This window comes from Conyzicola sp. (assembly GCF_046714715.1).
GTDB lineage: Bacteria > Actinomycetota > Actinomycetes > Actinomycetales > Microbacteriaceae > Conyzicola.
Map to the genome: position 1 here is coordinate 1 of NZ_JBKKAD010000005.1, position 56,310 is coordinate 56,310.

The 56,310-nt window shown below is 68.5% G+C and carries 53 protein-coding genes; 29 read left to right on the plus strand and 24 right to left on the minus strand.

Going from position 1 to position 56,310, the window contains the following annotated elements; genetic code table 11:
* From sdhA to ACLQ6X_RS00365, 4 genes are all read right to left on the minus strand, one after another.
* On the minus strand, positions 1–1,771 hold a 1,771-nt coding region (gene sdhA / locus ACLQ6X_RS00350; protein ID WP_411698173.1), incomplete at its 3' end, for a succinate dehydrogenase flavoprotein subunit.
* Positions 1,772–1,824: 53 nt separating this feature from the next.
* Positions 1,825–2,274 carry a succinate dehydrogenase hydrophobic membrane anchor subunit gene (locus ACLQ6X_RS00355; protein WP_411698174.1) on the minus strand — a complete coding sequence of 150 codons (450 nt, stop codon included), beginning with the start codon at positions 2,272–2,274 and terminating at the stop codon, positions 1,825–1,827.
* 2 nt (positions 2,275–2,276) lie between these two features.
* Positions 2,277–2,711 carry a succinate dehydrogenase, cytochrome b556 subunit gene (sdhC, locus tag ACLQ6X_RS00360; RefSeq protein WP_188510316.1) on the minus strand — a complete coding sequence of 145 codons (435 nt, stop codon included), beginning with the start codon at positions 2,709–2,711 and terminating at the stop codon, positions 2,277–2,279.
* A gap of 124 nt (positions 2,712–2,835) precedes the next feature.
* Positions 2,836–3,972 carry a glycosyltransferase family 4 protein gene (locus ACLQ6X_RS00365; RefSeq protein ID WP_411698175.1) on the minus strand — a complete coding sequence of 379 codons (1,137 nt, stop codon included), beginning with the start codon at positions 3,970–3,972 and terminating at the stop codon, positions 2,836–2,838.
* A gap of 108 nt (positions 3,973–4,080) precedes the next feature.
* Here ACLQ6X_RS00365 and ACLQ6X_RS00370 point away from each other — a divergent pair, with 108 nt between their 5' ends.
* The 8 genes from ACLQ6X_RS00370 to ACLQ6X_RS00405 all read left to right on the plus strand — a co-directional run bounded on the left by ACLQ6X_RS00370 (position 4,081) and on the right by ACLQ6X_RS00405 (position 13,373).
* Entirely contained in the window at positions 4,081–5,202 is a 1,122-nt protein-coding gene (locus tag ACLQ6X_RS00370; protein ID WP_411698176.1) for a mannose-1-phosphate guanylyltransferase, read from the plus strand.
* 5 nt (positions 5,203–5,207) lie between these two features.
* Complete coding sequence (locus ACLQ6X_RS00375) at positions 5,208–6,176, plus strand: nucleoside hydrolase (protein ID WP_411698177.1); 969 nt, start codon at positions 5,208–5,210, stop codon at positions 6,174–6,176.
* Positions 6,177–6,335: 159 nt separating this feature from the next.
* Positions 6,336–7,406: a BMP family lipoprotein gene (locus ACLQ6X_RS00380; RefSeq protein ID WP_411698178.1), complete on the plus strand. Its 1,071-nt coding sequence runs from the start codon at positions 6,336–6,338 to the stop codon at positions 7,404–7,406.
* 118 nt (positions 7,407–7,524) lie between these two features.
* On the plus strand, positions 7,525–9,024 hold the full coding sequence (locus ACLQ6X_RS00385) for an ABC transporter ATP-binding protein (protein WP_411698179.1): 1,500 nt from the start codon (positions 7,525–7,527) through the stop codon (positions 9,022–9,024).
* A complete protein-coding gene (locus ACLQ6X_RS00390; protein ID WP_411698180.1) occupies positions 9,021–10,289 on the plus strand; it encodes an ABC transporter permease in 1,269 nt (422 codons plus the stop codon). Before ACLQ6X_RS00385 ends, ACLQ6X_RS00390 begins: the two co-directional genes overlap by 4 nt.
* Entirely contained in the window at positions 10,286–11,560 is a 1,275-nt protein-coding gene (locus tag ACLQ6X_RS00395) for an ABC transporter permease (RefSeq protein ID WP_411698181.1), read from the plus strand. The genes ACLQ6X_RS00390 and ACLQ6X_RS00395 overlap by 4 nt, the downstream gene beginning before the upstream one ends.
* Before the next feature lie 31 nt (positions 11,561–11,591).
* Complete coding sequence (locus tag ACLQ6X_RS00400; protein WP_411698182.1) at positions 11,592–11,999, plus strand: cytidine deaminase; 408 nt, start codon at positions 11,592–11,594, stop codon at positions 11,997–11,999.
* Positions 12,000–12,077: 78 nt separating this feature from the next.
* Positions 12,078–13,373: a thymidine phosphorylase gene (locus ACLQ6X_RS00405; RefSeq protein ID WP_411698183.1), complete on the plus strand. Its 1,296-nt coding sequence runs from the start codon at positions 12,078–12,080 to the stop codon at positions 13,371–13,373.
* A 199-nt stretch (positions 13,374–13,572) separates the two neighbouring features.
* On the opposite strand, the gene ACLQ6X_RS00410 is transcribed toward ACLQ6X_RS00405, so the two are convergent.
* Complete coding sequence (locus ACLQ6X_RS00410; protein WP_411698184.1) at positions 13,573–14,493, minus strand: hypothetical protein; 921 nt, start codon at positions 14,491–14,493, stop codon at positions 13,573–13,575.
* 276 nt (positions 14,494–14,769) lie between these two features.
* Here ACLQ6X_RS00410 and ACLQ6X_RS00415 point away from each other — a divergent pair, with 276 nt between their 5' ends.
* The 3 genes from ACLQ6X_RS00415 to ACLQ6X_RS00425 are packed head-to-tail and all read left to right on the plus strand — an operon-like array spanning position 14,770 to position 16,600.
* On the plus strand, positions 14,770–15,882 hold the full coding sequence (locus ACLQ6X_RS00415; RefSeq protein ID WP_411698185.1) for an adenosine deaminase: 1,113 nt from the start codon (positions 14,770–14,772) through the stop codon (positions 15,880–15,882).
* Positions 15,883–15,884: 2 nt separating this feature from the next.
* The gene (locus tag ACLQ6X_RS00420) at positions 15,885–16,334 is read left to right on the plus strand and encodes a PTS sugar transporter subunit IIA (RefSeq protein WP_411698186.1); all 450 of its coding nucleotides are present in this window, start codon (positions 15,885–15,887) and stop codon (positions 16,332–16,334) included.
* The gene (locus ACLQ6X_RS00425; RefSeq protein ID WP_411698187.1) at positions 16,331–16,600 is read left to right on the plus strand and encodes a PTS sugar transporter subunit IIB; all 270 of its coding nucleotides are present in this window, start codon (positions 16,331–16,333) and stop codon (positions 16,598–16,600) included. Before ACLQ6X_RS00420 ends, ACLQ6X_RS00425 begins: the two co-directional genes overlap by 4 nt.
* A gap of 21 nt (positions 16,601–16,621) precedes the next feature.
* Here the strand turns inward: ACLQ6X_RS00425 and ACLQ6X_RS00430 are convergent, their stop codons facing one another.
* The 3 genes from ACLQ6X_RS00430 to ACLQ6X_RS00440 are packed head-to-tail and all read right to left on the minus strand — an operon-like array spanning position 16,622 to position 20,349.
* A complete protein-coding gene (locus ACLQ6X_RS00430) occupies positions 16,622–17,806 on the minus strand; it encodes a hypothetical protein (protein ID WP_411698188.1) in 1,185 nt (394 codons plus the stop codon).
* Between the two features lie 51 nt (positions 17,807–17,857).
* Positions 17,858–19,525, minus strand: coding sequence for a phospho-sugar mutase (locus ACLQ6X_RS00435; RefSeq protein ID WP_411698189.1), 1,668 nt, complete (start codon positions 19,523–19,525; stop codon positions 17,858–17,860).
* Positions 19,525–20,349 carry a purine-nucleoside phosphorylase gene (locus ACLQ6X_RS00440; protein ID WP_411698190.1) on the minus strand — a complete coding sequence of 275 codons (825 nt, stop codon included), beginning with the start codon at positions 20,347–20,349 and terminating at the stop codon, positions 19,525–19,527. The genes ACLQ6X_RS00435 and ACLQ6X_RS00440 overlap by 1 nt, the downstream gene beginning before the upstream one ends.
* Before the next feature lie 94 nt (positions 20,350–20,443).
* On the opposite strand from ACLQ6X_RS00440, the gene ACLQ6X_RS00445 reads away from it, so the two are divergent.
* Entirely contained in the window at positions 20,444–21,880 is a 1,437-nt protein-coding gene (locus ACLQ6X_RS00445; protein ID WP_411698191.1) for an NAD(P)H-quinone dehydrogenase, read from the plus strand.
* A 31-nt stretch (positions 21,881–21,911) separates the two neighbouring features.
* Here the strand turns inward: ACLQ6X_RS00445 and ACLQ6X_RS00450 are convergent, their stop codons facing one another.
* The gene (locus ACLQ6X_RS00450; protein WP_411698192.1) at positions 21,912–22,724 is read right to left on the minus strand and encodes an acyltransferase domain-containing protein; all 813 of its coding nucleotides are present in this window, start codon (positions 22,722–22,724) and stop codon (positions 21,912–21,914) included.
* Between the two features lie 169 nt (positions 22,725–22,893).
* Between ACLQ6X_RS00450 and ACLQ6X_RS00455 the strand changes: the two genes are divergently transcribed.
* The gene (locus ACLQ6X_RS00455; protein WP_411698193.1) at positions 22,894–23,916 is read left to right on the plus strand and encodes a hypothetical protein; all 1,023 of its coding nucleotides are present in this window, start codon (positions 22,894–22,896) and stop codon (positions 23,914–23,916) included.
* Between the two features lie 91 nt (positions 23,917–24,007).
* On the opposite strand, the gene ACLQ6X_RS00460 is transcribed toward ACLQ6X_RS00455, so the two are convergent.
* Together ACLQ6X_RS00460 and ACLQ6X_RS00465 are read right to left on the minus strand one after the other, a co-directional pair.
* Positions 24,008–25,756 carry an acetyl/propionyl/methylcrotonyl-CoA carboxylase subunit alpha gene (locus ACLQ6X_RS00460; RefSeq protein ID WP_411698194.1) on the minus strand — a complete coding sequence of 583 codons (1,749 nt, stop codon included), beginning with the start codon at positions 25,754–25,756 and terminating at the stop codon, positions 24,008–24,010.
* A gap of 80 nt (positions 25,757–25,836) precedes the next feature.
* Complete coding sequence (locus ACLQ6X_RS00465) at positions 25,837–26,469, minus strand: Maf family protein (protein WP_411698195.1); 633 nt, start codon at positions 26,467–26,469, stop codon at positions 25,837–25,839.
* A gap of 21 nt (positions 26,470–26,490) precedes the next feature.
* Between ACLQ6X_RS00465 and ACLQ6X_RS00470 the strand changes: the two genes are divergently transcribed.
* The 5 genes from ACLQ6X_RS00470 to ACLQ6X_RS00490 all read left to right on the plus strand — a co-directional run bounded on the left by ACLQ6X_RS00470 (position 26,491) and on the right by ACLQ6X_RS00490 (position 32,765).
* On the plus strand, positions 26,491–27,723 hold the full coding sequence (locus ACLQ6X_RS00470; RefSeq protein ID WP_411698196.1) for a class I SAM-dependent RNA methyltransferase: 1,233 nt from the start codon (positions 26,491–26,493) through the stop codon (positions 27,721–27,723).
* Positions 27,724–27,837: 114 nt separating this feature from the next.
* Entirely contained in the window at positions 27,838–28,542 is a 705-nt protein-coding gene (locus ACLQ6X_RS00475; RefSeq protein ID WP_411698197.1) for a response regulator, read from the plus strand.
* Positions 28,532–29,809: a sensor histidine kinase gene (locus tag ACLQ6X_RS00480; RefSeq protein ID WP_411698198.1), complete on the plus strand. Its 1,278-nt coding sequence runs from the start codon at positions 28,532–28,534 to the stop codon at positions 29,807–29,809. Before ACLQ6X_RS00475 ends, ACLQ6X_RS00480 begins: the two co-directional genes overlap by 11 nt.
* Positions 29,806–30,840, plus strand: a complete 1,035-nt coding sequence (locus ACLQ6X_RS00485) for a hypothetical protein (RefSeq protein WP_411698199.1) — start codon at positions 29,806–29,808, stop codon at positions 30,838–30,840. The genes ACLQ6X_RS00480 and ACLQ6X_RS00485 overlap by 4 nt, the downstream gene beginning before the upstream one ends.
* Before the next feature lie 518 nt (positions 30,841–31,358).
* Positions 31,359–32,765: a glycosyltransferase gene (locus tag ACLQ6X_RS00490; RefSeq protein WP_411698200.1), complete on the plus strand. Its 1,407-nt coding sequence runs from the start codon at positions 31,359–31,361 to the stop codon at positions 32,763–32,765.
* A gap of 6 nt (positions 32,766–32,771) precedes the next feature.
* Here the strand turns inward: ACLQ6X_RS00490 and ACLQ6X_RS00495 are convergent, their stop codons facing one another.
* Positions 32,772–33,005 (minus strand): acyl-CoA carboxylase subunit epsilon, encoded by a 234-nt coding sequence (locus ACLQ6X_RS00495; protein ID WP_411698201.1) that lies wholly within the window; start codon positions 33,003–33,005, stop codon positions 32,772–32,774.
* The gene (locus ACLQ6X_RS00500; protein WP_411698202.1) at positions 33,002–34,600 is read right to left on the minus strand and encodes an acyl-CoA carboxylase subunit beta; all 1,599 of its coding nucleotides are present in this window, start codon (positions 34,598–34,600) and stop codon (positions 33,002–33,004) included. Before ACLQ6X_RS00500 ends, ACLQ6X_RS00495 begins: the two co-directional genes overlap by 4 nt.
* A 187-nt stretch (positions 34,601–34,787) precedes the next feature.
* On the opposite strand from ACLQ6X_RS00500, the gene ACLQ6X_RS00505 reads away from it, so the two are divergent.
* The 8 genes from ACLQ6X_RS00505 (at position 34,788) to ACLQ6X_RS00540 (ending at position 42,529) form a co-directional block, all read left to right on the plus strand.
* Positions 34,788–35,999 (plus strand): cytidylyltransferase domain-containing protein, encoded by a 1,212-nt coding sequence (locus tag ACLQ6X_RS00505; protein WP_411698203.1) that lies wholly within the window; start codon positions 34,788–34,790, stop codon positions 35,997–35,999.
* Complete coding sequence (locus ACLQ6X_RS00510; protein ID WP_411698204.1) at positions 35,996–36,868, plus strand: N-acetylneuraminate synthase family protein; 873 nt, start codon at positions 35,996–35,998, stop codon at positions 36,866–36,868. Before ACLQ6X_RS00505 ends, ACLQ6X_RS00510 begins: the two co-directional genes overlap by 4 nt.
* A gap of 11 nt (positions 36,869–36,879) precedes the next feature.
* Positions 36,880–38,112 (plus strand): DUF6716 putative glycosyltransferase, encoded by a 1,233-nt coding sequence (locus ACLQ6X_RS00515; RefSeq protein WP_411698205.1) that lies wholly within the window; start codon positions 36,880–36,882, stop codon positions 38,110–38,112.
* A 20-nt stretch (positions 38,113–38,132) separates the two neighbouring features.
* Entirely contained in the window at positions 38,133–38,930 is a 798-nt protein-coding gene (locus ACLQ6X_RS00520) for a biotin--[acetyl-CoA-carboxylase] ligase (RefSeq protein WP_411698206.1), read from the plus strand.
* A gap of 3 nt (positions 38,931–38,933) precedes the next feature.
* Complete coding sequence (locus tag ACLQ6X_RS00525) at positions 38,934–39,470, plus strand: PH domain-containing protein (protein WP_411698207.1); 537 nt, start codon at positions 38,934–38,936, stop codon at positions 39,468–39,470.
* Between the two features lie 80 nt (positions 39,471–39,550).
* The gene (locus ACLQ6X_RS00530) at positions 39,551–40,669 is read left to right on the plus strand and encodes a 5-(carboxyamino)imidazole ribonucleotide synthase (RefSeq protein ID WP_411698208.1); all 1,119 of its coding nucleotides are present in this window, start codon (positions 39,551–39,553) and stop codon (positions 40,667–40,669) included.
* Positions 40,670–40,712: 43 nt separating this feature from the next.
* Positions 40,713–41,180, plus strand: coding sequence for a 5-(carboxyamino)imidazole ribonucleotide mutase (purE, locus tag ACLQ6X_RS00535; RefSeq protein ID WP_411698222.1), 468 nt, complete (start codon positions 40,713–40,715; stop codon positions 41,178–41,180).
* A 47-nt stretch (positions 41,181–41,227) separates the two neighbouring features.
* Positions 41,228–42,529, plus strand: a complete 1,302-nt coding sequence (locus ACLQ6X_RS00540; protein WP_411698209.1) for an LCP family protein — start codon at positions 41,228–41,230, stop codon at positions 42,527–42,529.
* Between the two features lie 40 nt (positions 42,530–42,569).
* On the opposite strand, the gene ACLQ6X_RS00545 is transcribed toward ACLQ6X_RS00540, so the two are convergent.
* From ACLQ6X_RS00545 to rfbB, 4 genes are read right to left on the minus strand one after another with little or no spacing between them, the layout of a single operon-like run.
* Positions 42,570–43,709 carry a glycosyltransferase family 4 protein gene (locus ACLQ6X_RS00545; protein WP_411698210.1) on the minus strand — a complete coding sequence of 380 codons (1,140 nt, stop codon included), beginning with the start codon at positions 43,707–43,709 and terminating at the stop codon, positions 42,570–42,572.
* A gap of 53 nt (positions 43,710–43,762) precedes the next feature.
* Complete coding sequence (locus tag ACLQ6X_RS00550) at positions 43,763–44,554, minus strand: polyprenol monophosphomannose synthase (RefSeq protein ID WP_411698211.1); 792 nt, start codon at positions 44,552–44,554, stop codon at positions 43,763–43,765.
* A 4-nt stretch (positions 44,555–44,558) separates the two neighbouring features.
* Entirely contained in the window at positions 44,559–45,431 is an 873-nt protein-coding gene (gene rfbD / locus ACLQ6X_RS00555; RefSeq protein WP_411698223.1) for a dTDP-4-dehydrorhamnose reductase, read from the minus strand.
* Positions 45,428–46,414: a dTDP-glucose 4,6-dehydratase gene (gene rfbB, locus ACLQ6X_RS00560; protein WP_411698212.1), complete on the minus strand. Its 987-nt coding sequence runs from the start codon at positions 46,412–46,414 to the stop codon at positions 45,428–45,430. Before rfbB ends, rfbD begins: the two co-directional genes overlap by 4 nt.
* Before the next feature lie 80 nt (positions 46,415–46,494).
* Here rfbB and ACLQ6X_RS00565 point away from each other — a divergent pair, with 80 nt between their 5' ends.
* Positions 46,495–47,106 carry a dTDP-4-dehydrorhamnose 3,5-epimerase family protein gene (locus ACLQ6X_RS00565; protein WP_411698213.1) on the plus strand — a complete coding sequence of 204 codons (612 nt, stop codon included), beginning with the start codon at positions 46,495–46,497 and terminating at the stop codon, positions 47,104–47,106.
* Positions 47,107–47,112: 6 nt separating this feature from the next.
* Positions 47,113–47,976 carry a glucose-1-phosphate thymidylyltransferase RfbA gene (gene rfbA / locus ACLQ6X_RS00570; RefSeq protein ID WP_411698214.1) on the plus strand — a complete coding sequence of 288 codons (864 nt, stop codon included), beginning with the start codon at positions 47,113–47,115 and terminating at the stop codon, positions 47,974–47,976.
* A 72-nt stretch (positions 47,977–48,048) separates the two neighbouring features.
* Here the strand turns inward: rfbA and ACLQ6X_RS00575 are convergent, their stop codons facing one another.
* From ACLQ6X_RS00575 to ACLQ6X_RS00605, 7 genes are all read right to left on the minus strand, one after another.
* Positions 48,049–49,506, minus strand: coding sequence for a DUF4214 domain-containing protein (locus ACLQ6X_RS00575; RefSeq protein WP_411698215.1), 1,458 nt, complete (start codon positions 49,504–49,506; stop codon positions 48,049–48,051).
* Between the two features lie 150 nt (positions 49,507–49,656).
* The gene (locus tag ACLQ6X_RS00580) at positions 49,657–50,511 is read right to left on the minus strand and encodes a glycosyltransferase family 2 protein (protein WP_411698216.1); all 855 of its coding nucleotides are present in this window, start codon (positions 50,509–50,511) and stop codon (positions 49,657–49,659) included.
* Complete coding sequence (locus tag ACLQ6X_RS00585) at positions 50,508–52,343, minus strand: hypothetical protein (protein WP_411698217.1); 1,836 nt, start codon at positions 52,341–52,343, stop codon at positions 50,508–50,510. The genes ACLQ6X_RS00580 and ACLQ6X_RS00585 overlap by 4 nt, the downstream gene beginning before the upstream one ends.
* A gap of 7 nt (positions 52,344–52,350) precedes the next feature.
* Complete coding sequence (locus tag ACLQ6X_RS00590) at positions 52,351–53,532, minus strand: glycosyltransferase family 4 protein (RefSeq protein ID WP_411698218.1); 1,182 nt, start codon at positions 53,530–53,532, stop codon at positions 52,351–52,353.
* Between the two features lie 2 nt (positions 53,533–53,534).
* Positions 53,535–54,497 carry a GDP-mannose 4,6-dehydratase gene (locus tag ACLQ6X_RS00595; RefSeq protein WP_411698219.1) on the minus strand — a complete coding sequence of 321 codons (963 nt, stop codon included), beginning with the start codon at positions 54,495–54,497 and terminating at the stop codon, positions 53,535–53,537.
* Between the two features lie 8 nt (positions 54,498–54,505).
* Positions 54,506–55,489 (minus strand): GDP-mannose 4,6-dehydratase, encoded by a 984-nt coding sequence (locus tag ACLQ6X_RS00600; RefSeq protein ID WP_188510272.1) that lies wholly within the window; start codon positions 55,487–55,489, stop codon positions 54,506–54,508.
* 102 nt (positions 55,490–55,591) lie between these two features.
* Positions 55,592–56,071, minus strand: coding sequence for a GtrA family protein (locus ACLQ6X_RS00605; protein ID WP_411698220.1), 480 nt, complete (start codon positions 56,069–56,071; stop codon positions 55,592–55,594).
* A 21-nt stretch (positions 56,072–56,092) separates the two neighbouring features.
* Between ACLQ6X_RS00605 and ACLQ6X_RS00610 the strand changes: the two genes are divergently transcribed.
* Positions 56,093–56,310, plus strand: a 218-nt coding sequence (locus ACLQ6X_RS00610; RefSeq protein WP_411698221.1) for a glycosyltransferase, incomplete at its 3' end; no start/stop codon positions are given.

Below are 56,310 nucleotides of genomic sequence, written 5' to 3' on the forward strand. Positions count from 1 at the left end.
GTTTGGTGTCGAGCTTGATGTGGTCGACGGCGTCGGCGGAGTGCGCGTCGCCCGTCAGGTAGGCCATCGTGTGCACGAGGAAGTTCTCGTCGTCACGAACGGGGTAGTCCTCGCGGAAGTGGCCGCCACGGCTCTCCTTGCGCGACAGCGCCGAGTAGACGACGACCTCGGCCAGGTCGAGCAGGAAGCCGAGCTCGACGGCCTCGAGCAGGTCGGTGTTGAACCGCTTGCCCTTATCCTGCACGGCTATGTTCTTGTAGCGCTCACGCAGACCCTCGATCACCCGGGTGACCTCGATGAGCGTCTCCTCGGTGCGGAACACCTGGGCGTTGCGGTCCATCGAGTCCTGCAGCTCTTTGCGGATAGCGGCGATGCGCTCGGTTCCGTTGGAGTTGCCCAGGGTCTGCAGCATGGTGCGGATGTCGCGTGCCGGATCTTCGGGCAACGGGAGGAACTCGGCGGTCTTCACGTACTCGACGGCGTTCTTTCCCGCGCGCTTACCGAACACGTTGATGTCGAGCAGCGAGTTGGTTCCGAGGCGGTTGGAGCCGTGCACTGAGACGCACGCGCACTCGCCGGCGGCGTAGAGCCCGGGTACGACGGTGGTGTTGTCGCGCAGCACCTCGGCGGCCACGTTGGTGGGGATGCCGCCCATCGCGTAGTGCGCGGTGGGGAGCACGGGAACCGGCTCGGTGTAGGGCTCGACGCCGAGGTAGGTGCGCGCGAACTCGGTGATGTCGGGCAGCTTCGCGTCGATCACCTCTTTCGAGAGGTGGGTGATGTCGAGGTAGACGTAGTCCTTGTTCGGTCCGCCGCCGCGGCCCTCGCGGATCTCGGTCGCCATGCAGCGGGCCACGATGTCACGCGGCGCGAGGTCTTTGATGGTGGGGGCGTAGCGCTCCATAAAGCGCTCACCCTCGCTGTTGCGCAGGATCGCGCCCTCGCCGCGGGCGGCCTCGGAGAGCAGGATGCCGAGACCGGCCAGGCCGGTCGGGTGGAACTGGAAGAACTCCATGTCCTCGAGCGGCAGGCCCTTGCGCCAGATGATGCCGACGCCGTCACCGGTGAGGGTGTGGGCGTTGGAGGTGGTCTTGTAGATCTTGCCGAATCCGCCGGTGGCGAAGATGATCGCCTTGCCCTGGAACACGTGCAGGTCGCCGGTGGCGAGCTCGTAGGCGACGACGCCCGACGGCTGGTCGATGCCGTCGACCGTGGTCATCACGAGGTCGAGCACGTAGAACTCGTTGTAGAAGTTGATGCCGAGCTTGACGCAGTTCTGGTAGAGCGTCTGCAGGATCATGTGGCCGGTGCGGTCGGCGGCGTAGCAGGCGCGGCGCACGGGGGTCTTGCCGTGGTCGGCGGTGTGTCCGCCGAAGCGGCGCTGGTCGATCTTGCCGTCGGGTGTGCGGTTGAACGGAAGTCCCATGTTCTCGAGGTCGAAGACCGCCTCGATGGCTTCCTTCGCGAGGATCTCGGCGGCATCCTGATCGACCAGGTAGTCGCCGCCCTTGACGGTGTCGAAGGTGTGCCACTCCCAGTTGTCTTCCTCGACGTTGGCGAGGGCTGCGGCCATGCCGCCCTGGGCCGCACCGGTGTGCGAGCGCGTCGGGTAGAGCTTGGAGATCACGGCCGTGTTGGCGTGCGGCCCGGCCTCGATGGCCGCGCGCATGCCGGCACCGCCGGCGCCCACGATCACGATGTCGTGCTGGTGGTAGTGGATTCCGTCGACGATTGCTCCGTCGGCGTACTTGTTGAAGGCTGCGTCAGTCATTGATACGGCTACGTCTTTCTACTGCACGGGGCATTTCTAGTGCGCGGGCATTTCTACTGCGCGGGGCAGAAGCTGGGGAGCATGTCGAGCTGGTCGACGGGCACGACCGGGCACGGGTCGAAGGTGTAGATCACCAGGGTTCCCAGGATCAGCAGCACAGCGGTCGAGGCGAAGATCGCGCCGAGCAGGATGCGGCGCACGGTGGGGTTCGTCGCGTAGTCGTTCACGATCGTGCGCATGCCGTTGGCGCCGTGGATGAGCGCCAGCCAGAGCAGCAGCGTGTCCCAGATGACCCAGAACGGGTCGGCGAGCTTGCCCGCCACGAACGCGAAGTCGATGGCCTTCACGCCTTCGCCGGCGACGAGGTTTACGAAGAGGTGGCCGAAGATGAGCACGAGCAGCACGACGCCGCTGGCGCGCATGTAGATCCAGCCCCACTTCTCCCAGTTGATGCCGCGGCGGGGTCGGCTCGATTCGAAACGGGGCGGGTCGATGGTCGTCATCATCAGCCTCCGAAGACGTGCATGAGCTGGCGGGGGATGAAACCGATGAGCAACACTGCCCAGAGCACGATCACGATGTAGAACATGAGCTTCTGGTGCTTGGTTCCCCAGCCCCAGAAGTCGATCAGGATGATGCGCAGGCCGTTGAGGGCGTGCAGGCCGATGGCGGCGACCAAGGCGATCTCGCCCAGCCCCATAATCGGGGTCTTGTAGGTGTTGATCACCGCGTTGTACGCCTCGGGGCTCACCCTCACGAGGCTCGTGTCGAGAATGTGTACGAGGAGAAAGAAGTAGATCGCGACCCCGGTGATGCGGTGCAGAACCCAGGACCACATGCCCTCACGGCCGCGGTACAGAGTGCCCGCCGGTCGTCTCGGAGGCTTGATCGTGGGGACCGCGCGCTTTTCAGCCAGGGTTCCCGCCGATTCCTGTGGCACGTAACCCTCCTTGCGGATGAGCGGCCACGCTGCGCACTTGGTCAGCGGGACCGGTGGATGTTCGGTCGTCGAACGTATTCATCCTATGTCGAGTCGCGCGGAGTCGCTTGTCAGGCAACCCTAATTAGCTCGACTTCAAGACAGTTTTTCCGGCGGAGACGATGGCGGCCTCGTAGTGGCCCACGAGCTCGGCGCAGACGGAGTGCCACGATCGCCCGATGACCGAGCGCCGCCCGGCCTCTCCCATGCGCAGTCTCGCGGCCCGGTCGGTCGACAGCAGCTCGACGAAGGAACGCAGGCCCGTGTCATCCGTCGGCTCGAAAAGGAAACCGTTGACGCCGTGGTCGACGAGGTCGATGGGCCCGCCCGACCGCGGCGCGATCACCGGCACGCCGCTGGCGAAGGCCTCCTGCAGCGTCTGGCCGAAGGTCTCCTCGGTGCCCGTGTGCACGAACAGGTCGAAGCTGGCGTAGGCGGCGGCGAGTTCGGCGCCGCCTAGTCGGCCGAGCCAGGTGACGGGCATTCCGGCGAGGGCGCGCTTGGCCGACGGCACCGACGGGCCGTCGCCGACGATGGCGAGCCGCACGCCCGGGAGGCCGCGCAGGGCCTTGAACCGCTCCACCTGCTTCTCGGGCGCGATGCGGCCGACGTAGCCGACGACGACCTCGCCGTTCGGCGCGAGCTGGTCGCGCAGCGCGATCGTCGCCGGATCGAGGCGGTTCGCGGGGTGGTAGCGCACGAGGTCGACGCCGCGTCCCCAGCGGGCGAGACGCCGGATGCCGGCTGCCGAGAGGTCGGCCATCGAGGCGCTCGACGGCACCAGTGTGACCGCGGCACCCTCGTGGATCCAGCGCACGACCCGCCACGCGAACGAGGTGGCCGCGCCCAGGTGGTTGCGGCGGGCGTAGCCGGCGACATCGGTCTGGAAGATGGCCACCGACGGGACGCCGAGCCGGCCGGCCGCGGCGATCGCCTGCGCGCCGAGCAAAAACGGCGACGCGGCGTGCACGATGTCGGGCGCGAACGCGGCGATCAGGCGCTGCACGTGCGGGCTCGGCAGGCCGACGGGAAACTGGCGGTAGGCGAGGGCGGGAACCTCGTGCACGGGGAATCCGGCGTACTCGCGGGGGCTTCCCGCGGCCGGCACGATGACCATGGCCTCGTGTCCCTCGGCCCTCAGATGGTCGAGCACTTTGCACACGCTGTTGGTGACGCCGTTAACAGTAGGGAGAAAACTTTCGGTGACGATCGCTATGCGCATTCGAGATACCCCGCTTCGTGGCCTTAGCCAAGGCTAGGTCGGCGGTATGTCGCAGGGATGAATGCGGGGTGAAGCTCCCGTGCAGGTGTGAGGTATTAGGTTGGTCGGATGAGCGCCAACACCAAACCCCTCGAGCGTTTTTACAGCGTGATCCCCGCCGGCGGCATCGGATCCCGCCTGTGGCCGCTGTCGCGAGCCGACGCCCCCAAGTTCTTGCACGACCTCACCGGCAGCGGCCAGACACTGCTGCGCGACACCTGGGACCGCCTGGTTCCGCTCTCGGGAGAGCAGCGCGTGATGGTCGTCACCGGCCGTGCACACCGCGCCGCCGTCGAACAGCAGCTTCCCGAGCTCGCCGACAAGAATGTCGTGCTCGAGAGCGAACCGAAGGAGTCGTCGGCCGCGATCGGTCTCGCCGCGGCGATTCTCGTGCGCCGCGAACCCGATGTGATCATCGGCTCGTTCGCCGCCGACAACGTGATCAAAGACCAGCGTGGTTTCCGCCGCTCGGTGATCGAGGCCGTGGCGCTCGCCGACGCAGGCTACATCGCGACGATCGGCATGAACCCCACCGAGCCGGCGATCGGCTTCGGCTACATCCACTGCGGCAAGGCCCTCGAGATCCCCGGTGCCCCCAGCGCGCTCTACGTCGACAAGTTCGTGGAGAAGCCCGACCTCGCGACCGCGAAGGGCTACCTCAAAGACGGCAACTACCTGTGGAACGCCGGAATGTTCATCTCGCGCGCCGACGTGTTGCTCGAGCAGCTCGGCCAGGAACAGCCCGAACTGCTCGCCGGGCTCAACGAGCTCGCCGACGCCTGGGACACCCCGCAGCGCGGTGCCGTCGTCGACAAGGTCTGGCCCGGACTGACCAAGATCGCGATCGACTACACCGTGGCCGAGCCCGCCGCGGCCTCCGGGCGCCTCGCCGTCGTCCCCGGCGACTTCGACTGGGACGACGTGGGAGACTTCGCGGCGATCGGCAAGCTGCACTCGGGCGGACGCAAAAAAGACCTCGCCATCCTGGGCGAGAACGCGCGCGTGTTGGCCGACTCGTCGAGCGGCGTCGTCATCAGCCAGACCGGCCGTCTCATCTCGCTGATCGGGGTGAACGACATCGTGGTCGTCGACACCGCCGACGCACTGTTGGTCACCACCACCGCGAACGCCCAGCGGGTGAAGTCGGTCGTCGACGCGCTCAAGCTGTCCGGCCGCAACGACGTGCTGTAACGCCCGTGGGCGCCGCCATCCCGCTGATCATCGACACCGATACGGCGCAGGACGACTGCGTCGCGCTGCTCGTCGGGCTGCTCGATCCGCTCGCCGACCTGCGGGCGATCACCATGGTGGCGGGCAATGTGGGCTTCGACCGGCAGATCCTCAACGCCCACATGACGCTGAGCGTGGCGGGGCGACTGGGCCGGGTTCCGGTGTACCTCGGCTGCCGGCGGCCGCTCGTGCGCGAGTGGGTGTCGGCCGAGTACGTGCACGGCGACGGCGCGGGCGGGCTCACCATGGACTTCGCCGGGCTCGAGCCCGAGGCGCAGCACGGCGTAGACGCGCTCATCGCCCACACCGCGGCCGCGCCGGGCGAGATCACCGTCGTGTGCATCGGCCCGCTCACCAACATCGCGATGGCGGCCATCAAAGACCCGTCGTTCGTGACGAACGTGAAGGCGCTCGTGATCATGGGCGGTTCGAACAACGCGCGGGGCAACATCACGGCGGCGGCCGAATACAACTTCTATGTCGATCCCGAGGCCGCCAAGACGGTGTTCGAGGCGGGGTTCGCATCGATCACGGTCGTGCCGTGGGCTCCGGTGGCGCTGCGCGACGCCGTCTTCGACCGCGAGCGGCTCGACCGCATCGCGCGGCTCGACACCCCCATCGCCAGGTTCTTCGCGTCGATCACCGCGACGACGCTCGGGTTTAACGAGAGCGTGGGCATCCACGGCTCCACCCACCCCGACTCGCTCACGGCGGCCGTGCTGCTGCACCCCGCGCTCGTCACCGCGAGCGACGAGTACGCGGTCGAGATCGAGACCGGCTCCGCGCTCACCCGCGGGTACGCGGCCATGTCGTGGGGCGTGCACGGCCTGACCCCCAACGCGACGGTCGTGGACGGCGTCGACGCGGCCGGTTTCGCCGACTATCTCACCGATCTGCTCGCCACCGAGACGGCGCCTGACCGGCAGTTACGCTGACCGTTCGGCCCCGCGGATTTCCTAGACATTTCGGGAGCATCCCAGCTTTGTAACGTCTGAGGCATAGTTGGGGAATTTCGTCCACCGCGCTGGTCGCAATCGGTAATCTGGGTGGCATCCGCCCTGGTATCGCCAGGGCATGCATCTGGAGGAAATCTAGTGAACGTAATCACACGCAAGCGTGGTCTCGCTGGCCTGGCGCTCGTCGGCGCAGCGAGTCTCATTTTGGCCGGTTGTGCAGCAGCACCGGAAGAGGGCGACACCGCTGAAAGCGTCGACTACAAGGCCTGCGCCGTCTCCGACGAGGGCAGCTGGAACGACAAGTCGTTCAACGAGGCGGCCTACGCGGGTCTGACCCAGGCCGAAGACGAGCTCGGTGTCGAGATCGCCGACGCAGAGTCCGCGTCCACCGACGACTTCGAGCCGAACCTCAGCAACATGATCGACGCGAACTGCGACATCATCTTCGCGGTGGGCTTCAACCTCATCGACGCGGTCAACTCCGCCGCGGCAGCGAACCCCGAGAACCACTTCGTCACGATCGACGGCTACGTCGCCGAAGAGACGACCACCAACCTCAAGCCCATCGTCTACTCGATGAACGAGTCGAGCTACCTCGCCGGCTACCTCGCCGCCGCATACTCGACCACGAAGGTCGTCGGCACCTACGGCGGACTCCAGATCGACGCCGTCACCGACTTCATGACCGGCTTCTACAACGGTGCCAAAGCCTACGAGACCGAGACGGGCACCCCCGTCAACGTGCTCGGCTGGGACCCGGCGGCAGCGACCGGGCTCTTCACCGACGGCTTCGGCGACTCGGAAGGCGCGAAGAGCATCAGCGCCGGCCAGATCGCCCAGGACGCCGACGTCATCTTCCCCGTCGCGGGTGGACTCTTCAGCGCAACGTCTGAAGCCATCAACGAGTCGGGCAAGGACGTCGTCTTCATCGGTGTCGACAAGGACATCGCCGTGACGAGCCCCGAGTACGAAGACCAGGTTCTCACCTCGGTTCTCAAGAAGATGACCGACGCCGTGTTCGACGTCATCGAGGAGCAGGTCGGCGGCGCCGAGTTCGACGCGACCCCGTACGTGGGAACGCTCGAGAACGAGGGCACCGACCTCGCCGAGTTCGGAGCGTTCGACGACAAGGTCGACGCCGAGATCAAGGACAAGCTCGAAGAGCTCAAGGCCGGCATCATCGACGGAAGCATCGACCCCCTCAAGTAGGCGGTCGCGACAACACACGCACGCAGCAAACGCCGGGGTGGCCGATCGCCACCCCGGCGTTCTGCGTGGGTCGCCCGATGCTCTCACCCGACCGTTTTACTGGCAGAATCTTGACACGATGAAACTCGAACTCCGCGGCATCACCAAGCGCTTTGGTGCACTCGTCGCCAATGACCACATCGACCTCACCGTCGAACCAGGAGAGATCCACTGCCTCCTCGGCGAGAATGGCGCGGGCAAGTCCACCCTGATGAACGTGCTCTACGGCCTGTACAAGGCCGACGAGGGCGAGATCCTGCTCGACGACGAGCCGGTTCGCTTCCTCAGCCCTGGTGACGCTCTCGCCGCCGGAATCGGCATGGTGCACCAGCACTTCATGCTGATCCCGGTCTTCACCGTCGCCGAGAACGTGATGCTCGGCCACGAGCCGGTCAAGGGCGGCGGCGTGCTCGACCTGCCGACGGCGCGCACGCTCGTCACCGACATCTCCAAGCGATTCGGCTTCGACATCGACCCCGACGACGTCGTCGGAGACCTGCCGGTCGGTGCCCAGCAGCGCGTCGAGATCATCAAAGCCCTCGCCCGCGACGCCCAGGTGCTCGTGCTCGACGAACCCACCGCGGTGCTCACCCCGCAGGAGACCGACGAGCTCATGATCATCATGAAGCAGCTCGCCGCCGGTGGTACATCCATCGTCTTCATCACCCACAAGCTGCGCGAGGTGAAAGAGGTCGCCGACCGCATTACCGTCATGCGGCTGGGAAAAATCGTCGCGACCGCCTCGCCATCCGCATCGACCACCGAGCTCGCCTCTCTTATGGTGGGCCGCGCCGTCGACCTCACCGTGGAGAAGAACCCGCCGACGCTCGGGGGCGAGTCGTTCGTCGTCGCGGGACTCACCGTTCTCGACGCCAAGGGACAGCGCCTGCTCGACGACGTGTCGTTCACCATCCGTGAGGGCGAGATCCTCGCCGTGGCGGGTGTGCAGGGCAACGGCCAGACCGAGCTCACCGAGGCCATCCTGGGTCTGCGCTCGGGCGTCAAGGGCTCGATCACGCTCGACGGCAGAGAGATCGTCGGCGCCTCGGTGCGGCAGACTCTCGACGCCGGCATCGGGTTCGTTCCGGAAGACCGCAAGAAAGACGGGCTCGTCGCGGAGTTCTCGGTGGCCGAGAACCTCATGCTCGACCGCAGCGTCGGGGAACCGTTCGCCAAGGGCCTCAACATCAAGTTCGACTACCGCGAAGAATTCGCCGAGAAGTCGATCAAGGAGTTCGACATCCGCACGCAGGGAACCGACACCCTCGCGGGCCGGCTCTCGGGCGGAAACCAGCAGAAGGTCGTGCTCGCGCGCGAACTCTCCCGCGACCTGCGGCTGCTCATCGCGTCGCAGCCCACCCGCGGCCTCGACGTCGGATCGATCGAATTCGTGCACGACCGCATCGTCGCGACGCGCGACTCGGGCATCCCCGTGCTAATCGTGTCGACCGAACTCGACGAGGTGGTCGGGCTCGCCGACCGCATCGCCGTGATGTACCGCGGCAAGATCGTGGGCATCGTCGACGCAGACACCAGCCGGGCGACCCTCGGCGAGATGATGGCAGGAATCGCAGCATGACCGATCACGCCCCGACACCGACGATGGTGACGCCGAACCTCGAACCGGAGACCCCACCGTCGCGCTGGGCGGTCGCCTGGCGCGACATCGTGTCCGGCAGCCCGCTGCGCACACTGCTCGCGATCGTGCTCGCCTTCGCCGTGGGTGCCGTGCTCATCGTGCTCACCAACGAGGAGTTCCTCTCGTCGGTCGGCTACATCTTCTCCCGCCCCAGCGACGCCATCGAGGCGGCGGTCAACGCCGTCGTCGAGGGCTACGGCGCGCTCTTCCGCGGCTCGATCCTCAACCTCCAGGGCGACACGTTCGCCGAGGTCGTGCGTCCACTCACCGAGACCCTGCGCCTCGCGACCCCGCTCATCGCGGCCGGCCTCGGCATCGCGCTGAGCTTCCGCGTCGGCATGTTCAACATCGGCGGCCAGGGCCAACTGCTGTTCGGCGCCGGCTTCGCCGGTTTCGTCAGCTTCCACGTGAGCCTGCCGTTCCCGCTGCACCTGCTGCTCGCCATCGTCGTGGGCATCCTCGGCGCCGCGGCCTACGGCGCCCTCGTGGGCTTCCTGAAGGCACGCACCGGCGCGAACGAGGTGATCGTCACGATCATGCTCAACTACATCGCGTTCTACCTCATCACCTATCTCATGCGCACGCCGGTGCTGCAGGACCCGACCTCCGGCGGCACGCCGAAGACGCCGGCTCCCGACGCCAGCGCGCAACTGCCCCTGCTCTTCGGCGGCAGCTTCGCGCTGCACTGGGGCTTCGTGATCGTGATCGGCGCGACGTTCCTGTTCTGGTGGCTGATGGAACGCTCGACCCTGGGCTACCGCTTCCGCGCGGTCGGCCTCAACCCGAGCGCGGCCCTCACGGCGGGCATCAACGTGAACCGCATCTACGTTCTCGCAATGGCGCTCTCCGCCGGCTTCGTCGGTCTGGCCGGTGTTAGCCAGGCGCTCGGCCGCACGGCCGGCTTCACCCCCACCGTCGACGCCGGCATCGGGTTCGACGCCATCACCGTGGCACTGCTCGGCGGCTCCACCGCGGGCGGGGTGTTCCTCGCCGGACTCCTCTTCGGCGCCATGAAGGCCGGCGGCCCGTCGATGCAGATCGCCGACGTTCCCCCCGAGCTGCTCGGTGTCGTGCAGGGACTCATCGTGCTGCTCATCGCGGCACCCCCGCTCGTCCGTGCCATTTTCCGCCTGCCGTCTCCATCGGCCCAGAACGCCCGAACCCGCGCAGCGCGTCGCTCGGCAAAGAAGGGTGGCGTGAAGTGACGACCGTTGTCTCCACCCCCGTCGTGCACACGATCACCGAGGTTCCCCGCAAGTGGAAGATCGCCGTCGTGCTCAGCGTGCTCGCGTTCGTCGCGTTCGTCGTCTTCGGCCTCTTCGGCGACGACCGCACCGCGCTCATCGTCTTCTCGGAGGCCACCGACGCGATCGTGATCCCGAACGTGCCGGTCACCTCCCAGGTGCTCTGCCTGGTCGTCGGTGTGTTGCTGCTCGTGCTCGCCGCCGTGTCCGTCATGCTCACGGTGCGCCGCCGCGCGGTGCCGCTCTGGCTCATCATCACCTTCACCCTGCTGTTCCTGATCGCGCTCGTCGTGTTCACCGGCGCGGGTTCGAAGGTGCCCGTGGTGTTCCTGATCAGCGGCTCGATCGCCCTCGCCACCCCCGTGATCTTCGGCGCCCTCGCCGGCGTCATCGGCGAACGGGTCGGCATCGTCAACATCGCGATCGAGGGCCAGCTGCTCGCCGGCGCGTTCGTCTCGGCAGTCGTCGCGAGCGTCACCGGCAGCCTCACCCTCGGCCTCGTCGCCGCCCTCATCGGTGGCGCCCTCGTCTCCATGGTGCTCGCGGCGTTCTCGATCAAGTACCTCGTCGACCAGATCATCGTCGGTGTCGTTCTCAACGCCCTCGTCATCGGGCTCACGAACTTCTTCTACGCCGCGGTGCTCAACGACAACTCCCAGGAGACGAACTTCCCCGGAACCCTGCCGTTCCTGCCGATCCCGCTGCTCTCCGACATCCCCGTCATCGGCGCGGTGCTCTTCGACCAGCGCATCACCACGTACCTCATGTTCGTTCTGGTTCCGCTCGTCTGGTTCATCCTGTTCAAGACCAAGATCGGCCTGCGCATCCGCGCGGTGGGCGAGCACCCCCTCGCCGCCGACACGGTCGGCATCAACGTCAATCGCACCCGGTTCTGGACGGTCTCGATCGCCGGCACCATCGCCGGCCTCGGCGGTGCGGCTCTCACACTCGGCTCCGTCGGTGCGTTCGTGCGCGAGATGTCGGCCGGCCAGGGCTTCATCGCGCTCGCCTGCGTGATCCTCGGACGCTGGAACCCGTGGCTCGCGGCCCTCGCCGCCCTGCTCTTCGGTTTCTCGAAGAACTTCCGCATCTTCGCCGGACAGACCGGAGCGGACATCCCGCCCGACCTCATCGCGATGGTGCCGTACCTCGTCACCCTCGTCGCCGTCGCCGGTCTCGTCGGCCGCGTGGTCGGCCCGGCCGCGGCCGGCAAGCCCTACGTCAAGCAGTAAGGCCAAGCTTCTAATCGAAAGGACAGGCTTTATGGTCGAGATCGACTGGGACGCCCTGCGCGTCGCCGCCAATGAAGCGATGCAGAAGTCGTATTCTCCGTATTCGAAGTTCCCGGTGGGAGCCGCGGCGCTGGTCTCCGACGGTCGCATAATTTCCGGATGCAACGTGGAGAACGCCTCCTACGGTGTCGGGCTCTGCGCCGAATGCGCTCTCGTGTCCGCCCTGCACATGTCGGGTGGCGGCGAGCTCGTCGCGTTCACCTGCGTCGACGGACACGGCAACATCCTCATGCCGTGCGGCCGCTGCCGCCAGCTGCTCAACGAGTTCTCGGCCGAGGGCATGCTGCTCGAGACGGTCTCCGGCATCAAGACGATGGACGAGGTGCTGCCCGACGCCTTCGGCCCGCGCCAGCTAGCCGAATACGCCGCCGCCGATTGAGTAGGTCGCGCAGCGACCTCACGCCGATTGAGTAGGTCGCGCAGCGACCGTATCGAAATCCAACGCTAGGAGACCCCCATGTCCGTTGAACCCTTCGACGTCGTCGACCTCATCCGCACAAAGCGCGACAGGGGTTCGCTCTCAACCGCGCAGATCGACTGGCTCGTCGACGCCTACACGCGCGGCTACGTGGCCGACGAGCAGATGGCCGCCATGACCATGGCGATCTTCCTCAACGGCATGCAGCGCGAGGAGATCCGCGACCTCACTCTCGCGATGATCGCGAGCGGCGAGACGCTCTCGTTCGAGGGGCTCGGCAAGGCCACCACCGACAAGCACTCCACCGGAGGGGTGGGCGACAAGATCACGTTGCCGTTGGCTCCGCTCGTGGCATCCTTCGGCGTCGCGGTTCCGCAACTCTCCGGACGCGGACTCGGCCACACCGGCGGAACCCTCGACAAGCTCGAGTCGATCCCCGGCTGGCGTGCCTCGCTCAGCAACGAGGAGTTCCACAGCCAGCTGCGCGAGGTCGGCGCCGTCGTCTGCGCCGCGGGCTCGGGGCTCGCCCCCGCCGACGGCAAGCTCTACGCCCTGCGCGACATCACCGGAACCGTCGAGGCGATCCCGCTCATCGCGTCGTCGATCATGAGCAAGAAGATCGCCGAGGGCACGTCGGCGCTCGTGCTCGACGTGAAGTTCGGCTCGGGTGCCTTCCTGAAAGACATCGAGCAGTCGCGCCTGCTGGCGGAGACCATGGTCGCGCTCGGCAAGGACGCCGGAGTCGCGACGACCGCGCTGCTGACCAACATGAACGTGCCCCTGGGGCTCGCGATCGGCAACGCCAACGAGGTGCGCGAGTCGGTCGAGGTGCTCGCCGGCGGGGGCCCCGCCGATGTCGTCGCGCTCACCGTCGCCCTGGCCCGCGAGATGCTCGCCCTCGCCGGACGGCCCGACGCCGACGTGGAGGCGGCCCTCGCCGACGGCCGCGCGATGGACACCTGGAACGCGATGATCCGCGCGCAGGGCGGCGACCCCACGGCCGAGCTGCCCGTCGCGAAGGAGACCCACGTCGTCACGGCCTCCCGCAGCGGCGTGCTCGTCGAGCAGCAGGCGCTGCCGTTCGGAATCGCCGCCTGGCGTCTCGGCGCAGGCCGTGCGCGCAAGCAGGATCCGGTCCAGCACTCCGCCGGCGTCGACCTGCACGCGAAACCGGGTGACACGGTTACGGCCGGACAGCCGCTCTTCACCCTCAGCGCCGACGAGCCGGAACGCTTCGAGCGCGCGCTCGAGGCGCTCGAGGGCGCGTACCGCATCGGCGATCCGGGCGACACCGTCGAGACAGGCGGCCCGCTCATCGCCGGCCGCATCGACTAGCGCCGCTCGCACCAATCGCTGCCACGAGCCGAGGGGCAATCTTTCGACCCTCAACGCCCGCTAGACATCGCTTGTTTGCCCTTCGATAGCCGCTGACGGCCGACTTAGGCCACAGGGGCAAGAAATCGACCCTGGGCGACGCGCTGAACGTCGATTCCTTGCCCTCAGTGGTCGCCCGCTGAGGTGCCCCGCCAGCGGGTCAGCCCGCCCACCCTTTCGCGCGAAGGTCTGTTCGTAGCTGGTCGAGAATTTCCCGGGAGTCGGCGAGGTCGGCAGCAGCCGCCCTCGTGTGGTGGTAGCCGATTTTCGCTAGACGGCGCACCCGTTGGATGTCGCTCTGCCACGTCCGCGGGTCAGTGCGGTGATGGTCGCCTTCATAATCGAAGGACTCCGTAAACTCTGGGAAGCACAGGTCGGGCATCGCGACTTTGTTTCCTTGTGCGTCGTACAGCTGAAGGTTCACCTCTGGACGAGGCAGACCCGCCAGAGCAAATCTGTGGCGAAACGACGATTCCGGCGATGAATCCGCTCGAGCGCTCAACTCGGAAACCGTGCGATGCAGGGCGGACCGCGCGGCTCCCCGGTGATTCGCCACCGCTCGCGCAATTTCAGCGGGATACGTCAACGGATTTCGCCACCAGAGGAGTGTGTCGCCCGCCGCGAGCAGCTCCTCGTCGTTCAGCAGGCCAGCGATGTCGCACCAGGTGCGGACGGGGGATGTCATTGCCATGCCGTCGCGCACGGTCAGATCGCCGGGCCGCAGCCGCAGTTTGTGGCCGCGGATGCCCCGCGCCTGTTGTGCCCGTTTCGGGGCGGGCACGGCCACGTCGAGTACATCGCTTTCGAGTAATCGAAAGGGCAGCCGAATGCCCAGCAGCCGCGCTGCGGTGACGTGTGAGAAGAATGCGGACGGACGCGCTCGCGTTAGGTACGCGTGGCACAGTTCGGTGAAACCGCCCGCGATGGCCGGCCCGCGAACGCCCCAGAACGGCCGGGCCAGGTCGGTGCCACGCAGTCGACCTTCGCCGATTCCGTTCTGCCGTGCTTCGCCCACGCTGAACGGTTGCCCAGCCAGGGGCGCCGGAAGAGGAATCCGGGGTGACGAGCTGCGCTGTGTCATCGGGCAAGTGTGGCCCGGTACATCCGCGCCTCGACGGCCGTCCACACGCCCGCATCGGCGTGGGGGTCCTGTTGAGGACGGGCCGCGCCCCGAACGGAGGGGCAAACAATCGACTCTCGGCAGGCCCTTCAGGGTCGAAAGCTTGCCCCTCTGGTCTGACGCCCGTACAGAGGGGCAAGCAACCGACCCCAGGCACGCCCTTAACGGTCGAAAGTTTGCCCCTCGGGTCTGGCAGGGCCGGACGGCGAGCAGGCGCGGCAGGGTAGATTTAGTCCCATGAACTCCGCTGCCGAAACGTACATTCTTCCGGGTGGTGGCGCTTCGATCACGGCGCTGCCCAAGATCTCCCTCCACGACCACCTCGACGGCGGACTCCGCCCGCAGACGATCATCGATCTGGCCGAGGAAATCGGGTTGGACCTGCCGACGACGGATGCGACCGAGCTCGCTGCGTGGTTCGAGTCGCAGTCGAGCAGCGGGTCGCTCGTCGAGTACCTCAAGACCTTCGACGTGACCATCGCCGTTATGCAGACCCGCGGTGGCCTGTTCCGCGTCGCCCGCGAGTTCGTGCAGGACCTCGCCGCCGACGGCGTCGTCTACGGCGAGGTGCGCTGGGCGCCCGAACAGCACCTGACCGCCGGACTCAGCCTCGACGAGGTCGTCGAAGCCGTGCAGGAGGGGCTCGAGCAGGGCGTCGCCGACGCCGCCGAGTCGGGACACACCATCCGGGTCGGCCAGCTGGTCAGCGCGATGCGTCACGCCGACCGCGGCCTCGAGATCGCCCAGCTCGCCGTGCGTCAGCGCGACAACGGCGTGGTCGGCTTCGACATCGCCGGCGCGGAGGCCGGCTTCCCGGCCAGCAAGCTCGCCGACGCCTTCGACTACCTCGCCCAGAACTTCCTGCCCGTCACCGTGCACGCCGGCGAGGCCGACAGCCTCGACAGCATCAAGAGCGCGCTGTTCGACGGCCGCGCGCTGCGCATCGGTCACGGCGTGCGCATCGCCGAAGACATCAGCACCACGAGCGAAGACGACGAGGGCGTCTACGTCGAACTCGGCCCGGTCGCCGAGTGGATCAAGGACCGCCAGATCGCCCTCGAGCTGTCGCCGTCGTCGAACCTGCAGACCAACGCCTGGGGCACCGAGCTCGCCGACCACCCGTTCGACGTGCTCTACCAGCTCGGCTTCCGCGTCACCGTGAACGTGGACAACCGGCTGATGAGCAACACGAGCCTCTCGAAGGAACTGTTCCTGCTCGCCGAGGAATTCGGCTACACGCTCGACGACCTCGCGCAGTTCCAGCTCAACGCGGCCGCCGCATCCTTCCTCTCGCTCGACGACCGCGACGACCTCATCGAGCAGATCCTCACCGGTTTCGAGCAGGCCTAGTTATGGCGCTTCCCGCCGTGCCAGACGAGGCCGTCGAGATCCACGCGACGGCGCCCGACTGGCGCTCCGCAGTGAACCTCGCCGGTCTCGTGCTGGTGCGCTCGGGTGCGACGACCCCCGACTATGCGAACGAGATGATCCGCATGATCGAGGAGCACGGCCCCTACGTCGTGATCGCCCCCGGACTCGCCCTCGCGCACGCGCGGCCGGGCCCGGAAGTGCTCGCCGACGGGCTGGCGATCGTGACGCTGGCCGAGCCCGTGAACTTCGGTCACCCGCACAACGACCCCGTGCGGGTGGTGCTCGGCCTCGCCGTCAAGTCGGCCGACGCGCATCTCAAGACCGTCGCGAATCTCGCGAACGTGTTCAACGACTCGAACGCCATCCAGGCGCTCGCGGCGGCGACCACCGTCGCCGAAGTGCAGGCGATCATGGCCGGGGGTTCCGAGTGAAAATCGTGGCGATCTGCGGGGCCGGCATCGGAAGCTCCGGAATCCTGAAAGTGAACGCGGAGCGGGTGCTGAAAAAGCTGGACATCGAAGCGGATGTCACGGCCGTGCATCTCGATTCGCTCGAAATGGCGCGCGACGCGCAGGTGATTCTGACGTCTGCCGAGTTCGTCGATGCGATCGGGAAGACCTTCGCCGATGTGATCGTGATCGAGAACTTCTTCGACACCAACGAGCTCACAACCAAGCTCGAGGCGTCGCTGGGCTAGCTGTACTGCCAGCCGAACCGCTCAGGCAGGCGCGGCTGCCGTGCGGCGTGCCCGGAGCAGCCGCCGAGCGCCGCCGAAGGCGAGGAAGCCGCTCACGAGCGCGAGCACGATGCCGCCGCTCAGGGCGGCGACCATGGCGTAGACCACGGTGGCGCCCATTGCCGTGACGCCACCCATCGCGAGGCGCGCGGGCGGCGGCCAGCTCGCCCACAGCGCCCAGACGATGCACGCCGCCCACACGCCGATTCCGACGCTGAGCACGCCGACGAGCGGCACATAGCCGTCGCCCGCACTCGAATAGGTCGCGATCATCGCGATGACGGCGACGACCACGATCACGCTCGCTACGGCGCATCCGCGCCGAGCCGCCACGGCGACCTGCGGCAGCCAGAACGCCAGCAGCGAGGAGACGGCCCAGAGCAGGGGGACGACGGCGAGCTGTCCGGCGGCCGATGCGACGCCGAGGCCGCTGGTCGCCGCATCCGTGCCGGTGTTGGCGACGCTCACCGCGATGCCGACCGCCCAGACCACCACGGTCACGGCGAGCGATAACGCGGCGAGCAGGATGACGCGATCGCGCACCGGTTCGACCGCGACGGACGCGGGTGCGGTCGTCGGCAACCGGAACGCGCGCCCCAGGCGGGGCAGCAGCGTGTAGACGAAGACGACCAAGGACACCGCGATCACCGCGCCCGGACCGAGCAGCGTCACGGCGACGAACGGAGCCGCGACCGCCCCCAGCGGCACGGCGATGGCAATGCTCGCGCGCACCGGCAGTCGCCGCCGGATCAGCACGAACAGCACGAGCGCGATCGCCGCGGCGAACCCGAGAACGCTCGTGAGGAGGAAGACGGTCGTGAGGCTGGCGAACAGCCCGAGCGTGCGACCCGCCTCGGAATCGTCGCCGCCGACGACGAACGAGTTCGCGGTGAGGGCGAGCGCGACCACGCCGACGATGGCGGTGGCCTGCAGCAGGCGTCGCAGCCGGACGGTCAGCGCGAGCGGCGCCGCGACCAGCCGCACGCCCACGACGATCGCCAGCGTGGGAGCGAGGATCGCGCCGAGCAGCACCTGCGCGACCTGAACCGCCGCGGGGCCCTCCCCCACGAGCGCCAACGACGCCAGCCAGGCGACGCCGAGCACCACCGCGGCACCTGCGAGCTGCGTGTCCGAGAGCGCGCGCAGTCTGGCGAGAGCTGTGGTCATGCGGTCAGTCAACCACGGCCGGGGTCGGTGATACGTCGATCCCGAGGATGACTACGCGAGCAGGTCGCGCATGGCGGCGTCGAGTTCGGCGACGACGGACGCGGCCCGCTCGCGTCGTTCTTCGGCCGTGCCATCCGTCGACGACGCGTCGATGTAGACCTTCAGCTTCGGTTCGGTGCCGCTCGGGCGCACGATGATGCGCGCCCCGCCGTCGAGCACGAACCTCAGGATGTCGCCGGGCGGGAACGAGCCGAAGCCGCCGGTGAAGTCGTCGATGTGGTCGACGCGCAGCGAGCCGACGGTTGCCGGCGGCTCGTCGCGCAGGCGGGACATCAGGCGCTGGATGTCGTCCAGGTCGTCGACGCGCAGCGAGATCTGCGACGACGCGAACGCGCCGAACTTCTCGGCGAACGCGAGTTCGTGATCGGCGAGGCTGACACCGCGTTCGGCGAGCTCGGAGACGAGCGAGAGGAAGTCGACGGCCGCCGAGATGCCGTCTTTGTCGCGCACCTTCTGCGGGTCGACGAGGTAGCCGAGGGCCTCCTCGTAGCCGAAGGCCAGCCCGCCGGCGCGGGAGATCCACTTGAAACCGGTGAGGGTCTCGACATAGTCGCGGCGGTACTCGGTGGCGATCGCCGCGAGAGCGGGGGAGGAGACGAGGGATGACGCGAGGGTGCCCTCCTCGTCGGAAGCCGCGAGCCGCTCGGCCGCGCGCCAGCCCAGCAGCGAACCCACGTCGTTGCCGCTGAGCCGCCGCCAGCCGCCGTCGGCGTCGGGCACGGCGATCGCGAGACGGTCGGCGTCGGGGTCGTTGGCGATGACGAGGTCGGCGCCGACCTCGGTGGCCGTGGCGAAGGCGAGGTCGAGCGCGCCCGGCTCCTCGGGGTTGGGGAAATCGACCGTGGGGAAGGCGGCGTCCGGCTCGATCTGGGCCTCGACGACCGTGGGCTCGGCGAACCCGGCGGCGGTGAACACGCGTCGCGCCACCTCCCAGCCCACGCCGTGCATCGCGGTGTAGACGACCCGCACGGGCGTCTTCGTCGCGCTACCCAGTGCCGCGGTGCGGCGCACATACTCGTCGACGACGTCTTCGCCGGCGAGCTCGAAATCGGCGGAACGCGGCAGCTCGAGCACGTTGCCATCGGCAGCGACACGGGCGATGTGCGCCGCGATCTCGGCATCGGCCGGGGCGACGATCTGCGAGCCGTGGTCCAGGCCGCCGAGGTAGACCTTGTAGCCGTTGTCGCGGGCCGGGTTGTGGCTCGCGGTGACCATCACGCCCGCGCTCACGTCGAGGTGCCGCACCGCGAAGGCCAGCACCGGGGTGGGAAGCATGCGGGGCAGCAGGATCGCGCGCACGCCGGCGCCGGCCATGAGCTCGGCCGTGTCGCGGGCGAAGACGGCGGAGTTGTGCCGTCCGTCGTAGCCAACGACGACGCTCGGGGTGCCGGGGCCTGCGTGCTTCTCGAGCAGGTAGGCGGCGAAACCGGCGGCGGCCTGAGCGACGAGCACCCGGTTCATGCGGTTGGAACCGGCACCGAGCTCGCCGCGCAGGCCGGCGGTGCCGAACTCGAGGCGGGCCCCGAAGCGGCGGCCGAGCTCGGCCACACCCTGCGCGTCGCCGGTCTGGGCGGCGAGAATCAGCGTCGCGAGTTCGGCGCGGGTCGTTTCATCCGGATCCTGGTCGTGCCAGGCCTGGGCGGTGTCGATCAGCGACATCACAGCGCCGCCACGATGCGGGCCAGCAGGGCGCTGATCACCGGTTCGGCCTCGGCGCCGGCCTCGAGCACCTCGGCGTGGCTCAGCGGCGTCGACGAGATCCCGGCCGCGAGGTTGGTGATGAGCGACATGCCCAGGATCTCCATTCCCGACTGGCGGGCGGCGATGGCCTCGAGCGCGGTCGACATGCCCACGATGTGGCCGCCGATCGCCTTCGCCATCTGCACCTCGGCGGGCGTCTCGTAGTGGGGTCCGCGGAACTGCGTGTAGACGCCCTCGTCGAGGCTCGGTTCGATCTGCTTCGCGATCGCCCGGAGGCGCGCGCTGTAGAGGTCGGTGAGGTCGATGAACGTGGCGCCCTCGAGCGGGGAGTCGGCGGTGAGGTTGATGTGGTCGCTGATCAGAACCGGGGTGCCCGGCTTCCACGATTCGCGGATGCCGCCGGCCCCGTTCGTGAGGATCATGGTCGTCGCGCCCGTGGCGGCCGCGGTTCGCACCGAATGCACCACGCGGCGCACGCCGTGGTTCTCGTAGTAGTGGGTGCGTGCACCGATCACGAGGGCGCGCTTGCCGCTCGGCAGCAGCACGGAACGCAGGGTGCCGGAGTGGCCGACGAGCGCCGGCTTCGAGAAGCCGGTGATCTCGTCGGCGGGGATCGTGGCCGTCGTCTCGCCGATCAGGTCGGCGGCGCGGCCCCAGCCGCTGCCGAGGGTGAGCGCGATGTCGTGTTTCTCGACACCGGTCTTCTCGGCGATTTCCGCGGCCGCGGTGGCGGCGACGGCGAACGGATCGGTGGCTGGGTCATCCAAGGGGTGGTTCGACATGAGTCCCACTCTATTGCGGGCGCCGAAGGTGTTCACGAACTGGGGGTGTCCGCGAGTTTGGGCGCGGACACCCGGGCGGGGGAGAATTGCGTACATGGCCTACGAATTCGAAACCAAGCAGCGCATCGCGGTACTCGGCGGAGGGCCTGGCGGTTACGAGGCGGCTCTCGCGGGCGCGCAGCTCGGAGCCGACGTCACGCTGATCGAGCGCACCGGTGTCGGCGGGTCGGCCGTTCTCACCGACGTCGTGCCGTCGAAGACGCTCATCGCGACCGCCGAGGCCACCAACGCGATCGGCGAGGCCGCCGACCTCGGCGTGCAGTTCTTCACCCGCGGCGAGAACGGACGCCCCGTGCGCCCCGAGATCGCCGTGAACCTCGCGGCCGTGAACGCCCGCCTGCTGCGCCTCGCCCGCCAGCAGAGCGAGGACATGAAGAGCCAGCTGATCAAGGCCGGCGTCACCGTGATCCAGGGCGAGGGACGCCTCGACGGCGCGAACCGCGTGGTCGTCTCGAACGGACGCGGCAAGAGCCGCACCGACTTCGACGAGATCGAGGCCGACACGCTCGTCGTCTCGGTGGGTGCGTCGCCCCGCCTGCTCGAGAGCGCGATGCCCGACGGCAAGCGCATCTTCACCTGGACCCAGGTCTACTCGCTCGACGAGATCCCCGAGCACCTCATCGTCGTCGGCTCCGGCGTCACGGGAGCCGAGTTCGCCTCGGCCTACCGGGCACTCGGCTCGAAGGTCACGCTCATCTCGAGCCGCGACCAGGTGCTGCCCGGCGAGGACGCCGACGCCGCCCGGGTGATCGAAGACGTCTTCACCCGCAACGGCATGACGGTGCTGTCGAAGAGCCGCGCCGACTCGGTGGTCGCCACGGCGACGGGCGTCATCGCCACCCTGTCCGACGGCCGTGTGGTCGAGGGCAGTCACTGCCTGATGGCGGTCGGCTCGATCCCGAACACCGCGGGCCTCGGCCTGTCCGAGGCGGGCGTGCAACTCACCGAGAGCGGGCACATCCGCGTGAACCGGGTGGCGCGCACGAGCGTACCGAGCATCTACGCGGCCGGGGACTGCAGCAATTCGCTGCCCCTCGCATCCGTCGCTTCGATGCAGGGCCGCACCGCGGTCTTCCACTCGATGGGCGACGCCGTGAACCCGACCGAGCTGCGCAACGTGGCGTCGAACATCTTCACCCAGCCAGAGATCGCGACGGTCGGCTGGACGCAGAAGCAGATCGAAGACGGCATCGCCCAAGGCGAGATCTACAAGCTGCCGCTCGCCTCCAACCCGCGCGCCAAGATGATGGGCATCAAAGACGGTTTCGTGAAGCTGTTCGCGCGCACCGGCTCGGGCACGGTCATCGGCGGCGTGATCGTCGCGCCGCACGCCTCCGAGCTCATCGCGTCGCTCTCGCTCGCCGTGGAGCACCGCCTCACCGTCGACCAGCTGGCGGCGGCGTTCTCGGTGTACCCCTCGCTCACGGGCAGCATCACGGATGCCGCCCGCGCGATGCACATCGTCAACTAGCTGCGGCGCCCCGCCGTTCGGGCGGGACGGTTCAGGGCAGGCGCAGCACGCCGGCGCGCTCGCGCCAGTGCCGGCCGGCGGCGAGGTGGGCGAGCGCGGCGCGCTCGAGGGTCGAACGCGGCTGCACCGCGAACAGTTCGGCGAGTGGGCGCCGGAAGATGAACTTGGCCACCGCGTGGTCACCGTGGGTCGCGCCGTCGAGAGGCGCATCCGAATCGTCGGAATCGACGAGGGTGAAGCGTCTCTGAAAGCTCAGGATGTTGCTTTCCGCGGGCAAGTACGCGGCGAGCTGGTCGTCGAGCAACCAGGACGAGCATGCGAACGCCCGCGTCGACCTGTCGCCGCGCGCGCCGAAGAAAGCGAGCGCGCGGGCGAACGAGGCGTCGCACTCGGCGGGGTCGAGCGGTCCGGTCTCGGGGATGTGCGTGGTGAAGGCCGGGCCGACCGGCGACGACGCCGCCGGTTCGAACTGCAGGCGGCCGATCGTGAACACGCCGCAGGTCACCACTTTGGCGAGCCAGTCGACGCCGGTCGCCTCGACGCCGTAGTCGCGCAGCTTCGGTTTGAGGTCGGCGAGCGAGTCGCGCGCGATGTCGTCGTCGATGCTCTGCGCGGCGAACCAGGCGCGGGCGGCGGGAACGGCACCGAGCAGGGCGAGCAGCTGGAAGCGCTCGTCGTCGCTCTGCCATGGCACGTCGCGTCCCGTGCCGATCGCGGCCTCGAGCGCCGCGCTCTGGGCGGCCACGCCCGGCTCGGTCTCCGCGGTGAGGTAGCCGAGGGCGTCAGCAACGAGGGCGGAGGGAACGTCGAGCTCGCCGGCGACCCTGAGGATGGTGTCACGCACGGTCCGAGTGTAGTCAGGGCGTGCGCGCGCCCGGCTGCGCGGCCTATTTTCACGATCGCTAGCGAACATACGGCAGCGCAGGCGAAAAAGGGCGGCGCAATCCGAGTCGATTGTCCACAGATTGACCAGTAGACGACAGGGGCGGCGTCAGACCGCGCAGGCTCTCGCCATGAGCAGCATCACATTGCCGGTAGAGCTCGGAGGCCCGATGAGCGTGGCCGACCTCGCCCGTCTGCATCCACGGGCCGCGGAATGGGCGGACGACTTCGTGCTGTCGCGCGAAATGGTGGGAGCCGCGGAGCGGGCTCGGTTGTACAGGCGGGCGCAATCGGGACAGCTCGTGACGGTCCGACCGGGCGTCTTTCTCCCCGCCGGACGGTGGACGGGGCTGACCGCTGACGATCGCTACCTCGTGCGTATCCGTGCGGCGGCGCTGACCGCGCGCTCACCCCTCGTATTCGCGGGCCTGTCAGGCGGCGCACTATGGCGCCTTCCGATCATCGGCCAGTGGCCACAGCGGCCGGTCGTCCTGGCCGAGCGGGCGGCCGGCGGCCGATCGACGCGAACCCTCGAACGACGGTGCACCGCGCTGCCCGCAGAGATCTGGGTGGTTGACGGTCTCGCGACCCTGGGGCTTCCCGAGGTGGTGGTGGATGTCGCGCGGCACGCGAGTTTCGGCGTCGCCGTTGCCATGGCGGACCGCGCGCTCGCAAAGAAGACGGCTGCAACGGGCGGGGTCCTCGGCCAGGCGGTGTCCAAGTCGGAGTTGTTCGACGCACTCACGGTGCTCGATGTCGTGCATGGCGGCGCGAAAGCTCTCGCCGTCATCGAGTTCGCGGACGGCGAGTCCGGCTCGGCAGGGGAGTCGATCAGCCGCGTGGTGATTTACCGGCTCGGGTTCGCCATGCCACTGTTGCAGTTCGAGTTTCGGGATGCGCAAGGGCGCATCGTCGTTGACTTCTGGTGGCCTGATCTGCGTCTCGTCGGCGAGTTCGACGGCAAAGGCAAGTACGTGCGCGACGAGTACACGGGCGGACGCTCGACCGCAGAGGTCGTGCTCGCCGAAAACGAACGCGAAAACCGGCTGCGTGCGCTCGGACCGACCGTGGTGCGCTGGGGCTGGGCGGAGGCGATGTCGCCGCCGATATTGCGACGCAAGCTGCTCGCCGCGGGCGTCTCTCCGAGCCCATAACGCCCGGCACGCGACATCCGGCTGCTCTTTTTCACATCAGCGCGAGAATATTCGGGCGCGGGTGTGAAAAAACGCCGCGCAACCCGTGGGTTCAGCCGATCGACAGCAGCACGTGTCCCGACGAGACGGTGCTGCCGACGGCGGCGTTGATGTCGGAGACGGTGCCGTCTTTGTGGGCGGTGATCGGCTGCTCCATCTTCATGGCCTCGAGAACGAGGATGAGGTCGCCCTTGACGACGACATCGCCGTCGGCGACCGCGAGCTTCACGATCGTGGCCTGCATCGGCGCCTTCACGCTGTTGCCCGTGGCGCTGGAGACCGTGCCGCTGCCGCGACGCTTCGGCGCGGCAGCGTTGGCGACGCCGCCGGTCGAGGGCAGCAGTTTCGAGGGCAGGGAGACCTCGATGCGCTTGCCGTCGACCTCGACGACGACGCTGTGGCGGGCGGATGCGGCGGCGGAGTCCTGCAGCGACCCGCTCCACGGCTCGATGTCGTTGTCGAAGTCGGTCTCGATCCAGCGCGTGTAGATCGAGAACGGGTTCGACGTGAAGGCCGGGTCGCGCACGATCTTGCGGTGGAAGGGCAGCACGGTGGGCAGGCCGGCGACCTCGAACTCGTCGAGGGCGCGGCGCGAGCGCTCGAGCGCGTCCTCGCGGGTCGATCCGGTGACGATGAGCTTGGCGAGCAGCGAGTCGAACGCTCCGCTGATCACATCGCCCGTGGTCACGCCGCTGTCGACACGCACGCCGGGTCCGCCGGGGAAGCGCAGCACGTTGACCGGGCCGGGCGAGGGCATGAAGTTCAGCCCGGGGTCTTCGCCGTTGATGCGGAACTCGAACGAATGACCCTGGGGGATCGGGTCGTCGTAGTCGAGCACGCCGCCCTCGGCGATGCGGAACTGCTCGCGCACGAGGTCGATGCCGGTGACCTCCTCGGAGACCGGGTGCTCGACCTGGAGGCGCGTGTTGACCTCGAGGAACGAGATGGTGCCGTCTTTCGCGACGAGGAACTCGCACGTTCCTGCGCCGACGTAGCCGACCTCCTTGAGGATCGCCTTCGACGAGGAGTACAGCTCGGCGTTCTGCGCCACCGTGAGGAACGGCGCGGGCGCCTCTTCCACGAGCTTCTGGTGGCGGCGCTGCAGCGAGCAGTCGCGGGTCGAGATCACGACGACGTTGCCGTGCGCGTCGGCCAGGCACTGGGTCTCGACGTGGCGCGGCTGGTCGAGGTATTTCTCGACGAAGCACTCGCCGCGGCCGAAGGCCGCGATGGCCTCGCGGGTGGCCGAGTCGAACAGCTCGGGAATCTCTTCGCGGGTGCGCGCGACCTTGAGACCGCGTCCGCCGCCGCCGAAGGCCGCCTTGATCGCGACGGGGAGGCCGTGGATGTCGACGAAGTCGAGCACCTCCTGCGCGCCCGACACGGGGTTCAGCGTGCCCGGCGCGAGCGGGGCGCCCACCTTCTCGGCGATATGGCGCGCGGATACCTTGTCGCCGAGCTTCTCGATCGCGTCGGGCGACGGGCCGATCCAGATGATTCCGGCGTCGATGACGGCGCGGGCGAAGTCGGCGTTCTCGGCGAGGAAGCCGTAGCCGGGGTGGATGGCGTCGGCACCGGAGCGGCGGGCCACCGAGAGGATCTTCTCGATCACGAGGTAGGTGTCGGCCGAGGTGGCGCCGTCGAGCGCGTAGGCCTCGTCGGCGAGCTTGACGTGTCGCGCGTCCCTGTCCTGGTCGGCGTACACCGCCACCGAGGTGATGCCGCTGTCTTTAGCGGCGCGGATAACGCGTACTGCGATCTCTCCGCGGTTAGCGATGAGGACCTTGGAGATGCGAGCCATAGTTCCCTAGCTTATGGGGCCGCGAGGGCTCCCAATTTGGTTGCTGTCTACAAGAAAGGCGGATGCCACCCTGAGGTGCCCTACAACGCGCGGTTCCACAGGGTGTGCCAGCGCACTCCGAATTCGAGAAGTAGTTCGCGAAGGAGGGCGACCGAGAGTCCCACGACGGCGTGCGGGTCGCCCCGCACCTCGCTGATGAACGGGGCGCCGAGGCTGTCGATCGTGAACGCGCCGGCGACCTGCAGCGGTTCGCCCGTCGCCACGTAGGCGTCGATCTCCTCGTCGCTGATGTCGGCGGCGAACCGCACGCTCGAGGTCGAGACCCCGCCGGTCGCCCCCGCAACCACCCCGCCGCGGTGGTCGATGAGCCAGTGTCCGGAATGCAGCTCGCCCTCCCTGCCGCGCTGCAGCAGCCAGCGTTCGCGCGCCACCTCGGGCTCGTGCGGCTTGCCGTAGACGACGCCGTCGAGCTCGAACGCCGAATCTCCGCCCAGGATGAATCCGTCGATGGGTGCGCCGTCGACCGTGCGGCCCACGACGGCCTCGGCCTTCAGACGGGCCAGCAACAGCACCATCTCGGGGGCGGTCAGGGGTCCGGCTGCTTCCACCGCGGCATCCTCGTCGACATTCGACGCGAGCAGAATCGGCTCGACCCCGACCGCGCGCAGCGTCGCGAGCCTGGCCGGCGATGTCGACGCGAGGTACAGACGCACGCTGACTCCTAAACTCGGGGGATGGCTGAATCGAAAGAACTAGAGCTCGACGTTACCAACATCGCGCACGGCGGAATCTCCGTCGCGCGCCACGACGGCCGGGTGATTTTCGTGAGCGACGCGATCCCCGGCGAACGGGTGCTGGCCCGCATCACCGAGGATTCGAAGAAATCGTTCTGGCGCGCGGAGACCGTGAAGGTCATCGAGCCCAGCGAGCACCGCCAGATGCACGTCTGGTCGTCGGCGAGCGTGGCGCGCGCACCCGAGAACCGCGCGGGCGGCGCCGAGTTCGGCCACATCGAGATCTCGCACCAGCGCGAGCTCAAGCGCCAGGTCGTGGTCGACTCGCTGCAGCGGTTCGCCAAGCTCGACTCGCCCGTGGCCGACGACGTGGTCGTCGAGGCGCTGCCCGGCGCAGACGACGGCACGGGATGGCGCACCCGGGTTCGCCTGCACGTCGATGCATCCGGCCGCCCCGGTCCGTACGCCGCGCGTTCGCACACGGTGATCGCGGTCTCCGAACTGCCCCTCGCGACCGAGCTCGTGCAGGAGGCGGCTCCTCTCGACGCCAAGTTCGTCGGTGAAGAGCACGTCGACATCGTGCAGGCGGCGACCGGCGGAGCCCGTCTCATCGTCGGCGACCAGAAGCCGTCGACGATCACCGAGGTCGTGGGCGACCGCGAGTTCCGTCTCGCCGACACCGGATTCTGGCAGGTGCACACGCACGCCGCCCAGACCCTCACGACGGCCGTGCAGGAGGCGATCGACCCGGCGCTCTTCGACACGAAGGCCCACAACCTCGACCTCTACGGCGGGGTCGGTCTGCTCGCCGCCGCGGTGGGCGACCGGTTCGGCGCCGGCACCAAGATCACGAGCGTCGAGAGCGACGCCACGGCTACCGGCTTCGCCGCGCGCAACCTCGCGGAATGGATCGGGGCGGATGCCGCGACGGGACGGGTCGAGCGCTGGATCGCGCAACTCGCCGCCACCGCCAATGCGCACGACCGCGCACGACTGCGCGCCGCGACGATCGTGCTGGACCCGCCCCGCTCGGGTGCGGGCAAGCAGGTCGTGCAGGCCATCGGAGGACTGCAGCCGGCACAGATCGTCTACGTGGCCTGCGACCCCGTCGCGCTGGCCCGCGACGTCGGCCTGTTCGCCGAGCGCGGCTACGACCTCACCGCGCTGCGCGCGTTCGACCTGTTCCCGCACACGCATCACGTCGAGGCGGTAGCCACTCTCACGCGTCGCTAACGGCCTTATCTGACCGGGTCCGCTGTGTCGCGTGCACCGGCGATTGCCGCCGTGAGACTATTGCTGTGGCAGCCCGAGTCCAGGCGGTTGTCATGCGCACTAGACAGGATCGACATGGAGCACCCAACAGCTACCTCAGCGGGTGAGTTGGGGGCGGTTGCCGCCGTCCGAGTGGCCGTCGTCGACGACCACGAGTCTGTGCGACTCGGCCTCAAGGCCGCCTTCATCGACGAGGGCTACCAGTTTCTGATCGCCGCCGCGAACGTCAACGAACTCGTCGACGGCCTCGCCGGCCGCGAGTGCGACGTCGTTGTTCTCGACCTCTCGCTCGGCGACGGCTCGTCGGTCACCGAGAACGTCAAGCGGGTGCAGGCGCTGGGTTCGGCCGTGCTCGTGCACAGCATCGCCGACCGGGTGGCCTACGTGCGCGAGGCGCTCGCCGCCGGTGCCGCGGGAGTCATCCCCAAGTCGTCGGCCACCCGCACCGTCATCGCCGCCGCCGCGAGCGTCGCACGCGGCGAGGTGCTCAACAACCTCGAGTGGGCCACGGCGATCGACGCCGACGGCGACTTCGCCCGCGCCGAGCTCGGCCGCCGCGAGCGCGAGATCCTGCACCTCTACGCCTCGGGGCTGCCGCTCAAGCTCGCGGCCCAGCAGCTGGGCATCAGCTATTCCACCGCGCGCGAGTACCTCGACCGCATCCGAGTCAAATACGTCGAGGTTGGCCGGCCCGCGCCGACCAAGGTCGACCTCCTGCGCCGGGCCGTGGAGGACGGCATCCTTCCCGGGCTCGACTCGGACGGCGGAGATGGCCACTAAGCCACCCCCGGTTCGCGCCGTGCCCACGGGCAAGCGCAGTCCGATCAGCCGTCTACAGATCGAGGGACTGGCCTCCCGGCTCACCGCGGTGTTCGGCATCGTGTTCGGGCTGCAGACACTGCCTGTGCTGCTGTCGCAGATCGACGCATCAGAACCGCTGTGGGCGTGGATCGTCGTGCCGGCTCTCTACGCGAGCATCGTCGTCGCGTTCGTCGCGGCTATGGCGCAGCGGTGGGTCGTCGGCACCAACATCGTCGTGGCCTCGATCTACCTTCTGGCTCTCGCGACCTGGCCGCTGGCGATCACCGTGCCGAGCGACGGCCAGCTCGACCGCTACTGGCTGTATTTCCTGGTCACCTATGCGACGGCCACGGCCACGGTGGGTTTCAGCCTGCCGATCGCCACCTGCTACCTGTTCGCGGCGCCCGTCATCTACGGATTCATCCGCGTGACGCCCCAGGGCGGCAACGCTTCGGTGCTCGAGGCGACGCTCGAGGTCGTCTATTCGATTCTCATCGGCGGCGCCGTCGTGCTCATCATCACGCTGTTGCGGCAGGCCGCGGCCGCCGTGGATGTCGCCCAGTCGGCCGCGCTCGACCGGTATTCGCGCGCCGTGCACGCCCACGCCACAGAGATCGAGCGCGTGCAGGTCGACTCGATCGTGCACGACAGCGTGCTCACCACCCTGCTCTCCGCCGCCAGGGCCTACACGCCGGAAGCGAAGCGCATCGCGGCGACCATGGCGTCCAACGCGATCGGGCATCTGCGCGAGGCCGCCCTGGTGAGCCCCGACGACGGCGGCTCGGTGCAGCTCTCCGCCGTCGCCCGCCGCATCTCGGAGGCCGCGTCGAGCATGAGCGCGCCGTTCGAGCTGCGCACCCGCGACGTGTCGGCGCAGGGGATGCCGCTGCAAGCGGCGGAGGCGGTCTATTCGGCGGCCGTGCAGGCGATGGTCAACAGCCTGCAGCACGCCGGCCAAGACCCGCGGGTGAGCCGCTGGGTCACCATCCGCGGCGCCGTCCCCTCCGGCATCGAGGTCGAGGTGGGCGACACGGGCGTCGGGTTCTCATTCGTCGACCTCCCGGCCGAGCGGATGGGCCTGCGCGTGTCGATCGTCGAACGGGTGACGAACGCCGGCGGTCTGGTCGAGATCGACTCCGCGGTCGACGAGGGCACGGTCATCGCGATCCGCTGGCCCCGGCCGCCGGCCCCCGGTGCGCTCGGCGACCACGCGCGAGCCCCGGCCGGCCCACGGGGGATCGCATGATCATCGGTATCCCACGCTTCATCATCGTCGGCATCGGGGCATCGTTCTCGGTGTACCACGTCATCCTCGGCCTGCTCACCCTGGACGTGCCCGCGTCGCCCGAGCCGGTGATCGCCGCCATGGTGCTCTACCTCGGCGCGACCGTGCTGAGCCTGCTGCGTTTCGGCCCGCCGCGCATGCCGATCTGGATGGCCGCCTTCAACGTGGCCGTCGTCGTCGCCGTGCCGCTGCTCGTGACGAGCGAACTCGACCCCGACCGGGAGGGCGGCAACGGCTACGCCACCTGGTACATCGCCGCGGTCGGAACGCTGATGGCGATCACCTCGACCCGGCGACGTCACCTCTTCGCCTGGGCCGGCATCGCGTTCCTCGTCTTGCAGTCGATCGTCTGGGGCGGCCCGGCGACCCTCGTCGAGCTCGGCGTCGTCGGAAGCGTCTCGTGGGTCGTCATCTCGCACGTTCTCAGCCACTCGATCGCGAAGGCCACGAAGGATGCCCGTCGGTTCGCCTACGCCGAGCGCGAGGCCGCCGACTGGCAGGCGGCCCAGGAGGCGCACGTGTTCGAGCGCCAGTTCCGGCTCGGCCAGACCAGTTCGAGCGCCCTGCCGATGCTGCGCCAGATCCAGGCGAAGGCGGGCGATCTCAGCGAGGCGGAGCGACAGGAGTGCCTCTACCTCGAGGGAGCCATCCGCGACGAGATCCGCGGCCGCAACCTGCTCAACAACGCCGTGCGGGAGCAGGTGATGCTCGCCAGGCGGCGGGGCGCCATCGTGACCCTCCTCGACGAGGGCGGCATGGACGCCGTCGTCGAACCGGCGCGCGGCCGGGTGCTCGACCAGCTGGCCGAGGCCATGCGCGGCAGCTCCGCCGACAAGATCATCGTGCGCACCGCGAGCGAGGGCAGCGATACGGCCATCACCGTCGTCGGCCTGCGCAGCACGGGGGCCGACGGCGCCGACTCGGCCGGCGACGAGCTCAACGACGACGAAGACGACGAAGTGGACCTCTGGCTGGAGATCCCGCGCGCGTAGCCGGTTGCCGGGTGCCGACCGCTGCCGTACCTCGTTATCGAAGTCGCCCGTTAACTGACTACAGGGCCGGAGACGAATCTCCGGCCCTGTGTCAAAATCCGAGTCAGGGCACTAACCCGAATAGCACCCTGACTCGCCTCCATGAGTTAGCCCGCTTACCCTAGTCGGCTAACAAATGGTGGTGTAACTCGATGAGAGACACCTAGCACTAGTAATACTGCCGGTTGGTGAAACTATTGCACAGTCGTCATTTAGGAGGACACTCGGGGTACAGTTTTGCACCCCTCCCGCAGCCCTGCCAATAACCTAGCGGGACGCCCGTCTTTTCGCCACGAATTCCGGGGTACATCGGGCGAAAACAGGCCTTTAGAACCGCCCGCAGCGCACCGCACAGATGAATCCCTCTCGCGGTTGTGCGGATTCCGCGGAGCCGGCGCCAGCTCCCATCCGGCCGCTGCGGCCGGCTGATAGTGTCTCTGAGGCTGGCGTCTGGGTCGCCGGCGGAAACGGGTGCGGAAGTGAAACTGGGATCTGACGGCGAACGACCAGTCCGGGTGGTCATCTACACGATCGGCTCGCTCGGCGTGCGTCTCGCGGGACCCGCGATCCGCGCCCACAGGTTCGCGGAGGCGCTCTCCCGCGTCGCCGAGGTGCGTCTGCTGTCCGAGACATCCGCGACCATTTCGAACGACGACTTCCTGATCGCACGCGCCGGCGGCGACGACCTCGTCGAGCACATCCGTTGGGCCGACGTGCTGATCATGCAGAGCTCGCTGCTGACCTACCTCCCCGAGGTGCTCGACACCGACACCATCATCGTCGCCGACCTCTACGACCCGTTCCTGCTCGAGCAGCTGCAGCAGGGGCTCTACACCGGTGACGAGGACCAGCGCGAGACCGCCGACTTCACCGTGCGCACCGTGAACGACATGCTGCGGTTCTCCGACTACTTCATCTGCGCGTCGGAGAAGCAGCGGGACATGTGGATCGGCCAGCTCACCGCCGTCGGCCGGCTCAACCCCGAGACATACCGTGACGACCCCTCGCTGCGTCAGCTCATCGACATCGTGCCCTTCGGCGTCGACGAGACGCCGCCCGTGCAGACCGAGCACGGCATCCGGGGTGTCGTCGACGGCATCTCGCTCACCGACAAGGTGGTGCTCTGGGGCGGAGGGATCTACGACTGGTTCGACCCGCAGACGCTCGTGCGCGCCATCGCCCAGCTCGCCGAGAAGCACGACGATCTGCGCCTCTTCTTCCTCGCCAAGAACCAGGTCGACCCCGATTCGACGTCGATGGAGATCGTCGAGCACACCGTGCAACTCGCGCGCGACCTCGGCGTTCTCGACTCCAGCGTGTTCTTCAACGAACACTGGGTGACGCACTCCGAGCGGGCGAACTACTTCCTCGACGCGGATGTCGGCGTGAGCACCCACCTCGATCACCTCGAGACGGCCTTCAGCTTCCGCACGCGCCTGCTCGACTACATCTGGACCGGCCTTCCCATCGTCAACTCGGCCGGCGACGCTTTCGAGAAGGCGATCGTCGAGCGCAACCTCGGTCGCGTGGTCGAACCCGGCGACGTCGACGCCCTCGCCGACGCCCTCGAGCAGATGCTGTACAACGACGAGCTCTCGGCCGAGGTCCGCGCCAACGTCGCCGCGTACGCGCCCGAACTGATGTGGTCGACGGCGGTCAAGCCGCTCGTCGAGTTCGTGAGCACCCCGCGTCGTGCGGCGGACTTCCCGCGCATCGAGAAGGCGCACGCCGACGACATGGCCGAGCGGCTGCGCGAACGCCTCGCCCGTGAGGGTCGCACGCCCGAGACCCCGGCGGAGACCGCCCTGCGCGAAATGCGGTCGAGCGTCTCGTGGCGCATCACCGCCCCGTTGCGCAAGCTGCGCGGGGCCGTGCGCCGGCCGTAGCCGGCTTCAGGCGGAGAAACCGCGCCAGGTGTCGTGTCCGCGCACGATGGGGGTGCGGATGGCGCGCTGGCTGCGCTGCCAGGCAGAGGGGGCGGATGCCGCGTCCCGCTCGTGCTCGCCGGCGAGCTCCTCGAGGGCGGCACCCAGCACCGCCGTCACCGCGGCGACCTCGGCGGGGGTCGGGTCGCCCGACACGATCGTGAACGACGCGGGCGCGGCGTCGGGTAGCTGCGAGGTCACAGCGGGATGTTCCCGTGCTTCTTGGGCGGCAGCGTAGCGCGCTTGGTGCGCAGGGCACGCAGCGCCTTGATGATCGCGACGCGGGAGGCCGCCGGCTCGATGACGCCGTCGAGCTCGCCGCGCTCGGCCGCGAGGAACGGGCTCGCCACGTTGTAGGTGTACTCGTTCGCGAGCTTGGTGCGCACCGCGGCGACGTCTTCGCCCGCTGCCTCCGCCGCCTTGATCTCGTTGCGGTAGAGGATGTTGACGGCACCCTGCCCGCCCATCACCGCGATCTCCGCGGTCGGCCAGGCGTAGTTGAGGTCGGCGCCGAGCTGCTTCGAGCCCATCACGATGTACGCGCCGCCGTAGGCCTTGCGGGTGATGATGGTGACGAGCGGCACGGTGGCTTCGGCGTAGGCGTAGAGCAGCTTCGCGCCGCGGCGGATGACGCCGGTCCACTCCTGGTCGGTGCCCGGCAGGTAGCCGGGCACGTCGACGAGGGTGATGATCGGGATGGAGAACGCGTCGCAGAAGCGCACGAAACGCGCGGCCTTCTCGCCGGCCTCGATGTTGAGGGTTCCGGCCATGGAGTTCGGCTGGTTCGCCACGATGCCGACCGAGCGGCCCTCGACGCGGGCGAAACCGACGACGATGTTCGGCGCGAAGAGCGGCTGGGTCTCGAGGAAGTCGCCGTTGTCGACGATGTGCTCGATGACGGTCTTCACGTCGTACGGCTGATTGGGGCTGTCGGGGATGAGGGTGTTGAGCTTGCGGTCGGCGTCGGTGATCTCGAGTTCGACGGCGCCGTCGTAGACGGGCAGCTCGGCGAGGTTGTTGTCGGGCAGGAAGCTGATGAGAGCGCGGGCGTAGTCGAGCGCGTCGCTCTCGTCGCTGGCGAGGTAGTGCGCCACACCCGAGATGCTGTTGTGGGTCAGGGCCCCGCCGAGCTCCTCCATGCCCACGTCTTCGCCGGTGACGGTCTTGATCACGTCGGGGCCGGTGACGAACATCTGGCTGGTCTTGTCGACCATGATCACGAAGTCGGTGAGGGCGGGGGAGTACACGGCGCCGCCGGCCGCCGGGCCCATGATGATCGAGATCTGGGGGATGACGCCGGAGGCCTGGGTGTTGCGGCGGAAGATCTCGCCGTACTTGCCGAGGGCGACGACACCCTCCTGGATGCGAGCTCCTCCCGAGTCGAGCATGCCGATGATCGGCACACCCGTCTTGATGGCGTGGTCCATGACCTTGATGATCTTCTCGCCGGCGACCTCTCCGAGTGAGCCGCCGAAGATGGTGAAGTCCTGGGCGTAGACGGCCACCTGGCGCCCGTGGATGGTGCCGAGTCCCGTGACGACGGCGTCGCCGTAGGGCCGCTTCTTCTCCATGCCGAAGGCGTGAGTGCGGTGGCGCACGAACTCGTCGAGTTCGACGAACGACCCGTGGTCGAGCAGTTCGTCGATGCGCTCGCGCGCGGTCTTCTTGCCCCGCGCGTGCTGCTTCTCGATCGCGGTCTCGCCGCTCGCCGTCACGGCCTCGTGGTAGCGAACCTTCAGGTCGGCGAGCTTGCCCGCGGTCGTAAAGAGGTCGGGATTGGCGTTCTCTGGATTCACGGTTTCACTCTACTGGTGCGCCTTCGGGGCGCCCGGCTGTCGAAACGTACAGAAAGGCCAGCGTTCGCTTGCACGGATGTTGCGAAGTGGTCACTTCCCGTTAACCTCGGCGTATCCTTCGCGGTCATCTCGCGCCCGTAACGTCACCACATTGGCAGCCAACCGGTCGCCGTGAATGGAGTTCCGCGTGCACCAATCGGCCGAGGTCGTCGCCGTCATTCCGGCGCGCGGTGGGTCGAAGGGCGTGCCGCGTAAGAACCTGCGCGAGGTGGGCGGGGTTCCCCTCGTGGTGCGGGCCATCCGTAACGCCCAGGCCGTGGCATCCATCGACCGGGTCGTCGTCTCCACCGACGACGACGAGATCGCCGCCGTCGCGTTCGCGGCGGGCGCCGACGTCGTCGACCGACCGGCCGAGCTGGCGGGCGACGAGGCGAGCTCCGAGGCAGCGCTGCTGCAGACCCTCGACGCGCTCGACGCGCGCGGCATCGACACCCGCATCGTGGTCTTCATCCAGGCCACCTCCCCGTTCATCGACCCGGCCTCGCTCGACCAGGCGGTCGCCCGCGTCGACGCCGGCGCCGACGACGTCGTCTTCTCGGCCGTCGAGACCCACGCCTTCCTCTGGAAACTCGACGCATCGGGCGCCGTCGGGGTCAACCACGACCATTCCTTCCGCCCGCGCCGCCAAGACCGCGACGCCCAGTTCCAGGAGACGGGCGCCTTCTACGTGATGCGCGCCGACGGATTCCGCGCCGCGGGCTACCGCTTCTTCGGCACGGTGGGCATCGTCACCGTCGACGAACGGCACGCGATCGAGATCGACACCGAAGAGCAGTTGGCCGTGTCATCCGTTCTCGCCCGCGCTTTCGATCCGGATGCGCCCGAGCCCGACGCGGCCCCGGTCAGCTCCGCGCCGACGGCCATCGACGTCGACGCCGTCATCACCGACTTCGACGGCGTGCACACCGACGACCGTGTGCTCGTGGCCGAGGACGGCAGCGAGTTCATCGTCGCCAACCGCTCCGACGGCATGGGCGTGCGCCTGCTGCGCGAGGCCGGCGTTCCCATGCTCATCCTCTCCACCGAGGTGAACCAGGTCGTCTCCGCTCGGGCCCGCAAGCTCGGCGTCGACGTCCGCCACGGCCTCAGCGACAAGGCGAGCGCGCTCGTCGAGTGGGTCGAGGCGCACGGCTTCGACCTCGAGCGGGTCGCCTACCTCGGCAACGACGTCAACGACCTCGCATGCCTCGATCTCGTCGGATGGCCCATCGCGGTCGCCGACGCCCATCCCCTCGTCATCGCAGCAGCCCGGGTGGTACTCACCCGACGCGGCGGCGACGGCGCCGTTCGCGAACTCGCAGAGCTCGCTATGCCAACCGATAAGGAAAACTACGCATGACCATCAACATCGGAACCCACTCCATCGGCACAGGCGAGCCCGTGTATGTCATCGCGGAGATCGGTCTCAACCACAACGGCAGCGTCGAGCTCGCCAAGCAGATGATCGACGTCGCCGCCGACGCCGGAGCCCAGGCCGTCAAGTTCCAGAAGCGCACCCCCGACGTGTCCACGCCCGAGCACATGAAGGGCGTCATGCGCGAGACGCCCTGGGGCACCATGACCTACCTCGAGTACCGCTACCGCGTCGAGTTCAACCGCGAGCAGTACATCGAGATCGGCGACCACGCCCTGCTGCGCGGCCTCGACTGGTTCGCATCGCCGTGGGACGAGCCCGCCGTGGCGTTCCTCGAAGACCTCGGAGTCGTGGCCCACAAGGTCGCCTCGGCGTCGGTCACCGACATCGGCATGCTGCAGGCCCTCGCGGCCACGGGCAAGCCGGTCATCCTGTCGACCGGCATGTCGACGATGGACCAGATCGACGCGGCCGTCGACGTTCTCGACCGTGAGCGTCTCGTGATGCTGCACGCCACCTCGTCGTACCCGATGCCCACCGAGGAGGCCAACCTGCGCATGATCCCCGCGCTCGCCGCCCGCTTCCCCGACCTGCCCATCGGCTACTCGGGACACGAGCGCGAGCTGCAGATCAGCCTCGCCGCCGTCGCGCTCGGCGCCACCGTCGTGGAGCGTCACCTCACGCTCGACCGTGCCATGTGGGGTTCCGACCACTCGGCTTCGCTCGAGCCCGCCGACTTCGTGCAGCTCGTCGCCGACATCCGTGTCGTCTCCGAGGCGCTCGGCGACGGCGTGAAGCGCGTGTTCCCCGGAGAGCTGGCACCGCTGGCGAAGCTCCGTCGCGTCCAGGCCTGAGAGAAGCGCGCGTGAGAGCTCTCGCCCTCGTCGACACCGACTCGTACGTGAAGTGGGGGGCCGCGCTGCTCGCGCAGCTCCCCGCCGACTGGACGAGGGAGATCGCCGTCGTCGCGACCCCCGGTGCCCCGAGCGTGCCCCAGCTGTCGGCCGCGCTCGCGGGCAGCGGGTTCGACGGTGCCGCGCGGCAGCTCACCCTCGACGCGCTGCACGAGCGGGTGCTGCTCGAGCAGCCCGACGTGATCATCGTCGCGATGCGCGGGCCGGCGGCCTCCGTCGTGCTGCGCGTGCTCTCGGGCGTGCCCAACCGCCCGGTGTTCGTGAGCGGGCTGCCGGGCATCTCGATCCCGGCCACCTGGAAGGCGCTGTTCTATCGCGCCCAGGCCGACCTGATGGTGCTGCACAGCAAGCGCGAGATCCGCGAGTTCGCGGTCGTCGCCGTCAAACGGGCCTGGACGCACCGGCTCGTGCTCGCCACCCTGCCGTTCATCGAGCGTCGGCCCGCGGCCGGCGGCGGCGACATAGTGTTCGCCGTGCAGTCGATCGTTCCCCTGATGCGCCCCGAGCGCGAGCGAGTGCTCGACATCCTCATCGACACCGCCGTGCGCAACCCCGACCACCGCGTGGTCATCAAGGTGCGGGCGGTGAGCGGCGAGCAGCAGACGCACGACGAGGAGTTCAGCTACCCCGACCTGCTGGCACAGCGGGCCTCGGCGCCCCACAATCTGGTCGTGGCATCCGGCCCCATGTCCGCGGCGCTCGACACCGCGCTCGGTTTCGTCACGGTCAGCTCGACCGCGTCGATCGAGGCGATCGCCCGCGACGTGCCCCTCGTCGTGCTCGACGAGTTCGGGGTCTCCGACGAGCTCATCAACCCGGTCTTCCTCGGCAGCGGGCTGTTCGGCGACGGCGAAGCCGTGGCGTCGCTCGCGTTCGCGCGACCCGATCCCGGTTGGCTCGACGACAACTACTTCCACGCTCCGGAAGACGACGACTGGATGCGCGCCCTCGACGACCTGCTCGCGCAACGCGCGTCGGCGCCGCTGCCGCACCGCCCCTCGCTGCGGGGCACCCTCGGCGGGCTGCTGCGCCGCGCGTGGGAGCGCAAGCAGGCGTTCGGCGAACACGACCGTTCGGCGCTCGGAGCCGTCGCGCTCGTCGTGGGCACACCCGCCCGCACCGCGCTGCTCGCGGTGCGCCGCCTGTCGCGCGGACGGCAGCACACGTGGGTATCGAAGGGCTGACCGGCGGTTAGCCTTGACGCATGGAGCTCCCCCTCAGCGCGGCCGCGGTCGACCACCTCGAGATTCTTCCCGAGGCCGGCTCCACCAACGACGAGCTGGTCGCGAGGGCGGGTGGGCTCGGCGACTTCGCCGTCGTGGTGACCGGCAGCCAGACCGCCGGGCGCGGACGCCTCGGCCGCGTGTGGGTGGCCCCGCCCGGCGCGAGCCTCGCGATCTCGGTGCTGTTGCGGCCGGTGCTGCCCGGCGGCCAGCCGCTCGAACTGCGGCACTTCGGCTGGCTGCCGCTCATCGCCGGTGTTGCCATGACCCGCACCGTGCAGGCGATGCTGCCCGAGCGGAACGTGGGGCTCAAGTGGCCCAACGACGTGCAGGTCGACGGGCTCAAGATCTCCGGGCTGCTCGCCGAGCTGCTTCCGGCCGGTGACGCCGTCGTGATGGGCGCGGGTCTCAACCTGTCGCTCACCCGCGAGCAGCTGCCCACTCCCGTCTCGACGTCGCTCGACCTCTCCGGCGCCACGCTCTCGGGCGACGAACTCGCCGACGCGGCGCTCAGCCGCTACCTGCTCGAACTGCGCGAGCTCTACACCGGCTTCGTGCGGCTCGGTGCCGACCCGGTCGGCAGCGGCGTCGCGCAGCAGCTCACCGAACTGTGCACCACGATCGGCCGGCAGGTGAAGGTCGAACTGCCCGGCGTGGCCGACCTCGTCGGCACGGCGGTCGGAATCGACGGCAGTGGGCGGCTGCAGGTGCGCGGCTCGTTGGATGGCCTCGTTACGGCTGTCGCCGCGGGCGACGTGACACATCTGCGGTATGAATGACACATGTCCACTGAGAGCCGGGTGCCCGAGGCCGTCGTCGCGCGGCTGCGTCCGCACGGCCGCGCCCTCTTCTGGCCGAGCCTCGCGCTCATCCTGATCCTCGGCGCCACCGGATACTTCTACGGCACCTTCGACGAGCCGTGGCAGAACATCGCCGTACTGGCCGGCGCGCTTCTGCTCGGCATCCTGCTCTGGCTGTTGCCACTGCTGCACTGGCTGGGCCGGCACTACACGATCACCACCCGCCGCATCGTGCTGCGCAGCGGATTCTTCGTGCGGATGCGCCAGGAGCTCCTGCACAGCCGCGGGTACGACGTGACCGTGCGCAAGAACGCGATGCAGGCGATCTTCCGCAGCGGCGACGTGCTGATCAACACCGGCCTCGACAACCCGATCGTGCTGCGCGACGTGCCGGCGGCCAACCTCGTGCAGGCCGCACTGCACGACCTGATGGAACACAGCCAGAACCCCGTCGCGGCTCGGCGCCAGCAGGAACAGTCGGCGGCCCCCGACGAGACCACCGCGTGGGGCGTGCGCTAACCCGCTGCCCCGATCTGCGCGAAGATAGAACGGTTGAACGCCGAGAACCCGCCCGGCGTCTGAACCCCAGGAGTTCGAGCATGTCGCGAATCGTCGGTGTAATCGGTGGCGGGCAGCTCGCCCGCATGATGGTGCCGGCGGCGATCAACCTGGGGATCCCGATCCGGGTGTTGGCCGAGCGCGAGGGCGAACCGGCGGCGCTCGCCGTGACCGCCTACGGCAGCCACCTCGACCTCGACACCGTGCTCGCTTTCGCCGAGACCGTCGACGTCGTCACCTTCGATCACGAGCACGTTCCCCAGGCGGTGCTGCGCGAGCTCGTCGCCCGTGGCGTGAACGTGCAGCCGGGTCCGGATGCGCTGCAGTTCGCGCAGAACAAGCTGGCGATGCGGCAGCGTCTCGCAGAACTCGGCATCCCGGTGCCCGACTGGGCCAGGGTCGAAACCGCAGAGCAGCTCGCCGACTTCCTCGCCGACCACGGCGGCAAGGGCGTGCTCAAGACCGCGACGGGCGGCTACGACGGCAAGGGCGTGCGGGTGGTGCGTGACGCGAGCGAGGCGGCCGACTGGCTGGCCGACGGCGAGCCGCTGCTCGTCGAGGAGCTCGTGGAGTTCCGCCGCGAGCTGGCCCAACTGGTCGCCCGGAGACCCGGCGGGGAACTGGCGCTCTGGCCCGTCGTCGAGTCGGTGCAGCGCGACGGTGTGTGCGCCGAGGTCATCGCCCCCGCCCCCGGTTCGGCGGGCAGGGTCGCCGACGTCGCCGCCGACATCGCCACCACCGTCGCGGAGGCGCTCGGGGTGACCGGCGTGCTCGCGGTCGAGCTCTTCGAGACCAGCGACGACCGCCTGCTCGTGAACGAGCTGGCGATGCGGCCGCACAACACCGGACACTGGACGCTCGACGGTTCGACGACGAGCCAGTTCGAGCAGCACCTGCGTGCCGTGCTCGACCTGCCGCTCGGCGCCACCGGGTGCCGCGACGAGTGGGCCGTGATGGTCAACGTGCTCGGCGGTCCGACCACGGCTACGATCGCCGACCGGTACGCGGCGGCCTTCGCCGACCAGCCGACCGTCAAATTCCACTTCTACGACAAGACCCCGCGACCCGGCCGCAAGGTCGGTCACGTCGACGCCGGTGGCGACGACCTCGACGAGGTCGTCTATCGTGCGCGTGCCGCGGCGGCCTTCTTCGAGGGTTGACCCTACGATTGTTCCCGTGTCCACACCACTCGTAGCCGTCGTCATGGGGTCAGACTCCGACTGGTCGGTGATGGCCGACGCCGCTGCCGCACTCGCCGAATTCGGAATCGCCCACGAGGTCGAGATCGTGTCGGCCCACCGCACACCCGAACGCATGATCGAATTCGGCCGCACCGCCGTCGACCGAGGCCTCAAGGTCATCATCGCCGGAGCGGGCGGAGCGGCTCACCTGCCCGGCATGCTCGCCGCGGTCACGACCCTGCCGGTGATCGGCGTGCCCGTCGCCCTGGCAAAACTCGACGGCCTCGACTCGCTGCTCTCGATCGTGCAGATGCCGGCCGGTGTTCCCGTCGCGACCGTCTCGATCGGCGGCGCGCGCAACGCGGGACTCCTCGCCGCCCGCATCCTCTCCACTTCCGACTCCGAGCTCGCCGAGAAGCTCGCGACGTTCGCGCGGGGCCTCGAACAGCTCGTCGCAGACAAAAACGCGGCTCTCGCCTCCAGACTGTGACGATCGCCAGCCCTGTCCGCTTCCCGGACACGAGCTCACGAACCACCATGACCCGCAGGGCCTGGTGGTTGGTCGGCCTCAACATCCTGCTGCCGGGTTCGGCCCAGCTGCTCGCCGGCAACCGCAAGCTCGGCCGGTTCGGCGTTCTCGCGACCTTCGCGCTCTGGATCATCGCCATCCTGACCCTCGTCTTCTTCCTCTTCGGGCGCCCCGTGCTCTACACGCTGTTCACGAACGTGGTGGCGCTCACCGTGATCCAGGCCGTCATCGTGTTCTACGTCGCGCTGTGGATCCTGCTGACCGTCGACACCCTGCGGCTCGCGCGGCTCATCAAGGTCTCGCCGCCGTCCCGCCCGCTCGTGGCGGCGCTGGCCGTCGCCGTACTGGTCGCGGTGAGCGCGACCGGCAACTACGGCGTGGTGGTCACCGGGGCGACCCGCGACGCGATCAACAAGGTCTTCGTGGCCGGGCAGGCTGCCGAGGCGGTCGACGGGCGCTACAACATCCTGCTGCTCGGCGGCGACGCGGGCCCCGACAGGCAGGGTCTCCGCCCCGACAGCATCTCGGTGATGAGCATCGAGGCGGCGACGGGCAAGGCCACCATGATCGGCATCCCGCGCAACCTCGAGGACGCCCCGTTCGTCGAGGGCTCCCCGCTCTACGGGCCCTTCCCCGACGGCTACGACTGCGGCGACGACTGCCTCATCAGCTACCTCTACACCTACGGGGTGGAACACCCCGACCTGTATCCGGATGCCGCGAAAGAGGGCAGCAACGCCGGGGTGGAGGCGATGCGCGACGCCGTGGGCGGAGTGCTCGGCATCACGCTGCAGTACTACGTGCTCATCGACATGAAGGGCTTCAGCGACCTCATCGACGCCCTCGGCGGCGTGCAGATCGAGTCGACGGGCCGCTTCCCGATCGGCGGCGGCGAAGACCGCAACAGCCAGCCGATCAACGTCGAGGGCTGGATCGAGCCCGGCGTGCAGCAGATGAACGGGTACACCGCCCTCTGGTACGCCCGCGCGCGTCACGGCACGAGCGACTACGACCGCATGGCGAGGCAGCGGCAGGTGCAGGAGGCGATCCTCGCCCAGTTCGTGCCGGCCAACGTGCTCGGCAAGTTCCAGGCGATCGCCGAGGCCGGCTCGCAAGTGGTGACCACCGACGTGCCATCCGCGGCTCTTCCCTACTTCGTGCAGCTCGCCGAGAAGACCCGGGCCCTGCCGATCGAGAAGGTCGAGCTGGTGCCCAGCAACGGGGTCGACGTCGTGCGCCCCGACTTCGACGCGATCCACGCGATGGTCGATGCCGCGCTGGCGGCGACCACGGAGACCCCGGCGCCGTAGCGCCCGGCCCCCAGAGCCCGGCCGGCTACAGCGGGAGGGCCTACAGGTCGGCGTGCAGCTGCCAGACCTTCTCGGCCGAGTTGCGCCAGCTGAACAGGCTGGAGCGGTCGCGTCCCGCCTGGCCCATGCGCTGCGCGAGCACGCCGTCGTCGGCGACCGTGGCAATCGCCTCGGCGAGCCGCTCGGGGTAGCCCTCTGCGTCGTCGCGGGCGACCACGAGACCGGCGTCGCCGCCGACCTCGACGAGCGCGGGGTCGTCGGAGTGCACCACGGGGGTGCCGAAGTGGAAGGCCTCGATGATCGGGATGCCGAAGCCCTCGGCGAGGCTGGGCATCACGAAGACCGTGGCCCGCTCGAGCGCGACCGCGAGGTCGGCGTCGCTGAGGTAGCCGAGCGCGCGCACGCGGTCGGGCTCGAGTCCGGCGGAGGCGGCGATGCCGGCGATGTCGACCTCGCCCCAGCCGGGCGGACCGACGATGAGCAACGGCAGATCGGCGGATGCGCCGCTTCCGAGCGAACGGATGAGCGGTTCGAGCGCCTTGCGTGGTTCGAGGGTGCCGACCGCGAGGATGTAGCGTTCGGGCAGCTCGAGGCGCTCCGCGCGCTCGTCGGCGTCGACGGGCGTGACCAGCTGCGAGCTGACCGCGCTGCCGATCACCCGGATGCGCTGCCCGAAGTCGAAGATCTCGGCCAGCTGGTCGCCGACGGCGTGGGTGGGAACGACGATCGCGTCGGCGTAGCGATGCGCCCGCTTGGCCATCGCGCGGTGCCAGGAGGCGCCGTGCGGGGTGAGGGTCTCGGGGTGGGTCCACGGAACGGCGTCGTGGATGGTCACGGCGATCTGGTCGCCGGATCCGCTCGCGCGGTCGTGGCGGAAGAGCGGGGCCAGCAGACTCGTCGCGTGGATCATGCCCTTGCCGGGCAGTCGGGTGAAGCCGTGCTGCCAGGCGGCGGACAACTCGCGCCGGGCGAGGGCGCTCTTGTAGACACTGTCGAGGCCGGGCAGTTTGTCGCGCAGCATCGCGTACTGCTCGTCGGTCGACGACGAGACGACCCCCTGGATCTCGCAACCGGCGGGGGCCGTGTCGATGAGCGCGCGCGTGAGTTCCTCGGCGTAGCGCCCGATGCCGCCGGGCACGGGCGCGAGGATCTGGTCGATGATGATGCGCAGTGTTGTCATGGGGCTTTCCGGTTCCGGCTGAAGGAACTGTCGATGGAATCTAGCGTATGGGACTACGCGGCGGAGCGGGTGGGGGCGTCGCCCTCGGTGCGCGATGCGGCCGTCGCCGTGCGCGGGGCGACCAGGCGCAGGATGCCCCACTGCGTCACCCGGAAGAGCGCCTCGAAGACGATGCCGCGGCTCATCTTCGACACTCCGGTCTCGCGCTCGCGGAACACGATGGGCACCTCGGCGATGCCGGCGCCGGCGTCGTGCGCACGCAGGGCCATGTCGATCTGGAAGCAGTAGCCGCGCGACGCCACGGTGCGGGCGGTGATCCGGTGCAGCAGCGCGGCGTCGTAGGCGCGGTATCCGGCCGTGGCGTCGTGCACCCGCAGCGGCAGGGCGAACCGGGCGTACTCGTTGCCGGCGCGGCTGAGCAGTCGACGCCGGGCCGGCCAGTTCTCGACGATGCCGCCGGCGACCCAGCGCGAGCCGATCACGAGGCCGACGGGTCGGGCCGGGTCGACGAGACGGTCGAGGATGGCGGGGAGGGTCTCGGCGGGGTGCGAGCCGTCGGCGTCCATCTCGACGACCACGTCGAACCCGCGGGCCTTCGCCCACGCGAAGCCGGCCAGGTAGGCCGGACCCAGCCCGCTCTTCGCCGGACGGTGCAGCACGGTGATGCGGGTGTCGCCGAGCGCCAGGGTGTCGGCCAGCCGCCCCGTGCCATCCGGGCTGCCGTCGTCGACGACGAGCACGTGCACCGTCGGCACGGTGCGCAGCAGGGTTCCGAGCACTCGCTCGAGACTCTCGATCTCGTTGTACGTGGGCATAATGACGAGCACCCGGCCCCAGGAAACCACCGGCTCAGGCCGTCCCGACGGCGCCCGACGGCACGACGGCGCCCGACGACACCGCTTCGGCGAGGGCTTCACGCCACGGACGCATCGGGGCGAGGCCCGCGGCCCGCCACGCGCCGTGGCCGAGCACGGAGTAGGAGGGGCGTGGCGCCGGTCGCACGAACTCGGCGCTCGTGGTGGGCAGAACCCGCTCGGGATCGAGACCGTTCTCGGCGAACGTGGCGCGGGCGAAGTCGAACCAGCTCGTCTCGCCCGAGTTCGTGCCGTGGTACGCGCCGACCGGTGCGTCGGCATCGACGAGGGCGACGATCTGACGTGCGAGGTCGAGGGTCCAGGTCGGCTGCCCGAACTGGTCGGCGACGACGGAGACGGTCGGACGCGAGGCCGCCAGCGACAGCATGGTGCGCGGGAAGCTCGCGCCGTTGCGTCCGTAGAGCCACGCGGTGCGCACGATGTAGCTGCCCTCGGGGTGGGCGGCGAGCACGCGGCGCTCGCCCTCGGCCTTGGAGCGGCCGTAGGCGCCGAGCGGGGCCAGCGGTTCGGTCTCGGGGTACGGGGAGGTCGCAGAGCCGTCGAACACGTAGTCGGTCGACACCTGCACGAGCTTGGCCCCCGCCTCGCGCGCGGCGACGGCCAGGTTCTCGGCGCCGACCCCGTTGACGGCGGTCGCCTCGGCCTCGTTGGTCTCGGCGTCGTCGACGCGCACGTAGGCGGCGGCGTTGATGACGACGTCATACCCGCGAACGGCGGCGATCGCGGCGGCACGGTCGGTCACGTCGAGTTCGGCACTACCGAGCCCGGTGACGTCGCGGTCGGCCAGCACGGCGACGAGGTCGCTTCCGAGCATCCCGCGAGCGCCGGTGACGAGGTAGCGCATCAGACCAGCTCGGCGCGGGCCTTGAGCGGCTGCCACCATTCGCGGTTGTCGCGGTACCACTGCACCACCTCGGCGAGCCCCTGCTCGAACGGCACGAGCGGCTCGTAGCCCAGTTCGTCGCGGATCTTGGAGATGTCGACGCTGTAGCGCAGGTCGTGGCCGAGGCGGTCGGCGACCCGGTCGACATACGACCAGTCTTTGCCGGTGGCGTCGAGCAGTAGTTGCGTCAGCTCCCGGTTGGTCAGCTCGGTGCCGCCGCCGATGTTGTAGATCTCGCCGGCGCGGCCCCCCATCAGCACCATCGCGATGCCGCGGCAGTGGTCGTCGACGTGCAGCCAGTCGCGGATGTTGTTGCCCTCGCCGTAGAGGGGCACGTGCACGTCGTCGATGAGGTTGGTGACGAAGAGCGGGATGACCTTCTCGGGGAAGTGGTACGGGCCGTAGTTGTTCGAGCAGCGGGTGATCGAGACGTTCAGGCCGTGCGTGCGGAAGTAGCTGCGGGCGAGCAGGTCGCTGCCGGCCTTCGACGCCGAATAGGGGGAGTTCGGTTCGAGCGGACGCTCTTCGTTCCAGGAACCCTCGGCGATCGAGCCGTACACCTCGTCGGTCGACACGTGCACGAAGCGCTTGAGGCCGGAACGCAGGGCGGCGTCGAGCAGCTTCTGGGTGCCGAGAACGTTCGTCTCGACGAAGATCGAGGCGTCGCGCACGGAGCGGTCGACGTGGCTCTCGGCGGCGAAGTGCACGACGGCGTCGACCGTCGGCAGGAGCGTGTCGAGCAGTGCCGCGTCGCGGATATCGCCGTGCACGAAGCTGTAACGGGGGGAATCGGCGACGGGCGCGAGGTTCTCGAGGTTGCCCGAGTAGGTGAGCGCGTCGAGCACCACCACCTCGGCACCCTCGAGTCCGGGGTACGCGTCTTCGAGCGTACGTCGAACGAAGTTCGAGCCGATGAAGCCGGCTCCGCCGGTGACGAGGATTTTCATGTCGTTGGTACGCGCTCTCTGGTCCGAGGGTAAGACAGTTCTAAATCCTATCGGGACGACGACTTGCTAGACTTCGGCACGTGCAAATCCGCGAGCTAGCCGTCCCCGACGCGTGGGAATTCACCCCTAAACAACACGGAGACGACCGAGGTGTCTTTTTCGAGTCGTACCGGTTCGAGGCCCTGCAAGAGGTCGCCGGGCATCCGCTGAACCTCCGGCAGGGCAACATGTCGGTCTCCGCCAAGGGGGTAGTCCGCGGCATCCACTATGCCCTCGTCCCCCCGGGGCAGGCCAAGTACGTCATGGCCCCACGCGGCGCGTTCATCGACTACATCATCGACCTGCGTGTCGGCTCGCCCGCCTTCGGCACCTGGGACTCCGTCATCATCGACGACGTCGACCGCAAGGCCGTCTACCTGTCGGAGGGCCTCGGCCACGCGATCGTCTCGCTCACCGACAATGCGACCGTGAGCTACCTCGTCTCCGAGGTGTTCAACCCGACGCGCGAGCTCGGCATCAACGTGCTCGACCCCGACATCGGCCTGGTCTTCCCGCCCGAGATCGGCGAGCCGCTGCTCTCGCCCAAAGACCTCCAGGCCCCGAGCCTGGCCGAAGCGCTCGCCGACGGACTGCTGCCCACCTGGCAGGAGAGCCGCGACTACTACGCTTCACTCAACGAACCTCGACGTTAGGCAGTTATGCGCGGAATCATCCTCGCCGGCGGATCGGGCACGCGCCTGTGGCCGATCACCAAGGGCATCTCGAAGCAGCTGATGCCCATCTACGACAAGCCGATGATCTACTACCCCTTGTCGACGCTGATGATGGCGGGGATCAACGAGATCCTGATCATCACGACGCCCGAGTACAAGGACTCGTTCTACGGGCTGCTCGGTGACGGCAGCGCACTCGGCATCCGCCTCGAGTACGCGGTGCAGCCCTCTCCCGACGGTCTCGCGCAGGCGTTCATCATCGGCGAGGAGTTCATCGGCGACGAGAGCGTCGCGCTCGTCCTCGGCGACAACATCTTCCACGGCACCGGGCTCGGCTCGGCGCTGCGCAAGCACAACGCGGTCGACGGCGCCCTCATCTTCGCGTACCAGGTGAGCGACCCGACGGCGTACGGCGTCGTGGAGTTCGACGACGACTTCACCGCCCTCTCGATCGAGGAGAAGCCGGCCGTTCCGAAGAGCAACTACGCGGTGCCCGGCCTGTACTTCTACGACAACTCGGTGATCGAGATCGCCAAGTCGATCGAGCCGAGCGCGCGGGGCGAGCTCGAGATCAGCACCGTGAACGAGCGCTACCTCGAACAGGGGACCCTGCAGGTGCAGGTGCTCGAGCGCGGCACCACCTGGCTCGACACCGGAACGTTCGAGTCGATGATGCAGGCCTCGGAGTACGTGCGCGTGATCGAGCAGCGCCAGGGTTTCAAGGTCGGCTGCATCGAGGAGATCGCCTGGCGTGCCGGCTGGATCACCACCGACCAGCTGCGCGCCATGGCGAAGCCGCTCGTGAAGAGCGGGTACGGCGCCTACCTCGTCAAGCTCGCGGGCGACTAGCCCCTCACATACAAAACGGGCCGGCGGAAAGGCTCAACGCCTATCCGCCGACCCGTCGTCGGTCGAGACCCGCTAGCCGTTCGGGAAGCGGGCCGAGGCGCGCGCCCAGTACTCGGCGCTGCCGATGATCGCCCAGCGCACCCCCGGGTCACCGTTGTTGATCGCGAGCTGAGCCCAGCCGTCGACCTCGCCGGCTGCCGGCGGGCGGCCGAGGTAGTCGGCGTACATGATCGAGACGCGCGAGCGGGCGGTCTCGAGGGAGCGCCAGATCGTGTCCACTACGACGTGACGGCCGGATGACGCGGCGATCGCGCCCCAGCCGGACATCTCTTCCGGCTGCGCAGCGCGGCCGATGAGGCGTACGTAGAGGGCGTTCACGAACGATTCGTTCGTTCCGCCGTTGATGACGATGTACTCCTCGGTAGCGAGGAAGACCTTGTCGACGTCGTCGGTCTGCAGCAGTCCGGCGTTCATGTTGGCGAGCCACGCGCGGTCGGCGCCGGGCTCCGCCGGACGGCCGAGGATGGTGGTGTACGCGCTGTTGATGCGGGTGAGGCGGTACTCGTCGCTGTTGACGAAGCCGGCCGCGGCCTGCACGGGGGGCATTCCGCCGGCGACGGCGGTACCCCAGCCGGACACCTCGGAGGCGTTCGCCTCGCGCTTCAGGACGTCGGCGTAGAGCGAGCGCACGAACGCCGAGGCCTGCACCGAAACCGTCGAGGGGCCGAACCAGTCGCTGAAGAACTTCCAGAAGTTGCGGTTGCCGTACGACGAGCAGGCGTCGCCGGTTCCGCCCAGGTTGCTCATCGCGGCCTGGTTGGGGCGGTAGGGCGTGTAGTTGTAGAGCGCCGCCGTGGCGTTGTTCTCGATGAAGACGTCGCTCGCGCCGCAGGCGGCGTTCGGGTGCCACTGGATCGAGTTGACCTTGCCCGCCTTGTAGCGGAAGGTGTTGCCGGGAGCGACGTAGCGCTGGAACTGGCGGGCCGCCGAGATGACCTGGTTGCCGAAGCCGTAGTAGGCGGTGTCGCACGCGGCGGTGTCGGGGCAGCCGTACCCCATCGCGATGCGATACTTGCCCGCGTTCGGGTTGCCCGATGTGATGAGACCCTGTTCCTTCTCGAGGGTCGCCAGCAGCACCTGCGCGTTGACGTTGCAGGCCTGGGCCGCGCGCCAGATGATCGAGGAGGCGAGTTCGTTCGTACCGGCGGCGAAGGCCGCGCAGTTCGCGTTGGCGGGCTTGGCCGGGGTGTCGGAGCGGTAGCTCTCGAGGCAACCGGGGTTGCCGGCGGTCGCCGCGCAGTTCTCTTTCGCATCGATGAACTGCTGGATGGCGGCCTCGCCCATGCGGCTGCCGTCGTAGAAGATGGCATCGTCGATGATGCGTCCCGCGTTGAAGTTCGACGCGTCGGGAATCGCCGCCTGGGCGGTCGTCGGCACCGAGACGCCGGCCAGCAAGCCGCCGAGCAGCGCGGTCAGCGCGACACCCGCAAATGCCTTCGTCAGTCTCGCTCTGGTCAGTTTCGTTCGCATGGCAAACCCCCGCTTGCGTGCCGCGACGTCGATTACCGCGGCGTGTGTGAGACGAGTCATCCGTCGCCCGAATAGCGAAATGACCCCGTCGTTTGTCTCAGAGTAGCCGCGATTCGCCAGAAAACCACCCTTTTCGCGGTGCGGCGCGGGCTAGCGTCGGGTGATCGAGGCCCGGAGACGCAGTCCGACCCGCAGGGCGAGGCGCACCGGGGCGAGGTACCAGCCGGTGTAGCGCGCGGCGAGGTAGCTGTAGGCGCTCTCGTGGTGCACGCGGATCATCGCCCGGTTGACCCGGTCTGTGGACGCGCCGCCCACGTGCATGAGCTCGGCCGACGGTGCGTACACGATGCGCCAGTCTGCGCGGCCGATGCGCGCGCAGAGATCGACGTCTTCGAAGTACATGAAGAACTTGTCGTCGAACCCGCCCACCTGCTCGAACGCGGCACGTCGCACGAGGATGCAGGCGCCCGACAGCCACCCGGCATCGCGTTGACGCGGCGGATTCTCGCGGTCGGCCAGGTAGGAGCGGGTCCACGGGTTGGTCTTCCAGACCTGCCCGAAGATGGCGTGGCCCACGCCGTTGCGCAGCGAGGGCAGGCGCCGCGCCGAGGGATAGATCTCGCCCGACGGCGTGCGGATGAGGGGTCCGACCGCGCCGATCCGCGGGTCGGAGTCGCCGACGCGCACGAGCTCGTCGATGGCCCCGGGCGACAGTGTGAGGTCGGGGTTGCTGAGCAGCAGCCACTCGGAGTCGACGGTCTCCGTGGCGCCCAGGTTCATGGCCTTGCCGTAGCCGAGGTTCTTGCCGGGCTCGACGACGGTCACCGCGGTCAGCGTGGCGGCGAGAGCCGAGAAGTCGGCGTCGTCGGGCGCGTTGTTCACCACGACGGATGCGACGGGTTCGGAACTCGCGCCGGTCACGCTGTCGAGGAACGGGCCCAGGTACTTCTCCGAGAAGTACGACACGGTGACGAGCGACACGGCCGCGCGGTTCGCGGGGGTCATCGTGGGTCCACCGTGAACAGCAGGTACCGGTTGTCGGCGTCGGTCGAGACGATAGCCGGGTCATCCGGATCTGCCACCGTCTCGACGAGGTCACGCCACGCGGTTGGGTCGTCGGGGTAGGCGAAGGTGTCGACCTCGATCGCGCAGGCGCCGGAGTCGGCGATCTTCGCCTCGAATGCGGCGGGGGTCGTCACGTTCTCCCAGTAGTCGCCGGAGATCGAGCCCACCACCGCGCCGTAGCTCCAGCGCAGCGAGTTGTCGGTCGCGAGGATGTAGGGGAGTGCCTGGTTGTAGTCGCTCATGATGCCGACGGGGCCGGCGGCCGGGTAGGCGTGCAGCGGCAGCTGCACCACGCCGCAGTCGTCGTCGAGCAGCTGTTCGGCGTCGGAGACGAAGGCGCGCAGGTCGGCGTCGTCGGTGGGCTGCAGGTCGATCGCGGTGCGCACGCCGCCGAGCTGGTCGACGACGGCGATGATCGCGAGGAAGGCGACGACAGGAACGGCGAACTTGAGGGGCGTGAGCACCCGGTCGATGAGCACGGCGAGGAAGCCCAGGGCGAGCGCGATCAGCACGATCGACATGCGCACCCAGGCCCGGATCTCGGGGCTCACCACGAAGGAGAAGATGGCCCCGAGGCCGGACACGGTGTAGAAGAGCAGGCCCCAGAGGAATGCCATGGCGAGCACGCTGGCGCGGTCGTCCATGATGAAGCGGCCGAGTGCCGTGGGCGGCACCGTCGTGCGGCTGTACATCAGGCGCACGAGGATGAAGATGACGATGAGGATCATGGCGCCGGCGGCGACGATCGGCGTTCCGGGCGGCTCGGCGTAGATGGAGACAGTGGTGCCGTCGAGGTAGCGCTGGGTGATGGCGCCGAGCGACGAGAACCCTGTGCCCACCCACGGCAACACCAGGGTGGTGATCTTGCCCGCGTGCACCTCGGACTCGCCCGCGGAGCGTTCGCCGAAGTACTGCGCGTAGCGGTCGCCGAAGTCGAGCGAGAGGATGGCGAGCTGCACGCCCACGAAGAGCACGAGCGCGGCGACGGTGACGAACGGCCAGAGCAGGGTGCGCAGCTTCTCGCGCTCGACGAGCGTGATCACGACGCGGGCCGCGATCACCGTGGCGAGGATGATCGCGGCGAAGACGAAGTAGTACGACAGCGACAGCGACACCAGGAGCGTGAGCGTGATGATCGGCAGCCAGCGGCGCCACGCACGCATGCCGCGCGTCTCGGCGGTGTCGATCCAGCCCTGGAACGGGTTCGTCTTGGGCCCGGCGACCATGAGCAGCAGGATGCCGACGAGCGCGACGGCCCAGTAGTTGGCGACGAAGCCGTGACCGAAGCTGACGCGCTGGAAGTGGTACGGCGCGAGCGCGAAGACGAGCGCGAAGACGATGGCGATGAACCGGCGCACCCGAAGAGCCGTGAAGAAGAAGTAACCCGCGAACGCGACGGTGAAGAAACCGAGCAGGTGGTAGATGTTGAGGATGAGCACGCCGTTGTGCGTGAACAGGCTCTCGAAGATCATGAACATCGCGGAGGCCGGGTCGTAGTTCGGCGCGAAGAACAGGTTCTGGAAGGTCGGGAAGCCCATGCGGTCGTTCGGGCCCAGCAGGGGAACGTCGGTGATCGCCTTCGCGACGAGGTAGTGCTGGGCCTGGTCGTCGGCGATGTTCGTCTGCCAGCGCTGACCGAGCGTCGTCGCGTTGATGCCCAGGGTGACGGCGGCCGCCACGAGGCTCACGAGCCCGGTCGCCGTGGCCCAGACGATCTCGCGCAGAACCGTGCGCCACGGCGCGAACGCCGCGATGGCGGATGTAACCCTCATGGGATGGTCAAACCTTTCCGTTGGCCACGCGTGCAAACACGGCCTGGTGCTTAAGTGCGCTCTCCCGCCAGGAGAAGCGCTTCGAGCGCTCGATGCCCCGCGCAGCCAACCGAGAACGGAGGTCGGCGTCTGCCATAAGGGTGCGCAGGGCGGCGGTGATCGAGGGGGAGTCCGGTTCCGAGTATGCCACGGCGTCGCCCCCGACTTCGGGAAGGGCGAGTCGGCGCGTGGTGAGAACGGGCGCCCCGCACGCCATCGCCTCGAGCACCGGCAGACCGAAACCCTCGCCGAGGCTGGGGTAGCTGACGACCGAGGCTCCGCCGAGGAAGCCGCGCATGAGTTCCAGGTCGATGAAACCGAGCACGTGCACTGTGGCGGGCGCCTCGACCAGGTCGACCTCGGCGTCCAGCCCGGTCTCCCAGCCGAGGCCGCCCGCGATCGCGAGTGCGGGCACCGGTCCCCACGCCGTCTCCCACCCCGCCACGAGCCGCCGGTACGCGACGACCAGTGCCGGCACGTTCTTGCGCGGCTCGACGGTTCCGAGGAAGGCGATCCACGGCGCACCGGCGAGGCCGAGCTTCGTGGCCGCCTCGTCGATCTCAGCGGCGGACGGCTGGTGGAATCGCTCGCGGTCGACGCCGTGGTACGCCACGTCGAACCCGGCGATGCCGCGCGGGATGTACCGGGCCAGCTCCGAAGCGGTGGCCTCGCTCGGCACCACGACGGCGTCGGCGAGGCGCGACGACACCCTGATCCAGCCGCGAAAGAACAGGCGCTTGAGCGTGGTGTGCACGCCCGGGTCGCTGAAGAAGGTGGCGTCGTGGAAGGTCACCACTCGCGCGCGCCTGGTGAGGAGGGGAACCGTGTAGTGCGGCGAGAAGATCACGTCGGCGCCGGCGCGACGAGCGATCCCCGGCAGCGAGACCTGCTCCCACACGAACCGCCGCGCGGTGGACGCGATGCCCGGATGCTGCGGCAGAACCGTGGCCGTCGGCGCGAGCTCCCGGTAGAAGCGTTCGTCGCGACCCTGGCAGGCGATCACGAGCGGGCCGTCGAGGGTGGCGATGAGCTCGTCGAGGTAGCGGCCGACCCCGCCGCGGTCGGCGGGAATCGCGGTCGCGTCGACCAGGACGACGGGCGTGCGCGATTCGGGGCCCGCCGCGTCGCGTGCGGCGCGGGAGGATGCCACGGTCAGGCCGAGAGCAGCTCGAGGTCGTGGTGCACCATTGCGCCCACGATCTCGTCGAATCGCTTGGTCGGCTGCCATCCGAGCGTCTCGCGGATCTTGGAGTAGTCGCCGCGCATCAGCGGCGCGTCCACCGGACGGTTGAAGCGCTCGTCGACGGCGACGAGGTTCTGCCAGTCGGTGATGCCGGCCGCGGTGAACGCGGCGCCCACGAACTCGCGAACGGTGTGCGATTCACCCGTGGCGATGACGAAATCGTCCGCGACATCCGCCTCGACGATGCGCACGAGGGCGTCGACGTAGTCGGGGGCCCAGCCCCAGTCCCGCTGCGCGTCGAGGTTGCCGAGCAGCAGCTCGCTCGACTTGCCGGCGGCGATCTGCGCTACGCCCGCCGTGATCTTGCGGGTGACGAAAGCCTCGGGGCGGCGCGGCGACTCGTGGTTGTAGAGGATGCCGGTGGCGGCGAACAGGCCCCGGGAGCGGTAGACGCCCACGAGATGGTGCGCGTAGGCCTTGGCCGCGCCGTAGGGGGAGACCGGATGAAGCGGAGTCGACTCGTTCTGCGGAACCTGCTGCGCGGCGCCGAAGATCTCGGAGCTCGAGGCCTGCACGAACCGCACGGGCTTGCCCGAGCCCTCCTGCAGGCTCCAGGCCGCCTCGAGCATCGAGCCGACCGCGAGAGCGGTCACGCGCGAGGTGAGCTCCGGCTCTTTCCACGACTGGGCGACCGAGCTGATGCCGGCCAGGTTGAAGATGTAGTCCGGCGCCGAGTCGGACACGGCGCCGCGCAGGCTGTCGGGGTCGAGCAGGTCACCCTCGTGAAGGGTGACCCACTCGGCGACGGACTGCTCCTGAGCGCTCGATTCGGCCCGCACGAGGGCGTGCACGTCGACCCCGCGGGCGTGCAACTGCTCGGCGAGGTAGGAACCGTCTTGGCCGGTGACTCCGGTAATCAGCGCTGTGGACATCGGACTGCTTAGCGCAGCTGTGCCTTCTGCTCGGCGATGTCGTTCTCGACCATCATCGTGACGAGCTGCTCGAACTTGACGGTCGGCTCCCAGCCGAGCACGTCTTTCGCCTTCGACGGGTCACCGATGAGCAGGTCGACCTCGGCCGGACGCATGAAGGCCGGGTTCTGCTTGACGAGAGGTGCCCAGTCGTCGATGCCGACGGCCTTGAAGGCCACATCGAGGAGGGTCTCGATCGAGTGGGTCTCTCCGGTGGCGACGACGTAGTCGTCACCCTCGGGCTGCTGCAGCATGCGCCACATGGCGTCGACGTAGTCGCCGGCGAAGCCCCAGTCGCGCTTGGCGTCGAGGTTACCCAAGGTGATGTCGTCCTGCAGGCCGAGCGAGATGCGGGCGACCGCCTGGCTGACCTTGCGGGTGACGAACTCCGGTCCGCGGCGCGGCGACTCGTGGTTGAAGAGGATGCCGCTCGACGCGTGCATGCCGTACGACTCGCGGTAGTTGATGGTCATGTAGTGACCGAAGACCTTGGCGACGCCGTAGGGCGAGCGCGGCCAGAGCAGCGTGCTCTCGCTCTGCGGAACCTGCTGCACCTTGCCGTACATCTCCGAGGAGGAGGCCTGGTAGAACTTCACCTTGTCGATGTCCTTGCCGGCATAGAGGCGGGTGGCCTCGAGGATGTTCAGCACACCCTTGCCCGTGACGTCGGAGGTGAGGCTGGCGTTCTCCCACGAGTACGCGACGAACGAGATGGCGCCGAGGTTGTAGACCTCGTCGGGCTGCGCGACCGAGAAGGCGCGGATCAGGCTCGAGATGTCGGTGAGGTCGCCGGTGAGGATCTTGACCTCGGGGACCGTCGACTGCACGAGGGCGATCTTCGGGTTGTTCTGGCCTCGAACCAGACCGTAGACCTCGTATCCCTTGCCGAGCAGGAGCTCGGCGAGGTAGAGGCCGTCTTGGCCGGTGATTCCAGTAATAAGAGCGCGGGGCATCTGAGTCCTTGGGGTTTTGCGGTTATCCGGTGGAGGGTGCGCGAGCACACGATCGGTGTCGGTCGCCAGCGACGATTCTAACGTCACTGGGCCCCACGATGGCTATTCGACGGGCTCGGATGCGTCTGCCTTGCCCGCGGGAACTCGGAAGACGACGAATCTGTACATGGTGAAGTTCCAGACCAGGCCCACCAGCACCGCGGTGAATTTGGCCACGTTGATCGCGATGATGTGGCGTCCTTCGGCATCCGGCACGAGCAGCAGGGAGTTGCCGAAGCTCGTGGCGAAGAGCATCTCGAAGAGCCAGATGATCAGCGTCTGGATGCCGAGCGAGCTCACTCCGGTAATAAGGAAGAACTCGGCGAACTTGCGCAGGCTGATGCGGTGGGGATAGCGGAAGACGAAGAAGTGGTTGAGCGCGTAGGAGATGCTGATTCCGAAGAGCACCGAGGTCGTGTTCGCGGCGAGCACGGGTAGGCCCAATGCTAAGGTCAACACGTTCAAGATCAAGAAGTCCAACGCGGTGTTGAAGCACCCCGCGATCAGAAAACGGACTTGTTGTTTCGCAAGTAGTTTTCTCACGTCTCCGAGGTTTCTTCCGATATGTTACGTCTCGCTGTCGTTATCCCTACCTACAATGAGGTCACGAACGTTCAAAACCTAATTGACGCAATCGCGAAAGTTAGCCTCGTGAACCCGGATACCGAACTCACTGTAGTGGTGATCGACGATTCCTCGCCCGACGGAACGGCGGCCCTCGTCGAGAGCCTCGCCGACGGCTGGAAGACCGACCGCATGTCGGTGCGCGTCATCAACAAGCC

Excerpts from the sequence above, each read along its gene's own strand:
- ACLQ6X_RS00355 (WP_411698174.1), bottom strand. The coding sequence starts at position 2,274 with ATGACGACCATCGACCCGCCCCGTTTCGAATCGAGCCGACCCCGCCGC.
- ACLQ6X_RS00365 (WP_411698175.1), bottom strand. The coding sequence starts at position 3,972 with ATGCGCATAGCGATCGTCACCGAAAGTTTTCTCCCTACTGTTAACGGC.
- ACLQ6X_RS00370 (WP_411698176.1), top strand. The coding sequence starts at position 4,081 with ATGAGCGCCAACACCAAACCCCTCGAGCGTTTTTACAGCGTGATCCCC.
- ACLQ6X_RS00385 (WP_411698179.1), top strand. The coding sequence starts at position 7,525 with ATGAAACTCGAACTCCGCGGCATCACCAAGCGCTTTGGTGCACTCGTC.
- ACLQ6X_RS00390 (WP_411698180.1), top strand. The coding sequence starts at position 9,021 with ATGACCGATCACGCCCCGACACCGACGATGGTGACGCCGAACCTCGAA.
- ACLQ6X_RS00400 (WP_411698182.1), top strand. The coding sequence starts at position 11,592 with ATGGTCGAGATCGACTGGGACGCCCTGCGCGTCGCCGCCAATGAAGCG.
- ACLQ6X_RS00405 (WP_411698183.1), top strand. The coding sequence starts at position 12,078 with ATGTCCGTTGAACCCTTCGACGTCGTCGACCTCATCCGCACAAAGCGC.
- ACLQ6X_RS00410 (WP_411698184.1), bottom strand. The coding sequence starts at position 14,493 with ATGACACAGCGCAGCTCGTCACCCCGGATTCCTCTTCCGGCGCCCCTG.
- ACLQ6X_RS00415 (WP_411698185.1), top strand. The coding sequence starts at position 14,770 with ATGAACTCCGCTGCCGAAACGTACATTCTTCCGGGTGGTGGCGCTTCG.
- ACLQ6X_RS00420 (WP_411698186.1), top strand. The coding sequence starts at position 15,885 with ATGGCGCTTCCCGCCGTGCCAGACGAGGCCGTCGAGATCCACGCGACG.
- ACLQ6X_RS00430 (WP_411698188.1), bottom strand. The coding sequence starts at position 17,806 with ATGACCACAGCTCTCGCCAGACTGCGCGCGCTCTCGGACACGCAGCTC.
- ACLQ6X_RS00435 (WP_411698189.1), bottom strand. The coding sequence starts at position 19,525 with ATGTCGCTGATCGACACCGCCCAGGCCTGGCACGACCAGGATCCGGAT.
- ACLQ6X_RS00440 (WP_411698190.1), bottom strand. The coding sequence starts at position 20,349 with ATGTCGAACCACCCCTTGGATGACCCAGCCACCGATCCGTTCGCCGTC.
- ACLQ6X_RS00445 (WP_411698191.1), top strand. The coding sequence starts at position 20,444 with ATGGCCTACGAATTCGAAACCAAGCAGCGCATCGCGGTACTCGGCGGA.
- ACLQ6X_RS00455 (WP_411698193.1), top strand. The coding sequence starts at position 22,894 with ATGAGCAGCATCACATTGCCGGTAGAGCTCGGAGGCCCGATGAGCGTG.
- ACLQ6X_RS00460 (WP_411698194.1), bottom strand. The coding sequence starts at position 25,756 with ATGGCTCGCATCTCCAAGGTCCTCATCGCTAACCGCGGAGAGATCGCA.
- ACLQ6X_RS00470 (WP_411698196.1), top strand. The coding sequence starts at position 26,491 with ATGGCTGAATCGAAAGAACTAGAGCTCGACGTTACCAACATCGCGCAC.
- ACLQ6X_RS00475 (WP_411698197.1), top strand. The coding sequence starts at position 27,838 with ATGGAGCACCCAACAGCTACCTCAGCGGGTGAGTTGGGGGCGGTTGCC.
- ACLQ6X_RS00480 (WP_411698198.1), top strand. The coding sequence starts at position 28,532 with ATGGCCACTAAGCCACCCCCGGTTCGCGCCGTGCCCACGGGCAAGCGC.
- ACLQ6X_RS00485 (WP_411698199.1), top strand. The coding sequence starts at position 29,806 with ATGATCATCGGTATCCCACGCTTCATCATCGTCGGCATCGGGGCATCG.
- ACLQ6X_RS00510 (WP_411698204.1), top strand. The coding sequence starts at position 35,996 with ATGACCATCAACATCGGAACCCACTCCATCGGCACAGGCGAGCCCGTG.
- ACLQ6X_RS00520 (WP_411698206.1), top strand. The coding sequence starts at position 38,133 with ATGGAGCTCCCCCTCAGCGCGGCCGCGGTCGACCACCTCGAGATTCTT.
- ACLQ6X_RS00525 (WP_411698207.1), top strand. The coding sequence starts at position 38,934 with ATGTCCACTGAGAGCCGGGTGCCCGAGGCCGTCGTCGCGCGGCTGCGT.
- ACLQ6X_RS00530 (WP_411698208.1), top strand. The coding sequence starts at position 39,551 with ATGTCGCGAATCGTCGGTGTAATCGGTGGCGGGCAGCTCGCCCGCATG.
- purE (WP_411698222.1), top strand. The coding sequence starts at position 40,713 with ATGGGGTCAGACTCCGACTGGTCGGTGATGGCCGACGCCGCTGCCGCA.
- ACLQ6X_RS00540 (WP_411698209.1), top strand. The coding sequence starts at position 41,228 with ATGACCCGCAGGGCCTGGTGGTTGGTCGGCCTCAACATCCTGCTGCCG.
- ACLQ6X_RS00545 (WP_411698210.1), bottom strand. The coding sequence starts at position 43,709 with ATGACAACACTGCGCATCATCATCGACCAGATCCTCGCGCCCGTGCCC.
- rfbB (WP_411698212.1), bottom strand. The coding sequence starts at position 46,414 with ATGAAAATCCTCGTCACCGGCGGAGCCGGCTTCATCGGCTCGAACTTC.
- rfbA (WP_411698214.1), top strand. The coding sequence starts at position 47,113 with ATGCGCGGAATCATCCTCGCCGGCGGATCGGGCACGCGCCTGTGGCCG.
- ACLQ6X_RS00575 (WP_411698215.1), bottom strand. The coding sequence starts at position 49,506 with ATGCGAACGAAACTGACCAGAGCGAGACTGACGAAGGCATTTGCGGGT.
- ACLQ6X_RS00580 (WP_411698216.1), bottom strand. The coding sequence starts at position 50,511 with ATGACCCCCGCGAACCGCGCGGCCGTGTCGCTCGTCACCGTGTCGTAC.
- ACLQ6X_RS00585 (WP_411698217.1), bottom strand. The coding sequence starts at position 52,343 with ATGAGGGTTACATCCGCCATCGCGGCGTTCGCGCCGTGGCGCACGGTT.
- ACLQ6X_RS00595 (WP_411698219.1), bottom strand. The coding sequence starts at position 54,497 with ATGTCCACAGCGCTGATTACCGGAGTCACCGGCCAAGACGGTTCCTAC.
- ACLQ6X_RS00600 (WP_188510272.1), bottom strand. The coding sequence starts at position 55,489 with ATGCCCCGCGCTCTTATTACTGGAATCACCGGCCAAGACGGCCTCTAC.